The organism is Streptomyces sp. Ru72, from assembly GCF_002920635.1.
Taxonomy (GTDB): Bacteria; Actinomycetota; Actinomycetes; order Streptomycetales; family Streptomycetaceae; genus Streptomyces.
On record NZ_PQSR01000046.1, the window covers coordinates 1 to 54,210 of the forward strand.

A 54,210-nucleotide genomic window follows, 5' to 3' on the forward strand; every position below is an offset into this window, starting at 1 on the left:
AGATGACGCGCGCGCCGAGTCCGGCCTTCAGGGTGTCCGCGACGATGGTGTCGACGTCGGTCATCGCGGTGGTCGGGAACGACAGCGGGATGTCTCCCAGGAAGAGTTCGCCGTCGCGGTCGTTCATGCCGCCGAGCGGGTTCCCGGGCGGCAGGGGGAGCAGGTCGCGGGGCAGCCAGTGGGCGTGCACGTCGATCACTCCGGCGCGGATGTCACCGATCATGTGTGTCCTTGAGAATGTCGGGCGGTCCCGGGACCGCCCCGCGTGGGGGGGCGGTCCGTGCGGGTCCGACGGGTGTCAGGCGGTGGTCTCCCGCTTTTCCCGGGCCGCGCGGGCGATGGCGCGCCGGATGGGTTCGTAGCCGGTGCACCGGCAGATGTTGGAGCCGACGACGCCTTCGATGGCGTCGGGCTTGTCGGCGAGGTCGGGGTCGGCGTCGAGCGCTCCGGCGGCCACCATGAGGAAGCCGGGGGTGCAGAATCCGCACTGGAGCGCGTGCTCGGCGGAGAACGCCCGTTGCAGCGGGTGGGGTTCGCCGTCGGGCCCGGCGAGGCCCTCTACCGTGCGGATGGAGCTGCCGTCGCACTGCACGGCGAGCACCAGACAGGCGCGGACCGCCTCGCCGTCCATGAGCACGCTGCACGCCCCGCAGATCCCGTGCTCGCACCCCAGGTGGGTGCCTGTCAGGCCCAGGTCGTCGCGAAGGACGTCGGCGAGCAGGCGGCGGGGTTCGACGTCGAGGGCGTGTGCGGTGCCGTTCACGGTGAGCGTGATCTTCATCGAGGGTCTCCCTGTCGTGGCGCGAGACGCGAGCGCAGGTCGGTCGCCGCCTCGGTGAGTGTCCTGCCGACCAGGACGGCGATGGCCTGCCGCTTGTACTCCACGTCGGCGTACGGTTCGGCGAGGGGCGCGGCGTCCTCCTGGGCGGCGGCCCGGCCGGCGCGGGCGAACGGATGGCCGTCGGGGAGCCGGGGCCCTTCGGGGAGCGGTGCGATGTCGGCGCCGATCAGCGCCTGTTCGGCGGCGCGGGCCCGCAGGGGGCGGTCGGCGGAGTTGACCAGTCCGATGCGTGCGTCGCTGATCACGCCGTCGGTCACGGTGAGGGCCGCCGCGACCGCGACCTGGGCGAAGCAGAAGTGCGTGCGGCGGTGCTCGATGAAGCCGACGCCGGTGTTCTCCCCGAGCAGCGGCAGGCGTACGGCGGTGATCAGCTCCTGGGGCCGGCGCGCGGTGCGGTACGGCCCGAGGAAGTAGTCCCGCGCCGGGATGGAGCGGGCGCCGTCGGGACCGGTGACCTCGACGGTGGCGTCGAGGGCGACGCCGATGGCGCACCACTCCGAGGCGGGGTGGGCCCAGCCGAAGCTGCCGGCCATGGTGCCCCGGGAACGGATGGGCGGGTGGGCGATGTTGACGACGGCCCGGGACAGCAGGGTGCCGAGCGGGCCGGGGACCGCGTCGGCCGACTCGAAGGCCGCGTGCCGGACGAGGGCGCCGACGCGCAGTTCGTCGCCGTCGACGCGCATGCCGTCGAGTTCCGGGATGCGGTTGATGTCGACGACGAGCTGCGGCCGGACGCGCTGCAGGTGCATCTCCAGGATCAGGCTCTGCCCGCCGGCGAGCACCTGGGCCGCGCGGTCGGTGTCGCCGAGCGCCTGGACGGCCTCGGCGACCGTGCGGGGGACGACGTAGTCGAAGGACGCGGGTTTCACCGGACACCCTCCTCGTGCTTCGGGGCGCGGGCCGCCCGCCAGACGCTGTCCGGCGTGAGCGGCATCTGGAGCAGGTCGGGATCGGCGATCCGCAGGGCGTCGGCCACGGCGTTGACGATGGCGGCCGGGGTGCCGATGCAGCCCGACTCCCCCGCTCCCTTGGCGCCCAGCGGGGTGCTGGGGCTGGGGGTGCAGGTGTCCTTGATCTCGATGGGCGGGATCTCCGTGTACGTGGGCAGCAGGTAGTCCAGGAATCCGTTCGCCAGGTGGGGCACGCCGTCCGCGTCGAACGTCATGCCTTCGTAGAGGGCCTGGCCGATGCCCTGTACGGCGGATCCGTACGCCTGTCCGTGCACCACGGTGGGGTTGAGGACCACTCCGCAGTCGTCCACGGCCACCAGCCGCAGGACGTTCACGGTGCCGAGGTCGGGGTCCACCTCGGTCACGGCGACGTGCGCGCCGAAGGGGAAGGCCATGCCCGCCTCGTAGCGGCTCTCGACACGAAGCGGCCCGGTCGCCTCGACCAGTTCGGCCAGGCTCAGGACGGCCGAACCGCCGGAGGTCGCGTGGACGGTGCCGTCGGTCCACGCCACCTTGTCGGCCGGCAGGTCCCACAGCTCCGCCGCCCGCTCACGGGCCTGCTCGATCAGGAGGTCGGCCGCCTGCTGGAACATCGCGCCGTCGACCTGTGCCGACCGGCTGGCGAAGGAGCCCAGCCCTTCGGGCTGTTCGTCCGTGTCGCCCTCGACGAGACGGACCTGCGCCTCGGGGATGCCGAGGGTCTTGGCGACGAGCGCCGGGAAGACCGTCTCGTGCCCCTGGCCACTGGGGGCGGCGCCGCAGCGGGCGGTGACGGTGCCGTCCTCGTGGACCTCCAGGCTGCCGAACTCGTGCAGTCCGCCGGGTTCGCCGCCCGAGCGTTCCACGTAGCAGGAGACGCCGATGCCGAGCGGCAGCGCGTCCGGGTCGCTGCGGCGGCGGGCCTGTTCCGCGCGCCACTCCTCGTAGCCGACCGTCTCCAGCGCCAGGTCCAGCGCGGCGGCGTAGTTCCCGCTGTCGTAGCGCCGGCCGGTGGGTGTGTCGTACGGGAAGGCGTCGGGCGGGATGAAGTTGCGCCGCCGCAGCTCGATCGGGTCGATGCCGAGCCGCCGGGCGAGCAGGTCCATGGTGCGCTCGATGGCGATGGCGGCCTCGGGGCGTCCGGCGCCGCGGTAGGGGTAGGTCACCATGGTGTTGGTGAGCACCGAGCGCAGGGTCGCGTGGACTTGTGGGGTGGTGTACGCGCCGGGCGCCATCCACGCCGTCTGCATGGGCAGTCCCACGCCGAGGTGCGGATAGGCGCCGACGTCCGCGTTGATCGTCAACTCGTACGCCAGCAGGCGCCCTTCGGCGTCGGCGGCGAGCCGGACGGTCTGGTCCTGGCCCCGGCCGCGGGTGGCGACGAGCATGGACTCCAGGCGGTCCTCGATCCAGCGCACGGGCCGGCCGAGCGTGACGGCCAGGTAGGCGACGACCACGAACTCGGGGAAGGCGGCGCTCTTGGAGCCGAAGGCGCCTCCGGTGTCCGGGACGACGACCCGGACCCGGTCGGCGGACCAGCCGAGCAGCGCGGCGAGTTCACGGCGCAGCCGGTGCGGCATCTGGTGCCCCGACCACACGGTCAGCCGGTCCCCCTCGGGTACGGCGAGGATCGTGCGGCACTCCATGGGGCTGGGCATGAGCAACTGCTGCCGGTAGGTGGCCTCGACCACGTCGGCGGCGTCCTGCCAGACGGCCGGGTCGACGGGCGCGCCGGCCTCGCCCCGCAGGGCGGTGTTGCTGAGGCCGTCGAACAGGCGGACGGAGTCGTCCAGGGCCTCGGACGGTGTCACCACCGCGGGCAGCGGATCGACCACGGCGGTGACCTCGGCGGCCCCGTCCTCGGCCCGGTAGCGGTCCTCGCCGAGGACGACCGCCAGCGCCTCGCCCGGATAGCGCACCCGGTCCTTGACGAGCGCCGGCCACTCCCGGCCCGCGACCGCTTCCTCCGTCGACAGCCGGGCGAGCAGGGTGTGCGGAACCGGCGGCAGGTCCGGCAGGTCCGCGGCCGACCAGGCGCCCACGACACCGGGCACGTCACGCGCCGCGGAACAGTCCACGCTCCGCAGCGAGCCGTGGGCGACCTTGCTTCTCACAAATGCGGCGTCCAGGCATCCCGGCACGTGAATATCGGCGACATACCGGCCTTTCCCGGTGAGCAGCCGTTCGTCCTCGCGCCTTGTCCATCGCTCCACAAAAACACCTCGTTCGTGTGGGGGCTGGAATTGACCGGCGACGGCCGTATCCGGCAGCGAGCGCGTGCGGGAATATTCGGCCCGTCGCAGCGTGGCCGTTCGTGAGGAACGCCACGCCGGTGGAATTCGACTGCTTGGACACTAACCGCGGAAGCGGCCGCGGGCGAGGGGAGCTCGGGTGGTGTGCGCTGTGGGACCAGAGGTGTGCGCGGCCCGGACAGCCGGCCGCCGGCCATGGACGGCCGGCGGCCGGGGCGTGGCGGGTCAGCCCAGTTCGGTCTCCAGCCACCGCAGGACGTCGGGCGTCACGGGGTCGACGAGGTCGGCGAACTCCTCGTGGCGCTTGAGGAACTTCGCCACGTACGGGCAGACGGGCACGATCCGCTTCCCGGATTCCCGTACGTCGGTGAGCGCCTCCTGGACGAGCCGGGAGGCCAGGCCCTGACCGGCGAAGGCGTCGTCGACCTCGGTGTGGTAGAAGACGCGCTGCGCGTCGCGGTCGCGGTAGGCGGTCAGTCCGGCGCGCTTGCCGTCGACGAGTATTTCGTAGCGATTCCTGGCGTCCACACGCTCGACGACCGGGGTGGCGGAAGGCTGGCTCATGGGGTGCCTTTCGGATTGGCGTCAGTGACGCGGCGGATTCCTGCGCGGAGTGATGGTGGCATTCGGCAGGACAGGGGCGGGAAGACGGTCTCCCGGATATCCTTCGACGGCGCCGAAGCGATCGGAGGAGTTCTGCCAGTCCTCGCGGGCCCTGACGATATCCTCGTGGCTCCGGCCGATGAAATTCCACCACATGACGATCTCCTCCTCGAAGGGCGTTCCGCCGAGGAGGACCGTCCGCGCGATGTCGTCCGACTCGTTGGTCAGGGTCAGCGTGCCGGGGCCCGGGTGGACATAGCCCAGCTCGGCCGGCTTCAGCAGCACGTCGGCGAGGCGGACGTCTCCCTGGTCGACGAGGAGGCCGTGTTCGAAGCCGGGGTCCACGGCGAGCGTGACGGTCGCGTGCGGCTCGAGGACGATCTCGGCGCCGAGCAGGGGCGTGAAGGTCGGCACCGGAGAGGTGGTGCCGGCGAGGGAGCCGAGGAAGACCCGGATCTCGGCACCGTCGGTCCGTACCGGCTCGGGGACGTGGTGCTGGAAGTCCCGCGCGGTGGCGCGGTGCTGCTCCGGCAGCGCGACCCAGAGCTGGACACCGTGCAGGATCGTGGTCCGAGGGGTGGAGACCTCGGAGTGGCTGATGCCGTACCCACCCGTCATGAGGTTCAGCTCGCCCGGCCGCACGTAAGCGTGGCTGCCCAGGCTGTCCCGGTGCTCGATCTCGCCGCTGAACAGCCAGCTCACCGTCTGCAGCCCGGTGTGGGGGTGCGGGGCGACGTCCATGCCGCCCGTCTCGGAGACGTCGTCGGGCCCGTAGTGGTCCGCGAAGCACCAGGCCCCGATCAGGGTCCGGGCACGCTGCGGCAGGGTGCGCCGCACGGTCATCGCCCGAGGGCCGCCAAGGGGAACATCGCGTGGGGTCAGTACGTCGACCCGTGGCGTCGTGGCCGGACGCTCGCCGTCCACCGATGCGCCGCACCGCAGCTCCATCGGTTTCGTCTCGACATTGCTCACCGTGGACCGCCTTCCAGCCCGCTAGTTTGTTCTATATTCAACTACCATGCCCGATCATAGGGCGACGGCACCGCGCACACCAACAGACATGGGGAGCCCGCAGCGGCCCCCGGAGGAGTCCCAGGTTGAGCACCCACCCCACCGGGTCCGCGATCCAGCGGATCTTCATCGACAAGCAGAGCCCCGCCGCCTATCAGGCGCTGGTGCGGACCTCCGAAGCCGTGCGGGCGGTCGCCGCCGAGGCCGGGCTCGACCGGACGCTCGTGGAACTGGTCAATCTGCGCGTGTCGCAGATCAACGGCTGCGCGTACTGCCTCAACGTACACACGAACGCCGCCCTGCGCGCGGGTGAGACCCCACAACGCCTCGGCGTGCTGGCGGCCTGGCGGGACACCGAACTGTTCACGCCCGACGAACGCGCGGCGCTCGCGCTCGCCGAGGCCACCACGGCTCTCGCCGACACCGCCCTGCAGGAGGCCGCGTACGGCACCGCCCGGGAGGTCCTCACGGACGATCAGATCTCCGCCGTGATCTGGGTGGCGGTCACGATCAACGCCTTCAACCGTGTCTCGGTCATGAGCGGGCATCCGGTACGGCACCGGTAGGCGTCGCCCCCGGTCCTCAGCGGCGGCCATCTCCGCACGAGATGACCGCCATCGAGAACCATCACGACGGATGGGGAAGCAAACCGGGCCGCCGAGCGCTGACGCCCCCGTGAGAGCACCGAGGAAGCTGCTCTCGACCACCGCCAGGCGTCCTGCCGAGCCGGTCCGGCCGGCTCCCCGTCCCGAAGAAGGTCCCCGTGTCCCAGTCCTCCGGTGTCCGGACTCCGTCCAAGGTCACCAGCGCCGCTCCCGCTCACGGTGTGCCGGGCTGGCTGATCGCCTTGCTGGCCGTCGCCTCCGGCATGACGGTCGCCAACCTCTACTACGCGCAGCCCCTGCTGTCGTCCCTGCGCGACGTCTTCCACATCAGCACGGCCACCGCGGGCACACTGATCACGCTCACCCAGGTCGGTTATGTGATCGGCATGCTCTTCCTGGTGCCGCTCGGCGACCGGCTGGAGAAGCGCGCCCTGATCACCACCCTGCTGACGGTCACCACCCTCGCCCTGGTGGCGGCCGGCCTCGCGACCGGGTTCCCGATGCTGCTGGCCGCCTCCCTGATCAGCGGCGCCACGTCCGTGGTCGCCCAGATCCTGGTCCCGTTCGCCGCGAGCCTCGCCCCGGACCACGCCCGGGGGCGGATCGTGGGCCGGGTGATGAGCGGCCTGCTCACCGGCATCCTGCTCTCCCGCACCCTCAGCAGCCTGGTCTCCGACGTCGCCGGCTGGCGCGTCGTCTACCTCGGCTCCGCGGTCCTGATGGCCCTGCTGGCCGTGGCCCTGCGGGCCGCGCTGCCCAAGCACGCCCCCACCACCACCGTCCCGTACCACCACGTGCTGCGCTCCACCGCCGCACTGGTGCGCAGGCATCCCGTGCTGCTGCGCCGCGGCCTGTACCAGGCGGCGATGTTCGGCGCCTTCAGCGCCTTCTGGACCACCGTCTCCTACGTCCTCACCGGCCCCCGCTTCCACTACTCCCCCGTCGGCGTCGGCATCTTCGCCCTCGTCGGAGCCGCGGGTGCGGCCATCGCCCCGCTGGCCGGGCACTGGGCCGACCACGGGCTGACCCGGCGCATGACCGGCGCCGCCTTCGCCGCCGCCGCACTGGCCTTCGCGCTCGCCGGCTTCGGCGGGCACAGCGTCGTGCTGATCGCCCTCGCCGCCGTCGTCCTCGACATGGCCGTCCAGACCACCCTGATCCTCGGCCAGCACACGGTCTACCAACTCGACCCCGCCGCCCGGGCCCGTCTGAACAGTGCCTTCATCGCCACCTTCTTCCTCGGCGGCGCCCTCGGCTCCCAGCTCGGCTCGATCGCCTACCGCGCCGGAGGCTGGGGCGCGGTCACCGTCCTCGGCGCCGCCCTGCCGGTCCTGGCACTCCTCTACTGGACCACCGAACTCCGACGCGCCGGGCGGACCCCCGACCACGACGCCGAGTGAGACCTCCTGGCGCCGCACGGCCCGAACCGTGGTGGCGCACAGGGTTCTTCTTCGGACCACACCCCGTGCGCTCATCGGCAAGACGCTCCCCCGGGCCCGCCCTACGGTGATCGGCACCATCCACCGTCAGATCCCGCGCTGACGAAGGCAAAGCACCAAAAGTCGCAGACAGGGGGCGGCATGAGACACCCTCTCCCCGGTACCGCGGACGAAAGGTCGGTCGTCCACAGGACCGAGATCATCGTCTCCGTGGCCGACGAACCGCCGATACCGCTCCCTGCCGAGCTCCGCTACGACATGAGCGACCCGTATGCCGTGCGTCTGTCGCTGGGTGCCCCCGGCGCCCCCTCCGTCGACTGGGTGTTCGCCCGGTCGCTCCTCGCGGACGGTCTTCGCCGGTCCGCGGGGATCGGGGAGGTGGTGGTGATCCCGCCGCACCGGTGCCACCCGGACACGCTCCGCATCCTGCTCAGGACGCGGACCGGGGCGGCGGTCCTCGAGGTCGGGATCCATGCGGTCACGGCCTTCCTGCGGCGCACCGACACGATGGTGCCGCCGGGCACCGAGCACCGTCACCTCGACCTGGACGGCGTCGTCGCCAGGCTCACGTCCGGCGGCGCGTGAACCGGCACCCCTTGGTCCACCCAGGACTTGGTGCGCTCATCGGCACCTCACCGTGCGCTCCCGGGCAACCCGTCCCCCGTTCCCGCCCCTAACGTCGACCACGTATTCACGGCACCGCATCGCAGGAGGCATGTCATGACCACCGGTTCCCACCCCACGAGCAGCCAGCCGTGGCTGCATCAGAAGGGCAGGTCATCCAGGAGTTCGGGACCGTCAAGCAGTTCCCCGTCGCGCTGTCCTACGACGCGCGCATGTACTCCTGCCAGCGCCTGAACAAGACCCTGGCCGACACCCAGATCCTCTACAGCCTCTACAAGAAGCACCACTGGCTTCTGCGCGGCGCGACCTTCTACCAGCTGCACCTGCTCCTGGACAAGCACGCGGAGCAGCAGCTGGAGCTCGTCGACACGATCGCCGAGCGGGTCCAGACCCTGGGCGGCGTCGCGGTGGGCGACCCCCGGCACGTCGCGGAGATCACCTCCATTCCGCGTCCGCCGGACGGCGTCGAGGAGGTCCCCGCCATGCTCTCCCGGCTGCTGGAGGCCCACGAGACCATCCTGGCGGACGCGCACGACGCGGCTGCCCGGACCGCCGAGCTGGGCGACGACGGCACCAACGACCTGCTGGTGTCGCAGGTGATCCGCACCGGTGAGCTGCAGGCCTGGTTCCTGGCGGAGCACCTGGTCGACACCCCCCTGGTCCGCTCCTGAACGGAACGCACCACCCATACCGCACGGGGCGCGGCAGCCGGCCGCGTCCCGGGCACCACGCCGGGCGCCGGCCCGACGAGCGACGAGGAGAGGGATGAACAGCCGTGGGAGCCGCTCCTCGAGCCCCGCGCCGAGCCGCGTCTCCGGTCCCCGTGGCGGTCCCCGTTTGCGCCACGGGCCGATGCGGTGGGGGCGGGGGCCGGGCGCCGGCATGACGGGCCGGGACCCGGGTGAGCCGCACCGGACCGCCACATCCCTGGAGCTCCTGTTCGACCTCTGCTTCGTCATCGCGGTGGCCCAGGCGTCCCACAGCCTGAACACCGCTGTGACCGCCGGGGACTACACCGGCGGGTGCCTGCGCTTCGCGCTGGTCTTCTTCACGATCTGGTGGGCGTGGATGAACTTCACCTGGTTCGCCTCCGCCTACGACCCGGACGACGTCCCCTACCGGTTGACGGTGCTCCTCCAGATCACCGGATCCCTCGTTCTCGCCGCCGGCGTGCCGCGGGCGTTCGAGGACGGTGATCTGCGCGTCATCACGCTGGGCTACATGATGCTGCGCGTGACGCTGGCCGCGCTGTGGCTGCGGGCCGCCCGATCGGATCGGCGCCGGCGGCGGACCGCTCTGCGGTTCGCGACCGGGGTGACGGCCTGCCAGGTCGGGTGGGTGGGGCTGCTGTTCGTTCCGGCACCGGTGCGACTGCCCGGCATCATCGTGATGATCGCCGCGGAGGTCGCGGTCCCGGTGTGGGCGCAGTCCGCCGGTATGACGCCGTGGCACCCGCATCACATCGCCGAGCGCTATGAACTGTTCACCCTCATCGTGCTCGGTGAGTCCGTCGCGGCCGCCACCACGGCGGTACGGGACGCGCTCGACCGGCACCACAGCGCATGGGCGCTGTACGCCCTGGCAGCGGGCGGGCTGCTCATGGTCTTCGCCATGTGGTGGCTGTACTTCGCCCGGCCCGCGCACACACTGCTCGCCACCACGCACCGGGCCCACCGCAGGAGATTCACCTGGGCGTACGGCCACTACCTGGTCTTCGCCTCGGCGACCGCCTCGGGAGCGGGGATGGCGGCGTACGCCCAGCTGGTGACGCGGCGCACCGACGTCTCCGCCCTGGCAGCGGGCGCGGCCGTCACCGTCCCGGTGGCGATCTTCCTGATCACGGTGTGGGCCGTCCATGTCCGGCCGCACCGACGCCGTGGGCTCGGACGGTTCCTGTTCCCCGCTTGCGCGGTCGCGGTCCTGGCGGCCGCCTGCTCCCCGGCACCGGCCCTCGTCGCCGGACTGCTGCTGGCCGCTCTGGTCGTCGTGGTCACGGTGACCGACCGGCCGGGGCGAGCGGCGCGGGTGGAGGGGTGACGCGGAGCCCCATGCCCGGCGCGGTGCCGGTCTTCACGGTGCCGGTGCCGATCTTCATGGTGCCGGTGCCGAGCCGCTTCGGGTCTCGGCTGCCCCGGGCTGGCGCGGTGCGCGGACGCGCCCTGCGGAGGTTGCCAGAATCCGGGCCATGTTCGCTGCTTACATCGAGGAGTTCGGCGGCCCCGAGGCGATCCGTTGCGGCCAACTGCCCTCGCCCCGGCCCGGACCGACCGATGTCCTGGTGAACGTCGAGGTGACCGCCGTGAACCAGGTCGACACGTTCGTCCGCTCCGGTGCCTGGCGGACCCCGGTCCCCTGGCCGTTCGTCGTCGGCCGTGATCTGGTGGGTACGGTGGCCGAAACGTCGCCGGGAGCCCCCGGGTTCGCCGTCGGCGACCGGGTGTGGTGCAACAGCATGGGGCACGCGGGGCGCTCCGGCGCCGCGGCCGAACAGGTCGTGGTGCCGACGGACCGGCTCTACCACCTGCCCGCGGGGGTCGATCCCAGTACCGCCGTGGCGGTGGCGCATCCGGCGGCCACCGCCCATCTGGCGCTGTTCACCCACGGGCGCCTGCGCCCCGGGGAGACCGTGGTCGTGCTGGGCGGTGGCGGGAACGTCGGCAGCGCCCTGACGCTGATGGCCGCCCGGGCCGGTGCCCGCGTCGTCGCCACCGCGAGCGCCCGTGACGCCGGGCGCGTGCGCGCGCTGGGCGCGGCGGCGGTCGTCGATCACCACGGAACCGACGTGCTCCCGCGTCTGCGGCGGGCCTGTCCCGGGGGCGCGGGCCTGTTCCTCGACACATCGGCGGCCAACGATCTGGACACCGCCGTGGATCTGCTCGCCCGGCGCGGGCGGATCGTCGTGTTCTCGGGGATGAGGACCCGGCCGCCGTTGCCCACCGGAGCGCTCTACCTCAAGGACGGTTCGGTCACCGGGTTCACGATCTCCCATGCGACGACCGCGGAACTCGCCGAGGCCGCGGCCGGAGTCGGCCGGTTGCTCGCCGACGGCTCACTGCGTCCGCCGGCCGTCGTCACCATGCCTCTGGAGCAGGCGGCCACGGCGCACCGCCTGCTGGAGTCGGGAGACGTGCGCGGGAAGATCGTCCTGCGCGTCCCATCGGAGGACGCAGCCCGGTAGGCCACCGGTCCTCACGCTGATGCGCGCTGGAACCGAAGGGTGGCGTCGACGGTGGTCAGGCCGCGCATCATGCCCATCTGGTTCCACGTCAGACCGAACTGGGCGCGATCCACGGTGAACTCGGTGGTGAGGACGACCGCGTCGGGTCCGGCCTGGGTGAGGGTGGCGGTGACGGTCTGCGGCCGGGTGATGCCGCGCACGGTCAGCCGGCCGTGGACGGTGACGGTGTCGTCGCCACGCCGGGTGGCGTCGAGTGCGTCGAAGACGATGGCGGGGTGCTGCTCCGCGGCGAAGAAGTCGTCGGAACGCAGGTGCGCGTCGCGCTTGGCGTGCTTGGTGTCCAGCGAGGCGGCGTCCAGGCTGACGGTGCCCGTGGCGGTGCCGTCCGGGTGCACCTGTCCCTGGCCGGTGACCGAGGTGAAGGTGCCCTTGACGGTGACCAGGCCCCACATCGTCCTGTGCTTGAGGGCGACGGTGGAGGCGGCGGAGTCGAGCACGAAGAGGCCGGTTTCGACAGCGGCGGTGGTCATGGGGATCTCCTGACAGCGGAGGGTGGCCGGGAGGGACGGCCACCCGCTCATCCAAATTTGAACAGCACCGTAACAGGTGATTCGAATGTGGACCATCGTTCGTGCGGCCAGATCGTTCAGATTTGGAACACTGTTATCCTGAGCGCATGGCCGATCACTCCGCACCCGCCGCCTCGTCCGCCGACGCGTCGACGGACGGCAGTGGTCTGGTGCCGGACGAGCTGCGCACCTATATGCGGGTCGTGGCCGCCACCGGAGCGATCGAGCAGCAGCTGCGCTCACACGTCAAGAAGGCCCTCGGGGTCTCGCACGACGAGTTCCTGGTGCTGTGCCTGCTCGCGGACCAGCCGGGCACCACTTTGCGCATGACACGGATCGCCGAGCTCCTCGGCCGTCCGAAGACACGGCTGACCTACCAGGTCGGCTGTCTGCACCACATGGGTCTCGTCACCCGTGAGTCGGTCTGCGGCGACCGGCGCGGCATCGCGCTCACCCTCACGGACAAGGGCCGACGGCTGCTCGCGGAGAACACCCCCGCCCTCGCCCAGGTCCTGGTCAGCCTGATCGGCCCGGCCCAGTGCGCGGCCCTGAGCGGCCTGCTCGCCCAGGCGTCCCACCCCGCCGACGAAGACGGACACCCGCAGGACCCCGCCTCCTAGCGCTTGGCCGTCCGGACGCCCCCTGGGGCCCGCGAACGGGCGGTGGAGGCCCGGACGAGCTCGACCGGCGGCGTGATCCTCCCCGGCGGCCGCATGACGGCGCCGTCATGATGGCGCGATCATCCGCACCCGGTGGGATCGGACGGGCCCCTCGGGGCCCTGCCACGCCCCGCCGGGGTGAACGCCCATACGGGTGACTTGTCACTCACCCCACCGGGGTACAGAGCAAGAACACTGCCCTGTTCAGCGCCACTGTCGTTTCGTCGCGATCGAATACGAGTGGCAACTTGAGTGTGTCCGACACAAACTGAAGCGCGTGGAGCCGTGATCAGATAACAGTGCGCGACACCGTGGCTTCCGGATTGCTCGATCCGGGCACTGCCGAGCACGGAAGACACCGGACCGGTCACCCCGTGGCCGGTGGTTGTCGGATTTCCTCAAGGAGCTTGAATGGTAGACAGGTCTGCCGAGGCGCTCGTCCTCGGTCAGGACGACCCCGCGATCGCCCGGCGCGGCGGCGCCGGCCCGGCGAGGGACACCGAGAGGAAATTCGCCGAAGTTCTGGCCGAGGTTGTCGACGTCGAAAGCGTATCGCCCGACAGTCATTTTTTCGAGGACCTCGGCGCCAATTCCTTGGTGATGGCGCAGTTCTGCGCACGGGCCAGGAAGCTCCCGGACCTTCCGTCCGTCTCGATGAAGGACATCTACCGCAATCCCACGATCCGCTCTCTGGCGGCGGCCCTCACGGACGCCGCACCGGCTCCCGCGGGCTCCCCCACACCGACGACACCACCGGCACAGGTGGCGGCGGTGACTCCGGGGAGCACGCCGCTTTATGTCCTGTGCGGCACGCTCCAGTTGCTGTTCTTCCTCGGCTACTCCTTCGTCACCGGACTCGTCGCGGCCGCGGGATACGACTGGGTCTCCGACGGTTCGGGCGTCGGAGACGTGTATCTGCGTTCGGTCGCATTCGGCGGCCTCGGTTTCCTGGCCCTGTGCGCGTTCCCGGTCGTCGCGAAATGGGTTCTCATCGGCCGCTGGAAGCCCCGTGAGTTCCCCGTCTGGAGCCTGACCTATCTGCGCTTCTGGATCGTCAAGGCACTGCTCCATGCCAATCCGATGATCCTCTTCGTCGGCAACCCGCTGTACGTCATGTACCTGCGGGCACTCGGCGCACGGATCGGCAAGGGCGTCACGATCCTCTCCCGGTCCGTGCCGGTCTGCACCGACCTGCTCACGATCGGCGCCGGATCCGTGATCCGCAAGGACGCCTTCTTCCTCTGCTACCGGGCGCACGCCGGTCGCATCCAGACCGGCCGCATCACCCTCGGCCGGGACGTGTACATCGGCTCCAAGACCGTGCTCGACATCGACACGTCGATGGGCGACGGAGCCCAGCTCGGCCACGCGTCGGCCCTGTACCGCGGTCAGGCGGTCCCGGCGGGCGAACGCCGTCACGGGTCACCGGCCCAGCCCACGGACATCGACCACGTCAGGGTCGCACCGGCCCGGTGCGGCACTCCGCGCCGGGCCTGGTTCGCCCTCGTCAGCCTGCTCCAGCTGTTCCTGCTGTACATCCCGCTGGCGGTCGGTGGCCTGTACATGCTCTTCACCTGGATCCCCGTGCTCGACGACCGGCTGAACCCGGACGACGTCGGCATCCTGACGACGGAGTTCTTCGTCGACACGCTGCTGCTGTCCCTGCTGATGTTCTTCGGTTTCGTGGTCGTGGGCCTCGTCGCCCTGCTCTCCGTGCCGCGACTGATGCACCTGGCCGTCAGACCCGACAAGGTCTACCCGCTCTACGGCTTCCACTATGCGGCGTTCCGGGCGGTCTCCGGAATGACGAACATCAAGTTCTTCGCCTGGCTGTTCGGTGACAGTTCCTACATCGTCCATTACCTGCTCGGCCTCGGATACAACCTGTCCCGGGTCGAGCAGACCGGCTCCAATTTCGGTACGGAGGTGCAGCACGAGACCCCGTATCTGGCCACGGTCGGCCGCGGCACCATGGTGGCCGACGGGCTCTCCATCCTCAATGCGGATTTCTCCAGCACGTCCTTCCGGGTGTCCCAGGCATCGATCGGTGCGCGCAACTTCCTCGGAAACAACATCGTGTATCCCGCGGGTGCGAGAACGGGCGACAACTGTCTGCTCGCCACGAAGGTCATGGTCCCGCTCGACGGCGAGGTCCGCGAAGGCGTCGGACTGCTCGGCTCCCCCTGTTTCGAGATTCCGCGGACGGTGGAGCGCGACACCCGGTTCGACCACCTGAGAAGCGGCGACGAGCTGCGCCGCCGACTGGCCGCAAAGAACCGCTACAACCTCCGCTCGATGGCCCTGTTCCTGTTCCTTCGCTGGCTGCACACCTTTGTGCTCACGGCAATCGCCATCGCCTCCGTCGACCTGTACGGAGTGCTTGGTTATGTGGTGATCTCCGGATATCTGGCCCTCACCCTCGCGTTCACCGCGGGCTATTACGTCCTGGTGGAGCGCTGCATCACGTTGTTCCGGCCGCTGCGCCCTCGACTGTGCTCCATCTACGACCCGTACTTCTGGTGGCACGAACGCCTGTGGAAGGTGCCCTCCGAATACCTCAACGTCTTCAACGGAACCCCTTTCAAGAACGTGATCTGGCGGCTGTCGGGGGTGCGTATCGGGCGCAGGGTCTTCGACGACGGCTGCTATGTGACGGAGCGGCAGCTCACCGCCATCGGCGATGACTGCACGCTCAACGCCGGCTCCAAGATCCAGTGTCATTCGCAGGAGGACGGCACGTTCAAGTCCGACCACTCCACCCTCGGTGCCGGCTGCACCCTCGGCGTCGGCGCTCATGTGCACTACGGCGTGACGATGGGCGACGGAGCCGTCCTGGCCCCCGACTCCTTCCTCATGAAGGGCGAGGAAGTCCCCCCGAACGCCCTGTGGGGCGGAAACCCCGCCGCCGAGCTGCGCGACGCCCCGGGCGAGGGCAGCGACTCGACGACGACAGTCACGTCCTCGGCGAACGGCGCCGCGCCGACGGCGGGTTGAGGAACCTCAGGAACACCGATCGATGGGAGCGCTCGTGGAAGCGGACCGGGAGTACTGGCGCGGCGTGCTGACCGCCGGTGGTTTCACCGCGGTACCCCGCTGGGTGCGGGAGCCGGTGGCGGGTGCGGCCGAGCAGGAGACGGTACTGCCGGACGACATCGCCGCAGCGGTGCGCGGGCTGGCGGACGTGCTGCGGGTGCCGGTGAGTTCGGTGCTGCTGGCCGCGCACGCCAAGGTGCTGGCCGCGCTGTCGGGTGAGCGTGAGGTGGTGACGGGCTACGCCACCGGGGCTGCGGGCGGGCCGCTGCCGTGCCGTGTGACGGTCGCCCCCGGATCGTGGCGCGAACTGGTGCTCGGCGCTCACCGCGTCGAGGCCGAGGTGCTGGCCCACGGTGACTTCCCGTGGGACGCGCTGCGCCGGGAGCTGGGGCTCTCCGAGCCGTCGTACGAGGTCGTGTTCGACCCCACGGGTGCCGGGCACGGTCCGGCCGACGACGCGGTGCTGGGCGTGGGCTTCAGTGACCGGGGCGGGCGGGCGGTGGTGCGGGTGCGGTACCGCACGGACGTCCTGGACGCCGAGTGCGCGGCCCGGATCGGCGGCTACCACCTGACCGCGCTGCGGCTGATCGCGGCCGACCCGGACGCCGGGCACGCGCGGCAGAGTCTGCTGTCGGCTGAGGAGATGCTGTTCCAGCTGGAAGGACTGGCCGGACCGCACCGGGCCCTGCCCGACATTCGGGCGCACGAGCTGTTCGAGCAGCGGGTACGGGCCCACCCGCAGGCGGTGGCCGCGGTGCACGGCGACCGCCAGTGGACGTACGCGGAGCTGAACGCGCGCGCGAACCGGCTGGCACGGGCCCTCCTGGCCCGTGGGCTCGGCCGGGAGGACGTCGTGGCGGTGGTCACCGAACGCGATCTTGACTGGCTGGCGTCGGTGTTGGCGGTGTTCAAGGCCGGAGGCGTCTACCTGCCCATCGAGCCGCACTTCCCGGCGGGCCGTATCGGCACGACGTTGTCGCGTGCCGGCTGCCGGCTGGTGCTCACCGAGTCCGGCAGCACCCACACCCTCGACCAGGCGCTCGCCACACTGTCGGGAGTGGAGAAGCTGCTGGTCGAGACGGCGTACGCGGAGGAGCACGCCGAGGACGACCTCGGCGTCAAGGTGAGCGCCGGCCAGCTCGCGTACATCTACTTCACCTCCGGCTCCACCGGCGAGCCCAAGGGGGCGATGTGCGAGCACGCGGGCATGCTCAACCACCTCCACGCCAAGATCGAGGATTTGGGGGTCGGCCAGGGGCGGGTGGTGGCGCAGACGGCCCCGCAGTGCTTCGACATCTCGCTGTGGCAGCTGCTGTCCGCGCTGCTGGTCGGCGGGCGGACGCTGCTGGTCGAGCAGGACGTCGTCGTGGACGTGGAGCGGTTCGTCGACACCCTGGTCCGCGGCCGGGTCGCGGTGGTCCAGGTCGTGCCCTCCTATCTGGAGGTGGTGGTCTCGTATCTGGAGCGGCATCCGCGCGAACTGCCCGACCTGACATGTGTGTCGGTGACCGGCGAGGCCCTGAAACGTGAGCTGGTCCAGCGCTGGTTCGCGATCCAGCCGGGAATCAAACTGCTCAACGCCTACGGGCTGACCGAGACCTCGGACGACACCAACCACGAGGTCCTTCACCGGGTGCCCGAACGGGTGCTGCTCGGGCGTCCCGTCAGCAACGTGCGCGTCTACGTCGTCGACGAGCATCTGTCGCTGGTGCCGCTGGGCGCCCCCGGAGTGATCGCGTTCTCCGGGGTGTGCGTGGGGCGGGGGTACGTCAACGATCCCGAGCGGACCGGCCAGGCGTACCTACGGGATCCGTACCGCCCCGGCGAGCGCCTCTACCTCGGAGGTGACTGGGGGCGCTGGCATCCCGACGGCAAGCTGGAGTTCCTGGGCCGCCGGGACAACCAGGTCAAGATCCGCGGTTTCCGCATCGAGATCGGCGAGATCGAGAACACGCTGCTGCGAGTGCCCGGAGTGCGCGACGGAGCCGTGGTCACCGCCGAACTGGCCGGTGGCAGCACGCACCTGATCGCCTTCTACACCGGCCGGCGCCAGAAGCCGGAGGCGCTGCGCGAGGCGCTGGGCGCCGTACTGCCCGCCTACATGGTCCCGACGGCGTTCCACTGGCAGGAGAGCCTGCCGCTGACCGCCAACGGCAAGATCGACCGGAAGGCCCTGACCGCGCTCGCCGAGCGGACCGAGCCGGCCGCGGACGCCGACCGGGCCGGGGAGGAGGACCGTGCCCCGCGCACCCCGACCGAGCGGAAGCTGGCGGCGACCTGGGCAGAACTGCTGGGCGTCCCAGAGCACCGGGTCGGCCGGCAGGACCACTTCTTCGACTCCGGCGGCACCTCCCTGTCTGCGGTCAGGCTCACCATCGCCCTGGACCGCGCGGTGTCCCTGAAGGACATCACCCGGCACCCGGTGCTCGCCGACCTCGCCGCCCTCCTCGACGGCGCCGCCCCCCAGCGCCCGGAGCTGCTGCAGCCGCTGTCGCAGCCGGACGGTGTGCCGCGATGCGCCCTTGTCTGCTTCCCGTACGCGGGCGGCAACGCGGTCAACTTCCGTCCGATGGCCGCTGCCCTGGCGGACGGCGGGCCCGCGGTGTACGCCGTCGAACTGCCCGGTCACGACCTGGCCGCCACCAGTGAGCCGTTCGCGCCGATCGCCCAGGTGGCCGAGCAGGTCGTCGCCGAGCTCGCCGGGCATGGCCTGCACAGGGTCATGGTGTGGGGCCACTCCTCGGGCACCGCACCGGCGCTGGAGACGGCGAGGAGACTGCGGGAGCGCGGAGTGGACGTGCCGCGGGTGTTCCTCGGTGCCCAACTGCTCGGGACCGCGGCCGAGCGGCGCGCCGCCGTCACCGAGCTGACGGGGCGGAGCAACGCGGAGATCGCCGCGCGGCTGAGCGCGGACAGCGGCTACACGGAACTGGGTGAGCTGAGCGCGCAGCACGCCGAGCACGTCGGCGCCGCCTACCGGCACGACTGCGTCTCTGCGCACCACTACTTCGCCGACGCGCTGGAATCCCCGCCCACGGTGCGGCTGTCGGCGCCCGTCACCGTGGTCGTCGCCGCGGACGATGCGAACACGGCGGACTACCGCGACCGGTTCCGCGACTGGCAGCTGCTGGCCGAACACGTGGAGCTGTGCGAACTGCCCGACGGCGGCCACTACTTCCCGCGCACCCGCCCGGACGCAGCGGCAGGCGCCGTCCTGGGCGCGATCGAACTGCTGTCCTCCTCATAGGCCGCTGTCTCTCTGTCAGCTCCCCCCTGCCATCAGCCCCTGCTTCTCCGTCAGCCTCCGTACGGGGGCAACCGAAAGGAAGAACAGCGATGTCGTCATCGTCCCTGGCCTCACTGCCCGAAGTGGCACTGCAGCCGGGCAAACCGCCGATCCTGCGCGTCGAGGCCCCCGGTGACGCGGTGAGCTGGGCGGCCGAGAACCGGGAAGCGCTGCGCGCGCGGGTCGCCGAGCACGGCGCACTCCTCGTCCGCGGTCTGGGGCTGAAGGAGACGGAGCGGGTCGGCGCCGTCTTCACCGCACTCGCCGGGGAGCTGATGACGGAGCGGGAGGCCTTCGCGCCCCGGCAGACCCACGGCGCCCGGCTGTACTCCTCCGCGACCTGGCCGGCCAACCAGCCGATGTGCATGCACCACGAGCTGAGCTACACCCTCCAGTGCCCCGGCCTGATGCTGTTCGCGTGCCTGACCGCGCCCGATCAGGGCGGGGCGACCGCGGTGGCCGACGCGGAAGAGGTGCTGCGGGCGCTGCCCGCCGAGGTCAGCGAGCGGTTCGAGCGCGAGGGCTGGCTGCTCACCCGCAGCTACAACGACGAGATCGGGGCGTCGCTGACGGAGTCGTTCGGCACCGACGACCGGACCGCCATCGAACGTTACTGCCGGGAGAACGCCATCGACACCGACTGGCTGCCCGACGGCTCGCTGCGCACCCGGCAGCGGCGCGCCGCCGTGGTGCGGCACCCCATCACCGGACGGCGCTGCTGGTTCAACCAGATCGCCTTCCTCAACGAATGGACGCTCGCGCCGGAGGTGCGCGAGTACCTGGTGGACGAGTACGGGGAGGACGGCCTGCCGTTCAACACCCGCTTCGGAGACGGCAGTCCCATCGGAGAGGACATCGTCGGCCTGCTGAACACCACCTACGAGCAGCACACGCGTCGCGAGCCCTGGCAGGCGGGCGACGTGATGCTGGTCGACAACATCCGCACCGCACACAGCAGGGAGGCCTACACCGGGGACCGCCAGGTGCTGGTCGCCATGGCCGAGCCGCGCCGCCTGGCCGACTGCTGCCCGAGCCCGGAGGTGACCCGGCGATGACCGTACTGTCGTCCCCCGCCGCCCAGCCCACGCCCGACCACACGGCAGCGCCCAGCTTCGCGGTGATCCCCGGCGCGCAGGTGCGGCAGGCACTCGACGGGCACGAACGGCAGATCGTGGACCTGGTCGAGGCCACCTACCGGCTGCACGGCGCCGGGGACTCGGTCAATCCCCCGTCGTACTTCCTGCGCTTCCCCGACCGCCCGTCCTCCCGGATCATCGCACTGCCGGCCTCCATCGGCGGACCGAACCGTGTGGACGGCATGAAGTGGATCTCCAGCTTCCCGGCCAACGTCTCCTCCGGACTGCCCCGGGCCTCCGCGGTGCTCATCCTCAACGACCACGAGACCGGCTACCCGTTCGCCTGCCTGGAGAGTTCCATCATCAGTGCCACCAGGACCGCGGCGTCCGCGGCGCTGGCGGCCGACCGGCTCAGCCGCGGCCGATCCCGCCCGAGGCGGGTCGGCTTCTTCGGCACCGGCCTGATCGCCCGCTACATCCACACCTTCCTGGCGGGCACCGGCTGGAGCTTCGAGACGATCGGTCTGCACGACCTGTCCGCCGACAGCACGGCCGGCTTCCGCGGTTACCTGGAGCAGGCGGACGCCACCGGCGAGGTCACGGTCCACGACAGCGCCGAGGCCCTGATCCGCTCGAGCGACCTGGTCGTCTTCGCCACCGTCGCCGCCAAGCCGCACGTCACCGACCCGGCCTGGTTCTCACACCACCCCCTGGTCCTGCACGTGTCCCTGCGCGACCTCGCCCCCGAGGTCCTGCTCGCGTCCGCCAACGTCGTCGATGACGTCGAGCACTGTCTGAAAGCCGACACCTCACCCCATCTGACCGAGCAGCTCACGGGCGGCCGCGACTTCCTGGACGGCACCCTCGACGACGTCATGACCGGACGGGTGACCCTGCCGGACGACCGGACGGTGATCTTCTCGCCGTTCGGACTCGGCGTCCTCGACCTCGCCGTCGGCAAGTACGTCTACGACGAAGTGGCGCGCTCCGGACACCTCCACCTCATCGACCACTTCTTCCACGATCTGCGCCGCTACGGCTGAAGGCATCCCTCAGCCCTGGCATCAGGAGGCCACCGTGCCTGTCATCTCCGCTCCCCATGCCTTCAACGAGAGCCAGCTGTACGTCGACCTGCGGTCGATCTTCGGCCGCCCCCTCTATCTGAAGTGCGAGGGCTTCAACTTCGCCGGTTCGATCAAGTTGAAGGCCGCGACCGAGATGGTCGAGGCCGCCGAGAGGGACGGCCTCCTGACGCCGGACTCGGTACTGGTCGAGTCCTCGTCGGGGAACCTGGGAGTGGCGCTCAGCATGATCGCCGCGAGCAAGGGCTACCGGTTTCTGTGTGTGACGGACTCCCGTTGCAACCTGTCGACCAGGCTGCTGATGGAGGCCCTGGGCAGCAAGGTGCACATCATCTCCGACCTGGACGCCAACGGCGGGTTCCTCGGCGCGCGGATCGAGTACGTCCGCGCGCTGTGCGACACCGACGACCGGTACGTGTGGCTCAGCCAGTACACCAACCCGGGCAACTGGCGCGCGCACTACCGCAAGACGGCTCCGGAGATCGCGTCCCAGTTCCCGCGCCTTGACGTGCTGTTCGTCGGGGCGGGCACCACCGGGACGCTGATGGGCTGCGCGCGCTACTTCCGCCAGTGGCACCGGCCGGTGCACATCGTCGCGGTGGACGCCGTGGGATCGGTGGCCTTCGGCGGTGAGCCGGGCCGCCGGATGATCCCCGGCCTCGGCATGAGCATGCGCCCGCCGCTGCTCGACGAGTCGTACGTCGACGAGGTGATCCGCGTCGAGGAGGCGGACACCATCCGTGCCTGCCACCGGCTGGCACGGCGCGGGTTCCTGTTCGGCGGCTCCACCGGGACAGTGGTCAGCGGTGCCATGGACTGGCTGTCCCGGCACGACACCCGGGACCTCACCGCGGTCGCCATCGCGCCGGACCTCGGCGAGCGCTATCTCGACACCATCTACCAGGCCAACTGGCTGCACGACCTGTATGGGGAACACATACTCGGCTCGGAGGAGATGGCGACCGGTTCCGGCAAGAGACCGGAGACGATGACGCGGACGACGGGCCGCCGGCCGAAGCCGTAGCACGACACGTCAGCGGCGCCCGCCGTCCCGGCGGGTCGCCGGCGCCGCTGACGATCCGGGGGTGTCGCGCAGCCCCCTGAGGGTGGACGGAGAGGCCCCGGGGCCGGTGCTCAGCCGGAGGTGCCGACGCCCACCGGTTCCCGCGTCCGCAGGTGGTAGACGCGGAAGGCCCGCCCGATGACCGGCTGGGCGACATTGCGCACCTTGACACCGCCGGTGGTCATGCCGTGCTCCGTCCCGGCGTGCGCGTGTCCGTGCACCGCGAGGTCCGCGCCGGCCGTGTCGATCGCCTCGGCCAGCAGATAGGTCCCGAGGAACGGGTAGATCTCCAGGGGTTCGCCGGCCAGCGTCTCCGGCACGGGCGAATAGTGGGTGAGGGCGATCCGGGCGTCGCAGCCCTGTCCGTCCAGCTCCTCCAGCGCCTTGCGCAGGGCGTCGGCCGAGCGGCGCGAGGTCCGCACGAACTCCTTCATCAACCGCTCGCCGAACTCCCCGGCGCTGCGGCCCACGAATCCGCCGCAGAACCCCTTGGTGCCGGCCACGCCGACGCGCGAGCCCCCGGCCTCCACGACGGTTCCCTCTCCCTCGAGGACCCGCACCCCGGCGTCCCGGAGGATGGCGGTGACCTCGTCCGGACGCTCGTCGTGGTGGTCGTGGTTGCCGAGCACCGCCACGACCGGGACGCCGAGGTCCTGGACCTCCCGGGCCACCACGCGGGCCTCCTCCGGCGTGCCGTGGCGGGTGAGGTCCCCGGCCAGCAGCAGCAGGTCTGCGCACTCGGGCAGGGACTCGAACGCCGGCCGCAGCACTCCCTGGCTGTCGGCTCCCATGTGGATGTCCCCGACGGCTGCCACGCGGATCATGTGAGCTCCTCCGCATGGTCCGGGGACGAGGTGTCCGCGACGACGATGTCGTAGTGGACCGGGATGCCGGCCAGTTCCTCGCGGACCATGCCGAGGATTTCGTCACGGCACTGGGCGGAGGCGACCGTGCCCGTCAGCAGCACCGCCTCGCCGCGCACCTCGACCCGGACCCCCAGCTCACCGGGGTGCCCCCCGGCCAGGTGCTCCAGGAGGTGGGCGACGCGGTACTCCGTGTTCAGAGCGGGTGCGGCACCGGATGGTGCCTGCTCTCCGCCGTGCTGGGTCATGGTGCCTCCTTGCGCGGGGCGATGACGTTCAGGCGTTCGAGGAGGAAGAAGAAGGCTGCGGGCATGGGTTCGTCGCCGCAGTCCTGCCGCACCCGCTCCCAGTCGACCTTCTCGCGCAGCGCGCGGGCGACGGGCAGCACCGCGCCGAAGTCGCAGTGGTGCTCGGAGAAGGCGGCGATCAGACTCCACAGCAGGTCTGTGGGGGACAGCACGGGCATGCGCACCGAGGCGACGGAGAGCTCCTGTGCCCGGGAGAGCATGTCCGTGGTGACGGGCCGGTGCGCCAGCTCGAAGATGACGTCGATGTCCTGGTCGAAGCACTTGGCCTTGAGCAGCCAGTCCTCCGGCGGCCGGTAGACGGTCAGACCCGCTTCGCTCAGCGTGTCCGCCACCGCTTCGGCGTCCTCGGGCCGCACGCAGAAGTCGGCGTCGTGCTGCAGGTTCTGGCTGCCGCCGTGGGCGTAGACGGCCACGCTCCCGGCCAGCGCGAACGTGTGCCCCTTGCTCTTGAGCACGGCGCCGACCCGTTTGGTCGCCTCGAGGATCGCCTGGTGACGGTCGTGCGGCAGTTGCCGCTCCCCCGGCTCCGGGCCGGACCGTTCGGAATTCGTCGTCGCCGGACGCAGTTCACGCACCTCCGATCGCCGGGCAGGGGTCGCTCGATCCCCGTGCTGTGTCATGGCCACTCCATTGCTGTCCCGGGCATGCCCGGGGCCGTCGCTCCCGGGCAGCCCTCCGTGCCCGTCTGAGTACCCGGTCCTCCCTTCTCGACACAGAGGCGTCGGCGCCACCCCCGCGGAGCCCCGGGCCGGAGGGTCACAGCCGGACGACGACCAGGGCGATGTCGTCGCGGGCTCCCCCGGCCACGCCCAACCGGGCCAGCAGGGCGTCGGCAAGGCGCTCCGGGCTGAGGGAGCACTGGCGGCACAGGACGTCCTTCAAGCGGTTCAGGCCCGCTTCGATGCTCTGGTCGCGGCGTTCGATCAGCCCGTCGGTGTAGAGAACGAGCGTGTCACCGGGGAGGTAGGTCTGGCCGGCCTGCGGCCGGGGCACGTGCTGGGGGCGGGCGCCCAGCGGTGGGTCGGTGGCCCGGTCCAGCAACTCGCAGGAGCCGTCCTGATGGACCAGAACCGGCGGCGGGTGACCGGCGCTGCTGTAGATGAGCAGCTGACTGCGGGGCTCCACCATCACCTTGACGGCGGTGGTGTTGAGCGCGCCCTCGACGGAGCGGGAGTACAGGCCCAGCACCTCCAGGGCCTGGGCGGGCCGCTCCAGGGCGCGGGTGGCCGCGCTGAGCGCGCTGCGGAGCATGCCCATGACGGCGGCGGCCTCCAGGCCGTGGCCGACGACGTCGCCGACGGCCACCGCGAAGCGGTCGTCGGGCAGGTCGACCAGGTCGTACCAGTCACCGCACACGTTCAGCGATCCGGTGGCGGGCAGATAGCGCACGGCGACGTTCTCGTGGTGGGCGAGGTCGGGGGACTGGAGCATGGCCTCCTGCAAGGTGAGGGCCACCACACGCTCCCGCCGGTGCGCCTGGCGCAGCTCCTCGTTCAGCCGTTGCAGCTCGCGCGCCCGCGCGTACAGCTCGGCCTCGAGGGCCTCGCGCTCGCTCAGCTTGTTCGACAGTCGCCACTCGCCCGTGCCGTGGGTCTGGACGTACGCGGTCACGTCCTCCACCCGGTGGATGATCGAGCCCACGCTGCCGTCCGGGCGCAGGGTCGGCGTGTTGATCGGGGACCACCACCGCTCCTCGAAGACCCCGGGCCGGCCCATGATGGGGATGTCGTACTTCTGCAGCGCCATGGTGTCGGGCTGCCTGGTGACCAGGACCCGGTGCAGCGAGGCGTTCAGGTTCCGCACCCCGTCGGCGGCGGGGTCGTCCGGGTTGTCGGGGAAGGCGTCGAAGATGTGCCGTCCGATCAGGTCCTCGCGGGTCCGCCTGGTCGCGTCCAGGTACGCCTGGTTGACCTCCACGATGACCAGGTCGGTTCCCAGCACCAGGTAGGGGCTCGGTGTGGCGGCGAACAGGGCCGCGTAGTCGATGTCCGGCATCGTCACCGTCTCCCTTCCCGCCCCTCCCCTGGTGCCCGCCCCTTCACGCTACGGTCATGGCGGGCCGGACGCCCACCGCGCCCGGTCCCGGCCCCGCCCCCTGGAGCCTCTCCGGTCTCCTAGGCCACGGCTTCCGCCGCGGTGTCCGGCCGGGTCTGTGCCGCTGTCTGCGTCCGCGTCCCGGTCCGCGGCTCCAGCGGCGGCACCGTCTTCTCGAACTGGGTCCGGTACAGCTCGGTGTACCGGCCGCCCGCGGCGAGGAGCTCCTCGTGCGTGCCCCGCTCCACGATCCGCCCGGCCTCGACCACGAGGATCAGGTCGGCGGCCCGCACCGTGGACAGGCGGTGGGCGATGACGACGGCGGTGCGGCCCTCGAGCGCCTCCGTCAGGGCCTCCTGGACCGCCGCCTCCGAGGTGTTGTCCAGGTGGGCGGTGGCCTCGTCGAGGATGACGACGCGCTGCCGGGCCAGCAGCAGGCGCGCGATCGTCAGACGCTGGCGCTCGCCGCCGGAGAGGCGGTAGCCGCGCTCGCCGACGACGGTGTCGAGACCGTCGGGCAGGGAGCGTACGAGATCCTCTAGGCGGGCCCGGCGCAGCACGTCCCACAGCTCCTCCTCGGTGGCGTCCGGGAGGGCCAGCAGCAGGTTGGCGCGGACCGTGTCGTGGAACAGGTGGCCGTCCTGCGTGACCATGCCGAGGGTCGCGCGCAGCGAAGCGGCGCTGAGGTCGCGGACGTCCACACCGCCGACGCGGACGGCGCCCTCGTCCACGTCGTAGAGCCGGGGCAGCAGGGCGGCGATGGTGGACTTGCCGGCGCCGGAGGAGCCGACGAGGGCGACGGTCTGCCCGGGTTCGGCGCGGAAGGAGACGCCGTGCAGGACGTCGGCGCCGCCGCGCGTGTCGAGGGTCGCCACCTCCTCCAGGGAGGCGAGGGAGACCTTGTCGGCAGCCGGGTAGGCGAACCGGACGCCCTCGAACTCCACCGCCACCGGTCCGTCGGGGACCTCGCGGGCGTCCGGCTTGTCCTCGATGAGCGGCTTGAGGTCCAGCACCTCGAAGACGCGCTCGAAGCTGACGAGGGCGCTCATGACCTCGACGCGCGCCCCGGCGAGAGAGGTGAGCGGCGCGTAGAGCCTGGTGAGGAGCAGGGCGAGGGAGACGACCGCCCCCGCCTGAAGGGAACCGCGCAGGGCGAACCAGCCGCCGAGGCCGTAGACGAGGGCCAGTGCCAGGGCCGAGACGAGGGTGAGCGCGGTGATGAACGCGGACTGCGCCATCGCCGTACGCACCCCGATGTCCCGCACGCGCCGGGCCCGCGCCGCGAACTCGGCGGACTCCTCCGCGGGCCGCCCGAAGAGCTTCACCAGCGTGGCACCCGGCGCGGAGAACCGCTCGGTCATCCGGGTGCCCATGGCCGCGTTCAGGCCCGCGGCCTCCCGCTGCAACCGGGCCATGCGGCGGCCCGTCCGCCGGGCCGGGACCACGAAGACCGGCAGCAGCACCAGCGCCAGCAGGGTTATCTGCCAGGACAGCGTCAGCATCACGGCGAGCGTGAGCAGCAGCGTGACCACGTTGCCGACGACCCCGGACAGCGTGTTGCTGAAGGCCCGCTGGGCGCCGATGACGTCGTTGTTGAGACGACTGACGAGCGCTCCCGTACGCGTACGTGTGAAGAACGCGACCGGCATGCGCTGCACATGATCGAACACAGCCGTCCGCAGATCGAGGATGAGCCCCTCGCCGAGCGTGGCCGAAAGCCAGCGGCCGAGGATCCCGAGCGCCGCCTCGGCGAGCGCTATGAGGGCGATGAGTGTCGACAGCCGTACGACCGTGCCGCGATCGCCGTGCGACACGATCGCGTCGACGACGCGGCCGGCGAGCACGGGCGTGGCGACGGCGAGCAGTGCGGTCAGCACACTCACCACCACGAACTGCGCGATGCGGCGCCGGTGCGGGCGGGCGAAGGCGCCGATGCGGCGCAGCGTGGCGCGGGCGAAGGGGCGGCGGTCCGCTTGCGCGGTCATGACGCTGTGCAGCTGCTGCCAGGCGGTGGTCTCCATGCTCATGGGAATGACGTTAGAACCTCGAGCTTCGTTGAGGTCAATGAACGGGGCACGGGCTCTTCCGCACCTTGCCCGGCGTGTCAGCCGCCGTCCTCGCGCACGCAACCTCCTGTTGGTGCGGTGCGGAGAACCTCTGCCGGTGTGACTGTCCTGCGTCTCCCTCAGGGACTTCCCGGACGTGTTCCGGTCCGCCAGGTGCTCTGCCTGCTTCCGCTCGTCCTTGTGACCGTGGTCGCGGTGCGGCACCGCTCGGTGCTCGCGGAGGGCCTCGGCCATCTTCGGGCTGCCGAGTGGCCGTGGCTGGTGGCCGCCGCCGGCGCCACCTGTCTGACGTGGGTCGCGGCGGCCCTCACCCGGCAGGGCGCGGTGGTGCAGCGCCTGCCCCTGCGACGGCTGCTCGCCACCCAGTTCGCGGCGGGCGCCGCCAACCACCTGCTGCCCACGGGGCTGGGCGCCGGAGCGGTCAACCTGCGGTTCATGACGGTGTGCGGGGTGCCGCTCGCCCGCTCCTCCGCGGCGCTCGCGCTGTACCTGCTCGCCGAGTCGGTCACCCGGGTCGGCCTGCTGCTGGTGCTGCTGGCCGCCTTCCCGGACGCCCTCCACCTCGGCGGTCTCGTGCCCGCCTCGGCGACCGGGCCGCTCCTGCTCGCGGCGGCCGGGGTGGTGGGCGTGACGGTGGCGGTGCTGCTGCTGGTGCGAAGGGTGCGGACGGCGGCGTGGTCCTTCCTTCGTACCGCGCTGTGCGAGGCCCGCTCCGTGCACACCCGTCCTGCCCGGGCCCTCGCCCTGTGGGGCGGCTCGCTGGCCTTTCCCGCACTGCAGGCGGCCGGGCTCGCCGCGGTGGGGCGGGCACTGTCGCTCCCGGTGGCGCCCGTGCACATGGCGGTGGCGTATCTGGCGGCGACGGTCGCGGTCGCCGTGGTGCCCACCCCGGGCGGCATCGGCTCCGTGGAGGCGGCCCTGGTCGTGGCCCTGGTCGCGGCGGGCGGTCCGGTGGCCGTGGCGACGGCGGTGGTTCTGGCGTACCGGATCATCACGGTGTGGCTGCCGCTGCTGCCGGGGGCGCTGACGCTGGGGGCGCTGGTGCGGCTGAGGGTGATCTGACCGGGGGACGGGGCCGGACTCGGGTGATTCGACCGGGGACGGGGCCGACCCCGGGTGATCCCACCAAGGGACGCCGGCAGTACCTGGGAGTAACCTCGGGAGCCCCTCTCCCACCCTCCCAAGAGCCGTCCGAAAGGGGCAGCCGATGCCGGTCCGCGTCGAACGTCAGGGGCACGTCTTCACGGTCGTGTTGTCCCGCCCCGAGGTCCGCAACGCGGTGGACGGGCCGACGGCCACCGAACTGGCCGTCGCCTTCCGGGAGTTCGAGACGGACGAGATGGCGCGGGTGGCGGTGCTGTGGGGAGAGGGCGGGACGTTCTGCTCGGGCGCCGATCTGAAGGCGGTCGGCACCGGGCGCGGCAACCGGGTGGCCGAGGACGGCGACGGTCCGATGGGCCCGACCCGGCTGCGACTCTCCAAGCCGGTGATCGCGGCGGTCGCGGGGCACGCCGTGGCCGGAGGTCTCGAACTGGCGCTCTGGTGCGACCTGCGGGTGGCCGAGGAGGACGCGGTGTTCGGGGTGTTCTGCCGCCGCTGGGGCGTGCCGCTCATCGACGGCGGGACGGTCCGGCTGCCGCGGCTGATCGGCACCGGCCGGGCTATGGACATGATCCTCACCGGCCGTCCGGTGCCGGCCCGGGAGGCACGGGAGATGGGGCTCGCCAACCGGGTCGTTCCGACCGGGCGGGCTCGCATCGAGGCGGAGGAACTCGCTGCCGCGATCGCCCGTTTCCCCCAGGCCTGCCTGCGCGGCGACCGGGCCTCGGTGCTCGATCAGGAGGGGCTGGACGAGCGGGCGGCCCTGCGTACCGAACTCCGGCACGGCATGGACGTACTGGCCCAGGGACTTGAGGGCACGGCGCGGTTCGCGGCGGGCGCGGGGCGGCACGGTTCGTTCTCGGACATGTGACCACCGCGCGCACCCCGCGACGCCAATGGCCGCTTCCCGACGTCCCGGTGAGGGGACGTCACCGGGATGCGGCAGGATGAATCCTCACTCCGGACAGCGAACACCTGTCCGGACACGATCGTGCAATCCGTGATTCGAGCAGGTGGCAAGGTGACGATTCATCACTTCCGGCCCCGGGGCCTTTCCTCTCCTGCGGGAGGTGACCGGTGAACCGCGCCGTGACCCTGGACGACCTCGTCATCGGCGGGATCGCCCTGGCCGCGGGCTTCCTGGCGGCGTTCCTGTCGCGCACGCTGCTGCGCTGGCTGGCCAAGCACGCCAAGCGCACCCGCTGGAGCGGCGACGACGTGATCGTGGACGCGCTGCGCACGGTGGTTCCGTGGGCGGCGATCGCGGGCGGCGCGGCGGCCGCGGCCGCGGTGCTGCCGCTGACGCGGACGGTCCAGCATCACGTGAACCAGATTCTGACCGTGCTGCTGATCTTCGTGGTCACCCTCTCCGCGGCAAGGGTGGTCGCGGGCCTGGTGCGGACGGTCACGCAGTCCCGTTCCGGAGTCGCCGGATCCGCCACGATCTTCGTCAACATCACGCGCATCCTGGTCCTGGCCATCGGCTTCCTGGTGGTGCTGCAGACCCTGGGCATCTCCATCGCGCCACTGCTCACGGCCCTGGGTGTCGGCGGTCTGGCCGTCGCGCTCGCCCTGCAGGACACCCTGGCGAACCTCTTCGCCGGTGTCCACATCCTCGCCTCGAAGACCGTCCAGCCCGGCGACTACATCCGGCTGAGCAGCGGCGAGGAGGGTTATGTGGTGGACATCAACTGGCGGCAGACGACCGTACGCCAGCTCTCGAACAACCTGGTCGTGATCCCCAACGGTCAGCTCGCCAAGACCAACATGACCAACTACACCCGCCCCGAGCAGCAGCTGACCGTGCTCGTCCAGGTCGGCGTCGCCTACGACAGTGATCTGGAGCACGTCGAGAAGGTCACCACCGAGGTCGTCGCCGAGGTGATGACGGAGATCACCGGAGCGGTCCCGGAGCATGAGCCGGCCGTCCGCTTCCACACCTTCGGCGACTCCCGGATCGGCTTCACGGTGATCCTGGGCGTCGGCGAGTTCAGCGACCAGTACCGGATCAAGCACGAGTTCATCAAGCGCCTGCACAAGCGGTACCGGGCCGAGGGCATCCGCATTCCGGCGCCGACGCGGACGGTGGCGCTCCAGCATGGCTCGGCGGTCATCCCCTCGCAGCGCAGCGGCGAGGACAGGGTGTCGGAGGCCGGTTAGCCCCGGCTCGGCCGGAGTCGGGGAGCCGGCGGATCTATGCTCGAGGGAGCATGATGTCCTCGCCAGACCCCGACCCCCCGACTCCGGCTCCGGCGGCCCCCTCGCTCGACCAGAAGCTGGACGCCGTCGCGCGCCATCCGTTCCGCGCGAAGTTCCACCTGCGCGGGCGCGATCTGGCCACCGCCCGGCTCAAGGGCCCCTCCACGATCCGGTGGCACGCCTACGACCTCGTCGCCAGGCGTCTGGCGCCGGCCGAACCGTACAAGGACGGCAAGCAGACGCCCTACCGGGGCCACCCGGTCTTCGTCGCCCAGCACGCGACCGCGACCTGCTGCCGTACCTGCCTGAAGCGCTGGCACGGGATCCCCAAGGGGCGGGAACTGAACCGCGCGGAGCACGCCTATGTGGTGGACGTGATCTGCCGGTGGATCGAGCGCGAGGTCGCAGCAGCGTCCTGATCGGACATCGGGGGCGTCCGTGGCGCAGGCCACTGTCGAGCAGTGTCCGCGTACGAGATATCTTGATGTCGAGCAATGTTGCAGACGTGGAGCGGAGCACCCGGTGACTGACTCGACCATCATCTACACGCACACTGACGAGGCCCCGGCCCTGGCGACGTATTCCTTCCTGCCGGTGGTCAAGGCCTACGCCGGGAAGGCGGGCGTCGCCGTCGAGACCCGCGACATCTCGCTGGCCGGGCGCATCCTCGCGGTCTTCCCGGAGTACCTGAACGAGGACCAGCGGATCAACGACGACCTCACGGAGCTCGGCGAGCTGGCCAAGACCCCCGCGGCCAACATCATCAAGCTGCCGAACATCTCGGCGTCCGTGCCGCAGCTGAAGGCGGCCATCGCCGAGCTGCGGGGCAAGGGCTACGCGCTGCCGGAGTACCCGGACGAGCCGAAGACCGACGAGGAGCGGGAGATCCGCGCCCGTTACGACAAGGTCAAGGGCTCCGCCGTGAACCCGGTCCTGCGCGAGGGCAACTCCGACCGCCGGGCCCCCGCCTCGGTCAAGAACTACGCCAAGTCCCACCCGCACCGCATGGGCGCTTGGACCTCCGAGTCCAAGACGAACGTGGCGACCATGGGCGTGGACGACTTCCGCTCCACGGAGAAGTCCGTGGTGATCTCCGAGGCCGGTTCGCTGCGCATCGAGCTGAAGGGCGACGACGGCTCGACCACCGTGCTGCGCGAGTCGGTGCCGGTCCTCGAGGGCGAGGTCGTCGACGCCTCCGTGATGCGCGTCGCCGCGCTGCGCGAGTTCCTCACGGCGCAGGTCGCCAAGGCCAAGGAGGAGGGCGTCCTGTTCTCCGTGCACCTGAAGGCCACGATGATGAAGGTCTCCGACCCGATCGTCTTCGGTCACGTGGTGCGCGCCTTCTTCCCGAAGACGTTCGCGAAGTACGGCGAGACGTTCGCCGCGGCCGGTCTGACCCCGAACGACGGTCTGGGCGGCATCTTCAAGGGCCTCGAGGCGCTGCCGAACGGCGACGAGATCAAGGCCTCCTTCGACGCCGAGCTCGCCGAGGGCCCGGAGCTGGCCATGGTCGACTCCGACAAGGGCATCACCAACCTGCACGTCCCCTCCGACGTGATCGTCGACGCCTCCATGCCGGCCATGATCCGCACCTCCGGCCACATGTGGGGCCCGGACGGCCAGGAGCACGACACCCTCGCGGTGCTGCCGGACTCCAGCTACGCGGGGGTCTACCAGGCCGTCATCGAGGACTGCCGCGCCAACGGCGCCTACGACCCGGCCACCATGGGCTCGGTTCCGAACGTCGGCCTCATGGCGCAGAAGGCCGAGGAGTACGGCAGCCACGACAAGACCTTCGAGATCCCGACCACGGGCACGGTCCGCCTGGTCGACGGCAACGGCAACGTGGTCATCGAGCAGACCGTCTCCGCCGGTGACATCTTCCGCGCCTGCCAGACCAAGGACGCCCCGGTCAAGGACTGGGTCAAGCTGGCCGTCACCCGCGCCCGCGCCACCGGCGACCCGGCCGTCTTCTGGCTGGACGAGACCCGCGCCCACGACGCGAACCTGATCGCCAAGGTCGAGCAGTACCTGTCCGAGCACGACACCGAGGGCCTGGACATCAAGATCCTCTCTCCGGTCGAGGCGACGAAGCTGTCCGTGGAGCGGATCCGCCGCGGCGAGAACACCATCTCCGTCACCGGCAACGTGCTGCGCGACTACCTGACCGACCTGTTCCCCATCCTGGAGCTGGGCACCAGCGCCAAGATGCTGTCTGTCGTCCCCCTCATGGCGGGCGGCGGCCTGTTCGAGACGGGCGCCGGCGGCTCCGCCCCGAAGCACGTCCAGCAGCTGGTCAAGGAGAACTACCTGCGCTGGGACTCCCTGGGTGAGTTCTTCGCCCTGGTGCCGTCCCTCGAGCAGTACGCGAAGGTCACGGGCAACGCCCGTGCCCAGGTGCTGGCCGACGCCCTCGACCGCGCCACGGCGACCTTCCTCAACGAGGACAAGTCCCCGACCCGCCGCGTCGGCGGCATCGACAACCGCGGCAGCCACTTCTACCTGTCCCTGTACTGGGCGCAGGAGCTGGCCCGGCAGACCGACGACGCGGACCTCGCCAAGGCGTTCGCCCCGCTCGCCGAGACGCTCGCCGCGAACGAGCAGAAGATCGTCGATGAGCTGATCGCCGTCCAGGGCAAGCCGGCCGACATCGGCGGCTACTACCAGCCCGACCCGGCGAAGGCCGCCGAGGTCATGCGCCCGTCGGCGACCTGGAACGAGGCGCTGGCCTCGCTCGCGTAGGACGCCGGCCCCCTCCGCGTGACAGCCGCCCCGGCCGGATCCGATCCGGCCGGGGCGGTCCCGCATGGTTCGGCCGACCAGCCGTTGTCAGTACCGGGGCCCGACGTGGTCGATGCAGGCATGGTCCGGAGAGGGCGAGGCGAGCTGTGATCAACGGGTATGTCATCGGCGAAAGTCTGCGCACCGGTGCGGTGTTCGAGCCGGAGGGCCTGCGCATCCGCAGGATCAGCCGCATAGACGTCTCGCAGAGCGCGCGGGGCGGGCAGCCGTCCACCTGGACCTTCGTCGAGTTCGAGACGGACGACTCCCGTGCGACCGCCCTCGCTCAGGCCCTGGCTCAGGCGCTGGAGCCGGACATGGGCTGGTACTCGGACTTCGTGGTCGGGGACGACCGGGTGGTCGTCTTCGCCGGGAAGGTGTTCCGCTGTCGGCGCGGCGATGCCCAGGGCCGCGCCGAAGCGGTGGCGTACGGACGGAGCGTGGGCACTCCCGAGGACCAGCTCGACTGGAAGGAGTGACCCGCCGGCGGCACGCTTACGATGCCGCTCGCTCCCTGGGCGCCCCGGTGTCCGGGTGGGTGAGGCCCAGGTGGTCGCGCAGGGTCGTGCCCTCGTAGTCGGTGCGGAAGACGCCCTGCTCCTGCAGGAGCGGGACGACCTTGTCGGCGAACGGGTCCAGACCGCCAGGGGTGATGTGCGGGACCAGGATGAAGCCGTCGGAGGCATCGGCCTGCACGAACTCGTTGACGGTCTTCGCGACCGTGGACGGTGAGCCGACGAAGGTCTGCCGGTTTCCGGTGTGGATGACGAGGTCACGGATGGACCAGTTGTTGGCGTCGGCGAGCTCCCGCCACTCGCGGGCGGTGGCCAGCGGATCGCGGTACATGCGCACCTGGGCACGGCCGCGGGAGATGTGCTCCTCGCTCACGTTCGGCTCGATGTCGGGCAGCGGGCCGTCCGGGTCGTACGCCGACAGGTCCCGGTTCCAGACGAACTCCAGGTGCTTGATGGCCGTGGCACCGCTGACCTGTTGCCGGCGCACCTCGCGGGCCAGGTCCTCGGCCTCCGCGTCCGTGTCGCCGAGGACGAAGGTCGCAGCGGGCAGGATGAGCAAGTCGCCGTGTCCGCGCCCGTACTTGGCCAGACGGCCCTTGACGTCCGCGTAGAAGGCCTGGCCCGCGTCCAGGGTGGCGTGCCGGCTGAAGATGGCGTCGGCACTGGACGCGGCGAACTCACGGCCCTCCTCGGAGTCGCCCGCCTGGAAGACGACGGGGCGGCCCTGCGGGCTGCGCGGGACGTTGAACCGGCCGTGGATGTCGAAGTGCTTGCCCCGGTGGACGAAGGCGCCGGCCTTGGCGTCCCGCAGGAAGGTGCCGGTGGCCCGGTCGGCGAGGATCTCGTCTCCGTGCCAGGAGTCGAAGAGTTCGTTCGCGGTGGCCAGGAACTCCTGCGCCCGGGAGTAGCGCTCCTCCTGCGGCAGGAAGCCGCCGCGGCGGAAGTTCTCGCCGGTGAAGGCGTCCCAGGAGGTGACGACGTTCCACGCCGAGCGTCCGCCGGAGAGGTGGTCGAGGCTGGCGAACTGGCGGGCCACCTCATAGGGCTCGTTGAACGTGGAGTTGATGGTGCCGGTCAGGCCGAGCCGGTCGGTGACGGCGGCCAGGGCGGCGAGCACGGTGAAGGTGTCGGGGCGGCCCACGACGTCCAGGTCGTAGATCTTCCCGCCCTGTTCGCGCAGGCGCAGGCCCTCGGCCAGGAACAGGAAGTCGAACTTGGCCCGCTCGGCGGTACGCGCGAAGTGGGCGAAGGAGCTGAACTCGATGTGGCTGCCGGCCTCCGGGTCGCTCCACACGGTGGTGTTGTTGACGCCCGGGAAGTGGGCGGCCAGATGGATCTGCTTCAGCGGCTTGCTCATGGTCTGCGGTCCCTCCGGCTCAGGCGGTGACGGCTGCGGAGTAGCGGTTGGCGGGGCGGACGAGCCCGAGCAGTCCGCGCAGGGTGCCGGACTCGTAGGCGCGGCGGAAGGCGTCTCGGCGCTGGAGCTCGGGGACCAGGCCCCGGGTGACGGCCGGGAGGTCATGACCGGCGACCGCGGGGCGCAGCCGGAAGCCCGTGAGCCCTGCTGACCGCAACTCCTCGAGGAGGTCGGCGAGTTGAACGGGGGTTCCGGTGAAGACGCGGGCGTCGCTGGTGTACTCGTGTCCGGCGAGATCGTCCAGGCGCTGCTTGCGGTCCGCGGCCCTGGCCGGGTCGTCGTCCAGGAAGACCACGAGGTCGCCGAAGACGTGCAGCGGCTCCTCGGCACGGCCCGCCGTCTCCTGCTCGGCGCGGATCTCGGCGACGATCGCCCGGGCCTGATCGGCGTCGTACGGGGTGACGTAGCCGATGTCGGCCTGTCGGGCCACCAGCCGGTAGGGGACGGTCTGGTGGGCGAGGGCGGTGACGATCGGCTGGCCCTGCGGCGGTCGGGGCGTGATGGAGGGGCCCTTGACGCTGAAGAACCTGCCCTCGAAGTCGATGTAGTGCAGCTTGTCCCGGTCGATGAAACGGCCGGTGGCGACGTCCCGGATCTCGGCGTCGTCCTCCCAGCTGTCCCACAGGCGACGGACGACCTCGACGTAGTCGGCGGCCTCGTCGAACAGGTCGGTCACGACGCCCCGGGCACCCGGGCTGTCGTAGGCGTCGATCCTCGGGATCGTGCGGCGGCCGAAGTGCGCGGCCTCGTTCGGACGCGCGGTGATCTGTACGCGCAGGCCCGCACGGCCCGTGCTGACGTAGTCCAGAGTGGCGATCGCCTTGGAGATGTGGAACGGCTCCGTGTGGGTGGCCACCACGGTAGGCACCAGCCCTATGTGCCGGGTCAGTGGTGCGACACGGGAGGCGATGAGCACGGCGTCCAGGCGTCCGCGCACCTGGTCGGTGCGCTCGTCCGGTTCGAGGAAGTGGGAGGACTGGGGTCCGAGCCCGTCCTCGATGGTCACGAAGTCGAGCAGACCGCCTTCGGCCTCGGTGATCAGGTCGGCCCAGTATCCGGCCGTGAACAGGTCCCGGGGCCGGGCCACGGGCTCGCGCCAGGAGGCGGGATGCCAGCCGGTGCCGTCCAGGGCGACGGCAAGGTGCAGGGGGGAGGGGGAAGTCGAGGACACGAGTGGGTGCCTTCCTGAAGTCCGTAAGAGAACGCCGGCCGGCGCGAGCGGGCGCGGCGGAGGGCGAGCGCAGCGAGATGGGGACCCCGGCCGAAGGCTGGGGACGGTCAGGAGCAACAGAGCGCGCCGGCTACCCGCAGCAGATCGATATGGGCCCGGGAGTGCAGAAGCGGACGGCGGGACGGGTTCAGGGCGCGGGCGTGCACGGTACGGGTCACGTCCTGCACCTCCGTCCGTTCGGCCTCGTGGCGCGCGACTCGTCGTCGACGACAACAGCCCGGCTCCGCCGTCTGTTCCGCACTCCGGGCACCCCTTCGGTCAGGAGTTGTCGAGCGGCAGCCCGGGCGGGTTGACCTCGGACTTGGCGACGGCCTCGTTGGACAGGTTCCAGGCGGCCAGCCACTTGGCGTACTGGCCGCTCTCGATCAGGTGGTTGACGGCGTCGGCGATCGGCTTCGCGAGCCCGCTGTCCTTCTTCGCGGTCGCCGCGATCAGGCCCTGCAGGGACTCGCCGGCGCCGGAGAACGCGCCCGCGTTGCGGGTCGCCTGGGGCGTGTTCGCGACCTGCCTGATGTGGTAGGCGATACCGGGGTTGGGGCCGAAGTAGGCGTCGATCCTGCCGCTGGACAGCGCCAGATAGGTGCCGTTGCGGTCCGGGTAGTACTTGACGGTGAGTTTCTTGCCTTCCTTGGCCAGCTTCGTCTTCCATTCCAGGAGGATCTTCTCCTGGTTGGTTCCCGAGCCGACCGAGACGGTCCTGCCCGCGAGGTTCCGGTAGTCGCCGTCGAAGTTCCACGTGCTCTTCTTCGGCACCTCGAAGGCCAGGTTGTCCTGCCGGTAGGAGGCGAACTCGTACTTCTTCTTGCGCTCCTCGGTGTCGGTGACGTTGGAGAAGGCCACGTCGACCTTGCCGCTGTCGATGCCGACGAACAGGTTCTCCCAGGTGAAGTTCTTCAGCTCCGGCTTGAGACCGAGGACGGCGGCCACCAGGCGGCCGAAGTCGGGCTCGGCGCCGGTGAGGGTCTTCTGGTCGCTGCCCACGTACGCCAGCGGTGCGAAGCCGGAGGGCAGGGCGCCGATGCCGATCTCCAGCTTGCCGCTCTTGCGGACGGCGTCGGGCAGTTCGGCGTTGAGGGACTTCACCTCGGACACCTTGAGGGTGGCCTGCGTGGCGGCGCCGTTGGACAGCTGCCCCACGGTGACCGTGCCGGAGGATGCGCTGTCCGGGTTGGTGGCGGCGTCGCTGTTCCCCCCGCACGCGGCGAGTCCGGCGGCGAGGGAGGCGACGGCGGTGCCTGCGGTGAGGCCGCGCAGGAGTCGGGTGCGGAGACCGGTGGTAGGCATGGTGGTCCTTGTTCGGTGAGCGGTGGCGGTGGTGGCGTGGGGGTGGGAGGAAACGCGGAACCGGCGGGTTCAGAGCACCTTGCTCAGGAAGTCCCGGGTCCGCTCGTGCCGCGGGTTGTCGAGGACCTCGGCGGGCGGACCCTGTTCGACGATCCGGCCGTCGTCCATGAAGATCACCCGGTCGGCGCATTCGCGGGCGAAGCCGATCTCGTGGGTGACGATGACCAGCGTGGTACCGCCGCCGGCCAGGTCCTTGATGACGGCCAGCACCTCGCCGACGAGCTCGGGGTCGAGGGCGGAGGTGGGTTCGTCGAACAGGATGACGCCGGGCCGCAGGGCGAGTGCGCGGGCGATGGCGACGCGCTGCTGCTGGCCGCCGGACAACTGCCGTGGATAGGCGCCCGTCTTGTCGGCGAGTCCGACCCGGCCGAGCAGGTCGAGGGCGAGGTCCCGGGCCTCCTGCTTGGTCAGCTTGCCGGTCGCCACCGGAGCCGCTGTCACATTCTCGAGGACCGTGAGGTGCGGGAAGAGGTTGAAGTTCTGGAAGACGAACCCGATGCGGCTGCGCTGGCCCAGGATGACGCGCTCGCTCAGCTCCTTGAGGTGGGCTCCTTGCCGGCGCACCCCGATGGGTTCGCCGCCCACGCTGACATAGCCGCGGTCGGGCTTCTCCAGGTGGTTGATCACCCGCAGCAGGGTGGACTTGCCGGAGCCGGACGGGCCGAGGATCACGGTCACCTCGCCCGGCCGTACGGTCAACTCCACGCCGTGCAGCACCTGGTGGGAGCCGAACGCCTTGTGCACGTCGTGCACCTGGATGGCGGCGGGGCGGGTCTGATGCGTGTCGGCGGTCATACGGCGGCCTCCCTGCGCGCACGGGCCCGCGGCTCGGCGAGACCGGTCAGGAGCTTCTGCAACGGGGTCGGCGGCAGCGCGCGGGTGGCACCGCGGGCGTAGTACCGCTCGACGTAGAACTGGACGACGGACACGAGGCTCGTCAGGATCAGGTACCAGACGGTGACGACCAGCAGCAGCGGCACGATGTCGCCGGGGTAGGTGCTGCCCATGGTCTGCGCGGAGCCGAACAGGTCGAGCAGCGACACGTAGAACACCAGTGAGGTGCTCTTGACCAGGCCGATCAGCTGGTTGACGTAGTTCGGCGTGATGGATCTGAGGGCCTGCGGAAAGACGATCCGCCTGAACTGGTGGCCCTTCGGCAGGCCGAGCGCGGCGGCCGCCTCGTGCTGGCCCTGGTCGACCGAGAGAATGCCGCCACGGACCACCTCCGCCGCGTACGCCGCCTCGTTCAGGCTCAGTCCGACGACGGCGACGACCATGTCGGTGGCGAGCCGGGACTCGTCGAAGCTGAAGAAGGCCGGGCCGAAGGGCACGCCGACGCTCAGCGTCTTGTAGAGGGCACTGAAGTTGTAGAGGAAGATCAGTACCACGATCAGCGGTATGGAGCGCAGCGCCCACACGTACGTCCAGCTGACCGCGCGCAGGACGGGGCTCTTCGAGAGCCGGGCCAGCGCGAGCACGATTCCGCCGAGCAGGCCCGACACGGCGCTGAGTGCGGTGACTTCGAGCGTGATGAGCAGCCCGTCGAGGATGGTGGGGCGCAGGAACCAGTAGGCGAAGCGGTTCCACTGGTAGAACGGGTTGGACACCAGGCCGTGGACGAACTGGGCCACGAGTACCAGCACGATGGCCGTGGCGATCCAGCGGCCCGGCCGGCGCAGGGGCAGTACCCGCTGGGCCGCGGGGGCCTCGGCCGCGGTCGGGGCTTCGTCGGGCGGCGCCGGGGCGAGGAAGACGGCGGTGCCGGGGGGTTCACTCATGACAGGCTCCAGCGGAGTCGGATGCCCCGGGCGGCGCGCCACGGCACCGCTCGGCGGCGCGGGCCGCGGCGTGTCGAGGCAGGTTCAGCGGAGTGCACCGGGGATGGGACGGAACGAGGGCACCACCGCGGCGGCGGTGCGCGTCAGGGATTCAGAAGGCCGTCAGCCGTGGCAGCGGGCGGAGCCCGGGGTGGTACACAGTGCGCTGTTGACGCGGAGAAGGTCGACGGAACGGTTGGCGCACAGCAGGACGCAGCCGCGGAGCCGCACTGCGGCCGTCCTCGAGGCTGCGTACATCACTGTCTCCGTCGTTCTTCCGGCCCGGCGGGGCCACGCGCTTACCGAAACGTCATCCGGTCGGGTCGTCACCTGGGGCACCCCACCGCGGTGCGAGGGTTGCCGGTCAGCAAGCCAGGGCTTGTCGCTGACGCTCATGACCTTTCTGGGCGTAAGTCAATACAGGCGCCGTAAGCGATGTCAACGTGCGTCCGGCAGGTGATACATGCTCAGCGGCGTCGTTCTTCCTCTCAACCGGTGTGGCTGGCCGCGTGGTTGGGGACGTGCGAGGCCCAGTCCAGGATCTGCACGGCGGCGCCCGCGGCCTCCAGTCCCCGGCAGTGCGCGTGGTGCCGCCGGGCGATGCCGTCGCGGTCGAGGTGGGGACCGAAGGCGGGGTGGGCGGCCAGTCGGCGGGCGAACGCCCACAGGTACGGGTGGTCGGCGACGCGGTGCACCGCGGCGGCGTCCAGGTGCCAGCGGTGCACGGTGTCGAGTTGCACCAGGCTGACCCACAACTCCACGTCCGCTGCGGTGAGCTGTTCCCCGAGCAGGTACTCCTGGCGGGCGAGCCGGCCCTCCAGTGACCGCAGGGTGCACAGCAGCGAGGTGAGCGCGGCGTCCCGTTCCTCCGTGTCGGCGTCTACGCGTCCGGCGCGTTGGGCGGCCGCGTCGATGCCCTGCTCGCACAGCCGCTGGACGCCCTCCATCTCGGCGTCCGCACCCGGCGGATACAGCGCGGGGTGGTCCGTGCCGAAGTGCCGCGCCAGGTCTCGCATGATGTCCGGAGCGTGGGTGCTGACGATCCGGCCCGACCAGTCGTCGCTGAGCACCGGTGCCAGGGCGGCTCCGGCGTAGCGGTGGGCACTGGCTTCGTACAGCGGACGCAGCGCGGAGTACTCGCCGCCGGGTCCGTCGGGCACCGCGGGCAGCAGCGTGACGGGACAGACGTCCTCGAGGCCGAGCAGGCTGTGCGTGATGGCGATGCGCAGACAGCGCGGACATGCCAGGGACAGATGGAGACGGTAGCGGCGCGGCACGGCGTAGTGGCCGCTGCGGGCGTCGCAGCCGATCCGGCCGCGGAAGGCGGGGACCTGCTGCGCGGACGGGAGTGCGGTCAGGGCATGGGCGGACATGTCTCTCCCGGAGTTCTGGGACGCGGGGGTGTGGGAGCGGCGGCCCACGGTCAGCCGGCCCTCCCCTTCGCCGACGGCGCGGGGTGGCGGCGACGCGGCGTGGCTCCGCCGGTTTCAGCGCCGGCGGCTGCTCGCGCTGCAGACGCGCAGCAGATCGATGTGACGGCGGGAGGTCAGCAGGAGGGACTGCCGGCGCGTGCGATGAACACGGCTGACGACCGGCCTCAGGCGCCCCATTGTTTCCCTACCTGTCCACTAGGAAATCTCCCTTGGAGTGTCGATCCGGCTCCGGCCCGCGTCAAGAGGGTGGTCCGCAGTGTGAGAGGGACGCGTCTCACGGGTGGTGGCTCCCTCGACCGGAGGCACTCCCGGTGGTCCGACTTGCTGATATACGGGCCTTCCTGGCAGGGCGTGCCGAGGGCCGCCGCGTGGGCGGGTCAGGCTTCAGGGGACCACCCGGAACCGTTCAGGCAAGGAGCCCATAGATGAGCCCTGAAAGCAGGACGCCCTTCTCTCTCGGACCGCTGGCGCGCGAGAGGTACAGGAAGGCCGGCAAGCTCGCCTCGCTCGCGCTCGTGATGGCGGTCGGACTGGCCACTCCCGCCGCAGCCGTCGGACGCGGCGAGACCGTACGCCCGGCCGACAACTGCGATCACCGCACGACCGACCTCGGCGGCGACCACGACAAGGACAAGTGTCCCAAGCCGCAGCCGCCGACGCCGCCCGCGGGGTGCTTCGACATCGACTCGGTCGTCCACGGGGAGACCAAGTACATCTCGGCGGTCTGTAACGGGCGAGTGTTCGTCCTGACGGTCGCCGAGACGGGTCCGGACGCCGGGCACGCTGTCAGCGAATGGCTGCCGGTGGGCGGTCCGAGCAACGTCATCGACGCCACGCTGGCGGAGAGGGACGCCGTCGTGTACGTCAGCGTGCTGACTGCGGATGGACAGGTGCAGGAGGGCACTTGCGCCACAGGGCCCGTGAACCCGGGCCCGGGCCGCCCGATCACAGTACCGTGCGACTTCACGGCGTCGTCGTCGTTCCCCAGGCCTCCGGCATCGTGAGCAGCCGCCGCCCCTCCCTCAGGGAGGGGCGGCCCAGCGGTTGCCTGGCCTGTGCGGCAACGCCTGCACCAGAAGATCCAAAACTATGGCAAAGGCCCCTGGGGAAGGAACAGTTCGCCATGTCATCGTGCGGGGCATGAGCACAGAGCACGTCCTGGACGACCGGCCCCACACCCGTCCCCGCATACGCCGGACGGCGAACAAGGTGCCGGAAGTCACCGTCTACTTCTGGATCATCAAGGTTCTGACCACGGGAATGGGCGAGACCGCCTCCGACTACCTGGCGCGTCTGCTCGGCCCGGTCCCCGCGGTCGGCCTCGGCGCCCTCGCCCTGCTCGGGTCCCTGGTCCTGCAGTTCGCGGTGCGCCGGTACGTGGCCTGGGTCTACTGGACCGCCATCGTCATGGTCAGTGTGTTCGGCACGATGGCCGCCGACGCGCTGCACGTGGTTCTCGGCGTCCCCTACGCGCTTTCGACACCGCTGTTCCTGATGGCGCTGGCCGCCGTCTTCGCCCTGTGGTATGCAAGCGAGCGGACCCTGTCCATCCACAGCATCTCCACCCGGCGCCGCGAGACGTTCTACTGGGCCGCCGTCCTCGCCACGTTCGCGCTGGGTACGGCCGCGGGCGACCTGACCGCCACCATCGGACTCGGCTACGTGGGCTCGGTCGTCCTGTACGCCGTCGCGATCTGCGTGCCGGCCGTCGCCCACCGTGGGGGGCTGCTCGGTGCGGTGACCGCGTTCTGGGGCGCGTACGTCATCACCCGCCCTCTCGGCGCCTCGATCGCCGACTGGATGGCCGACCCCCACAGCCGCGGCGGGCTGAACTGGGGCCTGGGGCCGGTCACCCTCTCCTGGACGCTCGCGATCCTCGGCTTCGTGTCCTATCTGGCGGTCTCGCGGCGCGATGTGGGAAGCGACTCGGTCGCCGTGTGACGTGGCACCGCCCCGCCTGCCGCTGTTGCGGACAGGCGGGGCGGTGTCGTGTCGGTGCCAAGGGCTCAGCCGTTCGGCCCGGCGGGGGTCGTGGTGGTCTTGAAGCCCTCGGTCTTGTTGGCCTGGACGGCGAAGTCGTTGGTGAACGTCTTGCTGAGGTCCACCGAACCCTTCACGTTGCCGACCAGCTGCTCCGTCGCCAGGGAGGTCTTCGGACCGCCGGCCGGCATGATGCCGTCCGGGAGGAACTGCCCCTTGTCCTCGGTCAGGGCCTGGATGTAGTCGGCCTTGGTGACCAGCTGGTTCTGCACGAACGACTGCGGCAGCTTGTCGGCGATGTCGGCCGCGCTGTGCGTGTTGATCCAGTGCATGGTGGCGACGAGCGCGTCGACGACCTTCTGCACGGTGTCCTTGTGCGAGTTCACCCAGTCGGTGCGGGCGAGCACACTGGCCGCCGGATAGGCACCGCCCAGCGCCGCCGTGGCGCCGTTCGTGGTGGCAAGGTCGATCGCGGAGGTGCCGATGCCCTTCTTCTCGATCGCGGCGACCGTCGGCTGCGTCGTCATGACGCAGTCGATCTTGCCGTTCTGCAGGGAGGCGACGGCGGTGGAGCCCGCGCCGACCCCGATCCGGTGGAACTGGCTGACCTTGACGCCCTTCTTGGCGGCCATGAACTGGGTGAGGGTGTCGGTGCCCGAACCCAGGTCGGTCACGCCGAGGGTCTTGCCCTTGAAGTCGGCGGCCGAGTGGACACCCGACTTCTTGGTGCACATCTCGCGCTCGCCCGGCGCGCCGGACAACTGGACGACGTCCTCGACCGCCTTGCCCTTCGCCTGGAACTCGATCGTGTGGTTGTACCAGGCGCCCGCCATGTCCACCTGCCCCGAGATCATGGCATCCTCGGCGCCGATACCGCCGTTCTGCTCGGTGCTGAGCTGGACGTTGACGCCGTACTTCTTGTAGAAGCCGAGGTCCTGGGCGAGTTGGTAGGGCAGGTAGATCTGCTTGTCGATGCCGCCGACCATGAGCTTCACCGTGGGCACGTCGCCGGAGCTGCCGACGTTCTTGGAGCCGCTGTGGGAGCCGCTGGAACAGGCGGTGGCCGTGCCGAGCGCGAGGACGGTGAGAAGGGACGCGGTGACGGTGGCGGATCGTCGTGACATGGCTGGCCACTTTCCTTTTCTGGGGTGGGACGGGGAAGAGCGGAAGGAGGGGCGGGGACGGATTCAGAGGGTGTTCGTCGCCTCGGAGGGGGACGGCGGGCGCCACGACAGCAGCCGGTGTTCGAGCTTGCTGATCAGCCACTCCGCGCCGAGCACGATGACAGCGATGACGAGCATCGTCGCGAACACGCCGTTGGGGTCGAACTGGTCCTGCGCCGTCTTGATGACCAGGCCGAGGCCCTTTTGGGCGCCGAGCACCTCGCCGACGAGCGCGCCGACGATGGCGAAACCGAACGCGCTGTGCAGGCTGGCGATGATCCAGGTCAGCGCGGACGGCACGATGACGTGCTGGGTGATCTGCAGCCTGGAGGCGCCGAGCACCTTGGCGTTGGCGAGAACGTTCCGGTCGACCTCTCGGACGCCCTGGAAGGCGTTGAAGAAGACGATGAAGAACACCAGCACGGCGGCGAGCAGGATCTTCGGCGTCAGGCCGATACCGAAGGCGACGATGAAGATGGAGCCGAGGACGATGCGCGGGATGGCGTTGACGATCTTGATGTAGGGGCCGAGGACATCGGAGAGGTAACGGCTCTGCCCGAGGGCCACGCCGAGGATGATGCCCGCGACGGTGCCGACGGCGAAGCCGACAAGCGCCTCCTGGATGGTGGTCCAGATGTTCGCGTAGAAGGAGCCGGTCTCGGTGCCGTTCTGGAAGAGTTCGATCAGCCGCTTCCAGATGCCCGACGGCTGTCCGAAGAAGAACTTGTCGACGATGCCCCAGGTGGTGAACGCCTGCCAGCCGCCTATGACGAGGACCGCGAGACCGACGCGGCCCGCCCACACCGACGCGACGCGCCGCCGGACGGCCCGTCTTGCGGCGGTCGCGGCCGGCACCTGGCCGCCGTCGGTGACCGGAGCGGCGGATGCGGTGGACGTCGTGGTCATCCCTTACCTCCTGCGGTGCGTGCGTAGGCGCGCTCCACCTCCTCGCGCAGCGTGTCCCAGATCTGGTGCTGCAGTTCGATGAAGCGGGGCTCGAAGCGGATCTCCTGTACGGAGCCGCGCGGGCGCGGCAGGTCGATGTCGAAGACCGCCTTGACCGACCCGGGGCTCGACGTCATGACGACGACGCGGTCGGCGAGTGCCACGGCCTCGTCGAGGTCGTGGGTGATGAAGATGACGGACGGCCGGATCTGCTCCCACAGGCCGAGCAGTTCGGTCGACATGATCGCCTTGGTCTGGACGTCGAGGGCGCCGAACGGCTCGTCCATGATCAGGATCTTGGGTTCGTTGATCAGGGCCGCGGCCATCGCCACGCGCTTGCGCATACCGCCGGAGAGCTGGTGCGGGTAGCGGTCCTCGAAGCCGGCGAGACCCACCCGGCGCAGCCAGTCACGCGCCTGCTCCTGCGCCCGGCGCTTGGGCACGCCACGGAAGACCGGGCCCATCAGCACATTGCCGAGGACGGTCTTCCAGGGCAGCAGGGCGTCGGCCTGGAACATGAAGCTGACGCCGTCGGTGATGCCGTCCACCTCGCGGCCGCCGACCCTGACCGAGCCCTCGCTGGGCCGGTCGAGCCCGGACACCATGCTCAAAGTGGTCGACTTGCCGCAGCCGGTAGGGCCGACCACCGCGCAGAACTGGCCGGGCTCCACGGTGAACGACACGTCGTGCAGCGCCGTGAACACCTCACCGGCAGGGGTCAGGAATCGCTTGGTGAGCCCGGAGATCTCGACGCGCGCATCCTCACGCGCTGCTGCGCCTGCGGTCGCCGTACCAGTGATCGGGCTCTTCGCGACATCGTTTCGCGAAGCCATGGGGGGCCGTCTCCTTCCACGCCTCGAGGGGCGAGTTCCGCACCTCGTCGGGTCGAGTTCCGCACCTCGTCCGGAGCGGGTGAAGGCAGACGCTAGAGGCCACCCGGTGTTACGTCGCTGTTTCACAGCTATCCCGCGATAGCCGCGTAACCCGGGGTTCTGCTCGTTCTGCTCAGTGAAACGGGGCTGGGCATAGTTCCGGCCATCCGGCAAAATCGCGCCACACGGGTATGGCGCAGGGGCCGGACCCGGCACGACGTACGACAGGGGCAAGAGGCGCCCGTGATGCCCATCCGTACCTGGATCACCCGCGGCGGCAGAGGGAAGCTCTCCGCCCGGATCCTCGCCAACCAGCTGTTCATCCTCGGTCTCACCGGCGTGATCGGCTTCGTGCTGTTCGCGTTCGCACAGCGGGGCGAGCTCGACCGTTCGTACGAGCAGCGGGCACTGGCCATCGCGCGGACCGCGGCCGCCGAGCCGCAGATCCGTCAGGCCATGGCGGACGGCACCGACCACGGCGTGGTGCAGACCGCCGCCGAACGCATCCGCAAGGCCTCCGGGGCGTCGTACATCGTCGTGCTCGACATGCACGGCATCCGTCACTCGCATCCCATGCCGCAACTCATCGGCGAGCCGGTGAACGAGCCCATAGAGGTGCTGGACGGTCGTCCGCGCGTCGGCAGCGACCAGGGCGCCACCGGTCGGTCCGCCAACGCCAAGACTCCGCTGTACGGGCCGTCGGGCAAGCTGGTCGGCGAGGTGTCGGCCGGACTCCCGGAGCGGTATGTACTGGGCGAGCTGTGGCGTGAGCTGCCGACCTTCGGCCTGTACGCGGCGATCGCCACCGCGCTCGGTTCGGCGGCCGCCTATGTGCTGGCGCGGCGGCTGAAACGGACCACCTTCGGTCTCGAACTGGAGGAGATCGCAGGACTGTTCCAGGACCGGGAGGCGATGCTGCACGGCATCCGGGAGGGTGTGGTCGCCTTCGACCCCGACGGCAGGGTCACCGTGGTGAACGACGAGGCCCGGCGGCTGCTCGGGCTCGGCACCGCGCTCGGCAGCACCCTCGAGGAGGTGCTGCCCGACGGCCGGCTGCGCCGGGCGCTGGACGGCACCCTGAGCGGCACCGACGTCAGCGTCCTGACCGACGAGCACTGCCTCGTCGTCAACCGCATGCCGGTCACGCTGCGCGGCCGTGAGCTCGGCGCGGTGGTCACCGTACGCGACCGCACCGAGCTGATAGGACTGCTGCGCGAGCTGGACTCCGTACGCGGGCTCACCGACGCACTGCGGGCCCAGCAGCACGAATTCACCAACCGGATGCACACGCTGGCCGGACTGCTGGACATCGGCGACCACGACGCGGCCTACGAGTTCGCCGTCGGTTCGGCGGGCGCCGGGCAGGCACTGAGCGAGTCGGTGCGCGGACGGATCGGGAACCCGCTGATGGTCGGGCTGATCGTGGCGAAGACGACGGTCGCCGCCGAGCGCGGGGTGCGGATCGTGCTCGACGACGACTCCGCGCTCGGCCAGGACCCGCCGCATCTGCACCGGCTGCTGACGATCGTCGGCAACCTGCTGGACAACGCGGTCGACGCCGCGGCGGACGGACCGCCTCCGACGGGCGGCCGACAGGTGCGGCTCACCCTCGCAGAGGGCCCCGGCCAGGTGACCGTGCGGGTGGCGGACACCGGGCCGGGCGTCCCGCCTGGTGCCGCCGAGGCGATCTTCGAGGACGGCTGGTCGACCCGGCCCGAGCGGGGCACCGCCCGGCGCGGGCTGGGGCTCGCCCTGGTGCACCGGCTGGTGCAGCGGCACGGTGGCACGGTCACGGTCAGCGAGGGCCGGTGCGCGGTCTTCACCGTCGTCCTGCCGCTGCCGGACCCGGCCCCCGCGCCGCAGGGCGCACTGTTCACAACGGCGTTGCCGGTGGGAGGCGACCGCTGATGATCCGAACCCTGGTCGTGGACGACGACTTCCGGGTGAGCCACATCCACAGCGAGTACGTGAGCCGGGTCCAGGGCTTCAAGGTGGTCGGCGAGGCGGCGACCGTGGCCGACGCCCTGGAGGCGGTGCGCACCCTGCACCCGGACCTGCTGCTGCTCGACATCTTCCTGCCGGACGGCAGCGGTCTGGATGTGCTGCGCCGGCTCACCGGCGACGAGGGCGGCTCCCGGCCGGACGCGTTCATGATCACAGCGGACCGGGACATCGAGTCGGTCCGCACCGCCATGAAACTGGGCGCCGTGGGGTACCTCGTCAAGCCGTTCGGCTCGCCCGACCTCTGCGGGCGGCTGACCGCCTACCGCGAACTCCAGCACCGCGTGCACGCGCTGGGACCGGCCGCCGAGACCGAACAGGCCGATGTGGACGCCCTGTTCAGCGCCACCCGGCCGCCGGCCGTCCCCCGGGTGCCGGCCAAGGGGCACTCCGCGCCCACCCTGACCCTCGTCCACCAGGCGCTGCTCTCCGCCCGCGGTCCCGTCTCGGCGGCCGAGGCGGCCGAACTCACCGGGGTCTCCCGGGCGACGGCCCAGCGGTACCTGTCCTACCTCGTCAAGGAGGGCATGGTCCGGCTGGAGCTCCGGTACGGGACGACGGGGCGTCCGGAGCACCGGTACCGCATCGTCACCTGACCGTCGCGTTGCCCGGCCGTCGCTCTCCGGTCCGTTCCCCCCGGCATCGTCCGTCCCGTCCCGTCCCCCGACCGTCGCCTTCTTGTCACCGACCTGATTTCGCCGGTGCGGAAAAGCGGACCGAGCGGGCGGCCGACCGCATGCCGTGGGTGTGACTTGCGTCTGACCTGGTGAGACACGCGGCCGATGCCGGGGTGTTGACCGTACGATCGGGCAATGCCTGACACGACCGAAACCACGCCCGGCTGGCTGAGTCCCGACGAGCTCGAGCTGGCGCGAGCCCGCATGCCGATCCTGTACGTGGAAGCCGTGCCCGTGCGCGTCGACGACAGCGGTGAAGTCACCAGCATCGGACTGTTGCTGCGGATAGGGCCCGACGGGACCGTCAGCCGCACCCTCGTCTCGGGGCGGGTGCTGCACCACGAACGGGTCCGTGACGCCCTCCTGCGCCATCTGGAGAAGGACCTCGGACCGGTGGCGCTGCCGCGCGTTCCGCCCTCCCTGCAGCCCTTCACCGTCGCCGAGTACTTCCCGACACTGGGGATCACCCCGTTCCACGACCCCCGCCAGCACGCGGTGGCCCTCGCCTACATCGTCCCGGTGGCCGGCGACTGCCGTCCCCGCCAGGACGCGCTGGACCTGGAGTGGTTCAGCCCCCAGGAGGCCGCGTCCGCCGTGGTCCAGAACGAGATGCCGGGCGGGCAGGGCGTCCTGCTCAAGCAGGCCCTGGCCCACATCGGCTGCCTGCCCTGAGCGACGGGCGGACCCGAGCGACGCGGCCGCCGGCCAGGTGCCCGACGGTGCCGGGCCGGTGGCCGCGTCAACGGCGGTGTCGCATCCGAGAGCCCCGAGTCCCGGGGCTCTCAGTGCACCGCGTCCAGCCGCGCCCTCTGCTCCGCCGTCAGTTCCAGTTCCACCGCCGCCAGGTTCTCCTCCAGTTGCGCCACCGACGAGGCCCCGGCCAGCGGGATCACCGGCAGGTCTCCGCCGATCTGCCAGGCCAGCACCACCTGGTTGGCACTCGCGCCGGTCTCCCGCGCCACCTCCCGCAGCACGGCCAGCCGCGCCGGGGTGCCCGGGTGGTCGAAGTCACGGGGCAACGGGACGTCCTGACGTGCGTAGGCGCCCTTGAGCAGCGGTGAGTACGCGACCAGGGTCAGGCCCGGCTCGGCGCGCAGATAGCTCAGCAGTTCCGCGGTGGTGCCACCGAGGCTGCCGTCGGGGAAGATCTCCTCGGGGATGTCGGTGCGCGGGCGCAGATAGCTGTGCTGGTACTGCAGCACCTCGTAGCCGGGCAGCCCGGCCGCCGCCGCGAGGGCGCGGGCGCGCTCCACCCGCCAGACGGCGTGGTTGCTCACGCCGAGCAGGCCGACCGTGCCCTCCGCCACCAGTTCGGCGAACCCTTCGACGGTCTCGCGCAGCGGCACCGTGCGGTCCTCGATGTGCGCGTACAGCAGGTCGAGCCGGTCCACGCCGAGGCGTTCCCGGCTGCGCTCGGCCGCCTCCCGGATCGCCTTCGCCGACAGGCCCTCGGGGTTGTCGACATAGCTCGTCCCGGGGGCCAGCGGGCGTGCGCCGAGCTTGGTGGCGATCACGATCTCGTCGCCGATGCCGCGGCTGCGGCGCCAGCGGCCGAGCAGTTCCTCGCTCTGACCGCCCTGGCCGCCGTCGGTCCAGAAGGCGTAGTTGTCGGACGTGTCGATGAAGTTGCCGCCCGCCTCGACATAGCGGTCGAGGACGGCGAAGGAGGTCTTCTCGTCCGTCCGGGAGCCGAACAGCATCGCGCCCAGCGCGAGCACGCTCACCCGACGGCGGGTGTTCGGATCGGTGCCGATCGTCCGGTACTTCATGGTGCTCCCTCCCGTCGCGACCCGCAGATGCGGGCTCGAGCGGGAGTCTTCAGCTTGAAGTGCGCTTGAAGTCAAGGGCCGTGGAACGCCGGAAGCGACGCAAACGCGTGACGTCCGTACGGCAGCGTCCGCCTGCGGGGGTCCTCCGTCACGGATCTGGCCCGGTGCAGGACCATGTGACATAGTACTGACCGTGAGTCAGCGACTGACCTGCGATGTCGTGGTCGTCGGCGCCGGGATGGTGGGCGCCGCCTGTGCGCTGTACGCCGCCCGCGGCGGTATGGACGTCGTCCTCGTGGATCGTGGCCCTGTCGGCGGCGGTACGACCGGTTCGGGCGAGGGCAATCTGCTCGTCTCCGACAAGGAACCGGGGCCCGAACTCGAACTCGCCCTGTACTCCCTGCGCTTGTGGAGGCGACTGGCCGAGGAGCTGGGACCGGCGATCGAGTTCGAGCCCAAGGGCGGTGTCGTCGTCGCCTCGTCCTGCGAAGGGCTCACCGCCCTGGCGGACTTCGCGGCCGGGCAGCGGGCCGCCGGGGTCGAGGCGGAGGCCGTCGCGGCCGACCGGCTCCACGACCTGGAGCCGCACCTGGCCCCGGGCCTCGCGGGCGGCATGCTGTACTCGCAGGACTGCCAGGTGATGCCGGCGCTGGCCGCCGCGCATCTCGTCCGCGCGTCCGGTGCGCGCCTGCTGACCGGGCGGACCGTGACCGAGGTGCTGCGTACGCCGCAGGGGGCCGTGCGCGGGGTGCGCACGGCCGGCGGTGACATCCTCGCCCCGGCCGTGGTGAACGCCGCCGGCACGTGGGGCGGGGAGCTCGCCGCGCTGGCGGGGGTGCACCTGCCGGTCCTCCCCCGGCGCGGGTTCGTCCTCGTCACCGAGCCGTTGCCGCGCCGGGTGCGGCACAAGGTGTACGCCGCCGACTATGTCGCGGACGTGGCCAGCGACTCGGCGGCGCTGCAGACCTCGCCCGTCGTCGAGGGCACGGCCGCGGGTCCCGTCCTGATCGGGGCGAGCCGTGAACGGATCGGCTTCGACCGGTCGTTCTCCCTGCCGGTCCTGCGGGCGCTGGCGGCGGGCGCGATCCGGCTGTTCCCCTTCCTGGAGCGGGTACGGGCGATGCGGACCTATCTCGGCTTCCGGCCGTACCTGCCCGATCATCTGCCCGCCATCGGCCCGGACCCCAGAGTGCCGGGGCTGCTGCACGCCTGCGGTCACGAGGGGGCCGGGATCGGACTCGCCACCGGGACCGGGCAGTTGATCGCGCGGGTGCTGAGCGGCAAGGCGCCGGAGCTGGATCTCGCTCCGTTCCGGCCGGAGCGTTTCGAGCGGGAGGCCGTGTGAATCCCCTGGAGTCGGCCCGGGCCCGGCCGGGCCCCGCCTTCACGGTGACCCTCGACGGCCGTGAGATCGAGGCGCTGCCCGGTCGGACGGTGGCGGCGGCGCTCTGGGCGGCGGGCATCACCTCGTGGCGCACCACCCGGCGCGAGGGCCGTCCGCGCGGGGTCTTCTGCGGGATCGGCGTGTGCTTCGACTGCCTGGTGACCGTCAACGACCGGCCGAACCAACGCGCTTGTCTGGTGCCGGTGCGGCCGGGCGATGTGATCCGTACACAGGAGGGGACGGGGTATGCGGACTGACCTCGCGGTGATCGGCGCGGGCCCGGCGGGGCTCGCCGCGGCGCTCGCGGCCGGGGCGCGCGGCGTGCGCGTCACGCTCGTCGACGCGGCCACCGAGGCGGGCGGTCAGTTCTACCGGCAGCCCGCCGCCGGACTCGGCGCGCGGCGCGCGCGGGCCCTGCACCACCAGTGGCGGACCTGGTTGCGGCTGCGTGAGGGACTCGACCGGCACGTGGCGGCCGGACGCGTCAGCCACCTGGCGGATCACCATGTGTGGTGCGTGGAGAAGGAGCCGGAGGGGTTCGCCGTGCACGCCCTGCTCGGGCCCGAGCAGGAGCGGCCGGTCGCCGTGCGGGCCCGCGCCGTGCTCCTTGCGACCGGCGGCCATGAGCGGGTCCTGCCCTTCCCCGGCTGGACGCTGCCGGGTGTCGTCACCGCGGGCGGCGCCCAGGCCATGCTCAAGGGCGGGCTCGTGGTGCCGGGTCGCAGGGCGGTCGTGGCCGGGACCGGGCCCCTGCTGCTGCCGGTCGCGACCGGGCTCGCGGCGGCGGGAGTGACGGTCGCCGCGCTCGTGGAGTCGGCCGACCCGAGGGCCTTCGTACGGTGCGTCGGGGCCCTGGCCGGCCGGCCCGGCAAAGCGGTGGAGGCGGCGGCGTACGCGGCCCGGCTGCTGCGGCACGGGGTGCGGATCCTCGCCCGGCACACCGTGGTCGAGGCCCAGGGCACCGACCGGCTGGAGGCGGTGACGGTCGCCGCGCTCGACGCGGGCGGGCGGGTCCGGGCCGGCACGGCGCGCCGCGTCCCCTGCGACACCCTCGCCGTGGGCCACGGCATGCTCCCGCACACCGACCTCGCCGAAAACCTCGGCTGCCGCATCGACGGGACGAACGTCGCCGTCGACGACGAACAGCGCACCGACGTCCCCCGGGTCTGGGCGGCCGGCGAGGCCACCGGGATCGGCGGCGCGGCGCTCGCCCTCGCCGAGGGGCACATCGCCGGGCGGTCCGTCGCCGCGCGGCTCGCCGGCGCCGTGCCCGATCCACGGGGGTGGGAACGCGCCGCGCGGAGCCGGGCGGCACTGCGCGACTTCTTCGCGGCGCTCGACGACGCGTACGCGCCGCCTCTCCACTGGGCCGAGCAGGTCACCGACGACACCGTGGTGTGCCGTTGCGAGGAGGTGCGCGCCGGGAGCGTACGGCAGGCCGTCGCCGAGTTGGGCGCCGGTGATCTGCGGACGGTGAAGCTGCTGACCCGGGCCGGAATGGGCTGGTGCCAGGGCCGGGTGTGCGGGCCCGGGGTTGCCGGTATCGCCGGGTGCGGGGAGGCGGTGGTCCGCAGACCGTTCGCACGGCCGGTGCCGCTGGGGGTGCTGGCCGGGAGGCCCGGAGAGGACCACCGGCAAGAGGACCACCGGCAAAAGGACCACCGGCAAAAGGACCACCGGCAAGAGGGCCATCAGTAAAATGTCACACGTCATCAAGATGGGGTATCGCGTATGACCGTCCCGCAGCACCGCCCCTGGCGCGGCGTTCTCGTCGCCACCGCCCTTCCGCTCACCGACACGCTCGCCGTCGACCACGCCAGGTTCGCCGACCACTGCGCCTGGCTGGTGGAGAACGGCTGCGACGGTGTCGTGCCGAACGGATCGCTCGGCGAGTACCAGGTGCTCACCTCCGAGGAGCGCGCCCGGGTGGTGGAGACCGCCGTGTCCGCGATCGGCGGGGCCCGGGTGATGCCCGGCGTCTCCGCGTACGGTTCGGCGGAGGCCCGCCGCTGGGCCGAGCAGGCACGCGACGCCGGCTGCGCGTCGGTGATGCTGCTGCC

At 71.1% G+C, this 54,210-nt stretch carries 48 protein-coding genes, 2 pseudogenes and 1 riboswitch; of the genes and pseudogenes, 27 read left to right on the forward strand and 23 right to left on the reverse strand.

Features of this window, described 5'->3' with window-relative positions; genetic code table 11:
- From C3488_RS21300 to C3488_RS21320, 6 genes and pseudogenes are all read right to left on the reverse strand, one after another.
- Window positions 1-223, reverse strand: a pseudogene (locus C3488_RS21300) (amidohydrolase); the annotation flags it as partial.
- A gap of 75 nt (window positions 224-298) precedes the next feature.
- Window positions 299-781, reverse strand: a complete 483-nt coding sequence (locus C3488_RS21305; RefSeq protein ID WP_103841738.1) for a (2Fe-2S)-binding protein — start codon at window positions 779-781, stop codon at window positions 299-301.
- Window positions 778-1,710: a xanthine dehydrogenase family protein subunit M gene (locus C3488_RS21310; protein ID WP_103841740.1), complete on the reverse strand. Its 933-nt coding sequence runs from the start codon at window positions 1,708-1,710 to the stop codon at window positions 778-780. Before C3488_RS21310 ends, C3488_RS21305 begins: the two co-directional genes overlap by 4 nt.
- Window positions 1,707-3,884 carry a xanthine dehydrogenase family protein molybdopterin-binding subunit gene (locus C3488_RS21315; protein WP_258053557.1) on the reverse strand — a complete coding sequence of 726 codons (2,178 nt, stop codon included), beginning with the start codon at window positions 3,882-3,884 and terminating at the stop codon, window positions 1,707-1,709. Before C3488_RS21315 ends, C3488_RS21310 begins: the two co-directional genes overlap by 4 nt.
- A 363-nt stretch (window positions 3,885-4,247) precedes the next feature.
- Window positions 4,248-4,586, reverse strand: a complete 339-nt coding sequence (locus C3488_RS41695; protein WP_258053558.1) for a GNAT family N-acetyltransferase — start codon at window positions 4,584-4,586, stop codon at window positions 4,248-4,250.
- 21 nt (window positions 4,587-4,607) lie between these two features.
- Window positions 4,608-5,597, reverse strand: a complete 990-nt coding sequence (locus C3488_RS21320) for a pirin family protein (protein WP_258053559.1) — start codon at window positions 5,595-5,597, stop codon at window positions 4,608-4,610.
- A 125-nt stretch (window positions 5,598-5,722) separates the two neighbouring features.
- Here C3488_RS21320 and C3488_RS21325 point away from each other — a divergent pair, with 125 nt between their 5' ends.
- From C3488_RS21325 to C3488_RS21350, 6 genes and pseudogenes are all read left to right on the forward strand, one after another.
- Window positions 5,723-6,202, forward strand: coding sequence for a carboxymuconolactone decarboxylase family protein (locus tag C3488_RS21325; protein ID WP_103841744.1), 480 nt, complete (start codon window positions 5,723-5,725; stop codon window positions 6,200-6,202).
- Window positions 6,203-6,462: 260 nt separating this feature from the next.
- Window positions 6,463-7,641, forward strand: coding sequence for an MFS transporter (locus C3488_RS21330; protein WP_103841819.1), 1,179 nt, complete (start codon window positions 6,463-6,465; stop codon window positions 7,639-7,641).
- Between the two features lie 180 nt (window positions 7,642-7,821).
- The gene (locus C3488_RS21335; protein ID WP_103841746.1) at window positions 7,822-8,265 is read left to right on the forward strand and encodes an SsgA family sporulation/cell division regulator; all 444 of its coding nucleotides are present in this window, start codon (window positions 7,822-7,824) and stop codon (window positions 8,263-8,265) included.
- 135 nt (window positions 8,266-8,400) lie between these two features.
- Window positions 8,401-8,975, forward strand: a pseudogene (locus tag C3488_RS21340) (Dps family protein).
- A 211-nt stretch (window positions 8,976-9,186) separates the two neighbouring features.
- Window positions 9,187-10,341, forward strand: coding sequence for a low temperature requirement protein A (locus C3488_RS21345; protein ID WP_219822326.1), 1,155 nt, complete (start codon window positions 9,187-9,189; stop codon window positions 10,339-10,341).
- 148 nt (window positions 10,342-10,489) lie between these two features.
- Window positions 10,490-11,482 carry an NADPH:quinone reductase gene (locus C3488_RS21350; RefSeq protein WP_103841750.1) on the forward strand — a complete coding sequence of 331 codons (993 nt, stop codon included), beginning with the start codon at window positions 10,490-10,492 and terminating at the stop codon, window positions 11,480-11,482.
- An 11-nt stretch (window positions 11,483-11,493) separates the two neighbouring features.
- On the opposite strand, the gene C3488_RS21355 is transcribed toward C3488_RS21350, so the two are convergent.
- Window positions 11,494-12,012 (reverse strand): YceI family protein, encoded by a 519-nt coding sequence (locus tag C3488_RS21355; protein ID WP_103841752.1) that lies wholly within the window; start codon window positions 12,010-12,012, stop codon window positions 11,494-11,496.
- Between the two features lie 146 nt (window positions 12,013-12,158).
- Between C3488_RS21355 and C3488_RS21360 the strand changes: the two genes are divergently transcribed.
- The 6 genes from C3488_RS21360 to sbnA all read left to right on the forward strand — a co-directional run bounded on the left by C3488_RS21360 (window position 12,159) and on the right by sbnA (window position 22,211).
- Window positions 12,159-12,671, forward strand: coding sequence for a MarR family winged helix-turn-helix transcriptional regulator (locus C3488_RS21360; protein WP_103841754.1), 513 nt, complete (start codon window positions 12,159-12,161; stop codon window positions 12,669-12,671).
- A gap of 450 nt (window positions 12,672-13,121) precedes the next feature.
- Entirely contained in the window at window positions 13,122-15,704 is a 2,583-nt protein-coding gene (locus C3488_RS21365) for a Pls/PosA family non-ribosomal peptide synthetase (RefSeq protein ID WP_103841756.1), read from the forward strand.
- Between the two features lie 22 nt (window positions 15,705-15,726).
- Window positions 15,727-18,990: an amino acid adenylation domain-containing protein gene (locus C3488_RS21370; protein WP_103841758.1), complete on the forward strand. Its 3,264-nt coding sequence runs from the start codon at window positions 15,727-15,729 to the stop codon at window positions 18,988-18,990.
- Between the two features lie 89 nt (window positions 18,991-19,079).
- Complete coding sequence (locus C3488_RS21375; protein WP_103841760.1) at window positions 19,080-20,084, forward strand: TauD/TfdA family dioxygenase; 1,005 nt, start codon at window positions 19,080-19,082, stop codon at window positions 20,082-20,084.
- Complete coding sequence (gene sbnB / locus C3488_RS21380) at window positions 20,081-21,148, forward strand: 2,3-diaminopropionate biosynthesis protein SbnB (protein WP_103841762.1); 1,068 nt, start codon at window positions 20,081-20,083, stop codon at window positions 21,146-21,148. Before C3488_RS21375 ends, sbnB begins: the two co-directional genes overlap by 4 nt.
- A gap of 34 nt (window positions 21,149-21,182) precedes the next feature.
- Window positions 21,183-22,211 carry a 2,3-diaminopropionate biosynthesis protein SbnA gene (gene sbnA, locus C3488_RS21385; RefSeq protein ID WP_103841764.1) on the forward strand — a complete coding sequence of 343 codons (1,029 nt, stop codon included), beginning with the start codon at window positions 21,183-21,185 and terminating at the stop codon, window positions 22,209-22,211.
- Window positions 22,212-22,321: 110 nt separating this feature from the next.
- Here the strand turns inward: sbnA and C3488_RS21390 are convergent, their stop codons facing one another.
- From C3488_RS21390 to C3488_RS21410, 5 genes are all read right to left on the reverse strand, one after another.
- Window positions 22,322-23,074 carry a metallophosphoesterase gene (locus C3488_RS21390; protein WP_103841766.1) on the reverse strand — a complete coding sequence of 251 codons (753 nt, stop codon included), beginning with the start codon at window positions 23,072-23,074 and terminating at the stop codon, window positions 22,322-22,324.
- Window positions 23,071-23,361: a BON domain-containing protein gene (locus tag C3488_RS21395; protein ID WP_103841768.1), complete on the reverse strand. Its 291-nt coding sequence runs from the start codon at window positions 23,359-23,361 to the stop codon at window positions 23,071-23,073. Before C3488_RS21395 ends, C3488_RS21390 begins: the two co-directional genes overlap by 4 nt.
- A complete protein-coding gene (locus C3488_RS21400; RefSeq protein WP_103841770.1) occupies window positions 23,358-24,041 on the reverse strand; it encodes a nucleotidyltransferase family protein in 684 nt (227 codons plus the stop codon). Before C3488_RS21400 ends, C3488_RS21395 begins: the two co-directional genes overlap by 4 nt.
- Before the next feature lie 136 nt (window positions 24,042-24,177).
- Window positions 24,178-25,416, reverse strand: coding sequence for a PP2C family protein-serine/threonine phosphatase (locus C3488_RS21405; protein ID WP_103841772.1), 1,239 nt, complete (start codon window positions 25,414-25,416; stop codon window positions 24,178-24,180).
- A gap of 119 nt (window positions 25,417-25,535) precedes the next feature.
- Complete coding sequence (locus C3488_RS21410) at window positions 25,536-27,476, reverse strand: ABC transporter ATP-binding protein (protein WP_258053563.1); 1,941 nt, start codon at window positions 27,474-27,476, stop codon at window positions 25,536-25,538.
- A gap of 144 nt (window positions 27,477-27,620) precedes the next feature.
- Between C3488_RS21410 and C3488_RS21415 the strand changes: the two genes are divergently transcribed.
- The 6 genes from C3488_RS21415 (at window position 27,621) to C3488_RS21440 (ending at window position 34,081) form a co-directional block, all read left to right on the forward strand.
- The gene (locus C3488_RS21415) at window positions 27,621-28,583 is read left to right on the forward strand and encodes a lysylphosphatidylglycerol synthase domain-containing protein (RefSeq protein ID WP_103841774.1); all 963 of its coding nucleotides are present in this window, start codon (window positions 27,621-27,623) and stop codon (window positions 28,581-28,583) included.
- A 145-nt stretch (window positions 28,584-28,728) separates the two neighbouring features.
- Window positions 28,729-29,493: a crotonase/enoyl-CoA hydratase family protein gene (locus C3488_RS21420; protein WP_103841776.1), complete on the forward strand. Its 765-nt coding sequence runs from the start codon at window positions 28,729-28,731 to the stop codon at window positions 29,491-29,493.
- A 206-nt stretch (window positions 29,494-29,699) separates the two neighbouring features.
- Complete coding sequence (locus C3488_RS21425; protein WP_103841778.1) at window positions 29,700-30,782, forward strand: mechanosensitive ion channel family protein; 1,083 nt, start codon at window positions 29,700-29,702, stop codon at window positions 30,780-30,782.
- 50 nt (window positions 30,783-30,832) lie between these two features.
- Window positions 30,833-31,240: a DUF4186 domain-containing protein gene (locus C3488_RS21430; protein WP_258053562.1), complete on the forward strand. Its 408-nt coding sequence runs from the start codon at window positions 30,833-30,835 to the stop codon at window positions 31,238-31,240.
- Between the two features lie 103 nt (window positions 31,241-31,343).
- Window positions 31,344-33,563 (forward strand): NADP-dependent isocitrate dehydrogenase, encoded by a 2,220-nt coding sequence (locus C3488_RS21435; protein WP_103841782.1) that lies wholly within the window; start codon window positions 31,344-31,346, stop codon window positions 33,561-33,563.
- 146 nt (window positions 33,564-33,709) lie between these two features.
- Window positions 33,710-34,081 (forward strand): hypothetical protein, encoded by a 372-nt coding sequence (locus tag C3488_RS21440; RefSeq protein WP_103841784.1) that lies wholly within the window; start codon window positions 33,710-33,712, stop codon window positions 34,079-34,081.
- A 16-nt stretch (window positions 34,082-34,097) separates the two neighbouring features.
- Here C3488_RS21440 and C3488_RS21445 read toward each other — a convergent pair whose 3' ends face one another.
- The 7 genes from C3488_RS21445 to C3488_RS21470 all read right to left on the reverse strand — a co-directional run bounded on the left by C3488_RS21445 (window position 34,098) and on the right by C3488_RS21470 (window position 41,299).
- A complete protein-coding gene (locus C3488_RS21445; RefSeq protein WP_103841786.1) occupies window positions 34,098-35,474 on the reverse strand; it encodes an NtaA/DmoA family FMN-dependent monooxygenase in 1,377 nt (458 codons plus the stop codon).
- Between the two features lie 19 nt (window positions 35,475-35,493).
- Window positions 35,494-36,705 (reverse strand): LLM class flavin-dependent oxidoreductase, encoded by a 1,212-nt coding sequence (locus C3488_RS21450; protein ID WP_103841788.1) that lies wholly within the window; start codon window positions 36,703-36,705, stop codon window positions 35,494-35,496.
- Between the two features lie 107 nt (window positions 36,706-36,812).
- Entirely contained in the window at window positions 36,813-36,932 is a 120-nt protein-coding gene (locus C3488_RS42645) for a putative leader peptide (RefSeq protein WP_374955445.1), read from the reverse strand.
- A 91-nt stretch (window positions 36,933-37,023) separates the two neighbouring features.
- A complete protein-coding gene (locus C3488_RS21455; RefSeq protein WP_103841790.1) occupies window positions 37,024-38,049 on the reverse strand; it encodes an ABC transporter substrate-binding protein in 1,026 nt (341 codons plus the stop codon).
- Between the two features lie 69 nt (window positions 38,050-38,118).
- Window positions 38,119-38,904, reverse strand: a complete 786-nt coding sequence (locus C3488_RS21460; RefSeq protein ID WP_103841792.1) for an amino acid ABC transporter ATP-binding protein — start codon at window positions 38,902-38,904, stop codon at window positions 38,119-38,121.
- Window positions 38,901-39,887, reverse strand: a complete 987-nt coding sequence (locus C3488_RS21465) for an amino acid ABC transporter permease (protein WP_103841793.1) — start codon at window positions 39,885-39,887, stop codon at window positions 38,901-38,903. The genes C3488_RS21460 and C3488_RS21465 overlap by 4 nt, the downstream gene beginning before the upstream one ends.
- Before the next feature lie 329 nt (window positions 39,888-40,216).
- Window positions 40,217-40,326: riboswitch (SAM riboswitch) on the reverse strand.
- Window positions 40,327-40,414: 88 nt separating this feature from the next.
- The gene (locus C3488_RS21470) at window positions 40,415-41,299 is read right to left on the reverse strand and encodes a glutathione S-transferase C-terminal domain-containing protein (protein ID WP_103841795.1); all 885 of its coding nucleotides are present in this window, start codon (window positions 41,297-41,299) and stop codon (window positions 40,415-40,417) included.
- 485 nt (window positions 41,300-41,784) lie between these two features.
- On the opposite strand from C3488_RS21470, the gene C3488_RS21475 reads away from it, so the two are divergent.
- Together C3488_RS21475 and C3488_RS21480 are read left to right on the forward strand one after the other, a co-directional pair.
- Window positions 41,785-42,363: a hypothetical protein gene (locus C3488_RS21475; protein WP_103841798.1), complete on the forward strand. Its 579-nt coding sequence runs from the start codon at window positions 41,785-41,787 to the stop codon at window positions 42,361-42,363.
- A gap of 136 nt (window positions 42,364-42,499) precedes the next feature.
- On the forward strand, window positions 42,500-43,300 hold the full coding sequence (locus tag C3488_RS21480) for a hypothetical protein (protein ID WP_103841800.1): 801 nt from the start codon (window positions 42,500-42,502) through the stop codon (window positions 43,298-43,300).
- A 65-nt stretch (window positions 43,301-43,365) separates the two neighbouring features.
- On the opposite strand, the gene C3488_RS21485 is transcribed toward C3488_RS21480, so the two are convergent.
- The 3 genes from C3488_RS21485 to C3488_RS21495 all read right to left on the reverse strand — a co-directional run bounded on the left by C3488_RS21485 (window position 43,366) and on the right by C3488_RS21495 (window position 46,280).
- Window positions 43,366-44,463 carry an ABC transporter substrate-binding protein gene (locus C3488_RS21485; RefSeq protein WP_103841802.1) on the reverse strand — a complete coding sequence of 366 codons (1,098 nt, stop codon included), beginning with the start codon at window positions 44,461-44,463 and terminating at the stop codon, window positions 43,366-43,368.
- A gap of 63 nt (window positions 44,464-44,526) precedes the next feature.
- Window positions 44,527-45,408, reverse strand: coding sequence for an ABC transporter permease (locus C3488_RS21490; RefSeq protein WP_103841804.1), 882 nt, complete (start codon window positions 45,406-45,408; stop codon window positions 44,527-44,529).
- Window positions 45,405-46,280: an ABC transporter ATP-binding protein gene (locus tag C3488_RS21495; RefSeq protein WP_103841806.1), complete on the reverse strand. Its 876-nt coding sequence runs from the start codon at window positions 46,278-46,280 to the stop codon at window positions 45,405-45,407. The genes C3488_RS21490 and C3488_RS21495 overlap by 4 nt, the downstream gene beginning before the upstream one ends.
- A gap of 285 nt (window positions 46,281-46,565) precedes the next feature.
- On the opposite strand from C3488_RS21495, the gene C3488_RS21500 reads away from it, so the two are divergent.
- From C3488_RS21500 to C3488_RS21510, 3 genes are all read left to right on the forward strand, one after another.
- Entirely contained in the window at window positions 46,566-48,227 is a 1,662-nt protein-coding gene (locus tag C3488_RS21500) for a sensor histidine kinase (protein ID WP_103841808.1), read from the forward strand.
- On the forward strand, window positions 48,227-48,916 hold the full coding sequence (locus tag C3488_RS21505) for a response regulator (RefSeq protein WP_103841810.1): 690 nt from the start codon (window positions 48,227-48,229) through the stop codon (window positions 48,914-48,916). The genes C3488_RS21500 and C3488_RS21505 overlap by 1 nt, the downstream gene beginning before the upstream one ends.
- A 216-nt stretch (window positions 48,917-49,132) precedes the next feature.
- Entirely contained in the window at window positions 49,133-49,669 is a 537-nt protein-coding gene (locus C3488_RS21510) for an NUDIX hydrolase family protein (protein WP_103841812.1), read from the forward strand.
- A 110-nt stretch (window positions 49,670-49,779) separates the two neighbouring features.
- Here the strand turns inward: C3488_RS21510 and C3488_RS21515 are convergent, their stop codons facing one another.
- Window positions 49,780-50,766 (reverse strand): aldo/keto reductase, encoded by a 987-nt coding sequence (locus C3488_RS21515; RefSeq protein WP_103841813.1) that lies wholly within the window; start codon window positions 50,764-50,766, stop codon window positions 49,780-49,782.
- Window positions 50,767-50,959: 193 nt separating this feature from the next.
- On the opposite strand from C3488_RS21515, the gene C3488_RS21520 reads away from it, so the two are divergent.
- From C3488_RS21520 to C3488_RS21535, 4 genes are all read left to right on the forward strand, one after another.
- Window positions 50,960-52,111, forward strand: coding sequence for an FAD-binding oxidoreductase (locus C3488_RS21520; protein ID WP_103841815.1), 1,152 nt, complete (start codon window positions 50,960-50,962; stop codon window positions 52,109-52,111).
- Window positions 52,108-52,407 carry a (2Fe-2S)-binding protein gene (locus tag C3488_RS21525; protein ID WP_103841816.1) on the forward strand — a complete coding sequence of 100 codons (300 nt, stop codon included), beginning with the start codon at window positions 52,108-52,110 and terminating at the stop codon, window positions 52,405-52,407. Before C3488_RS21520 ends, C3488_RS21525 begins: the two co-directional genes overlap by 4 nt.
- The gene (locus C3488_RS21530; RefSeq protein ID WP_103841817.1) at window positions 52,397-53,848 is read left to right on the forward strand and encodes an NAD(P)/FAD-dependent oxidoreductase; all 1,452 of its coding nucleotides are present in this window, start codon (window positions 52,397-52,399) and stop codon (window positions 53,846-53,848) included. Before C3488_RS21525 ends, C3488_RS21530 begins: the two co-directional genes overlap by 11 nt.
- Before the next feature lie 33 nt (window positions 53,849-53,881).
- Window positions 53,882-54,210: dihydrodipicolinate synthase family protein (locus C3488_RS21535; protein ID WP_146067901.1), on the forward strand; the 329-nt coding region annotated here is incomplete at its 3' end.

Bases quoted from the DNA above. Each gene is read 5' to 3' on its own strand.
- C3488_RS21305 (WP_103841738.1), bottom strand. From the start codon at position 781: ATGAAGATCACGCTCACCGTGAACGGCACCGCACACGCCCTCGACGTC.
- C3488_RS41695 (WP_258053558.1), bottom strand. From the start codon at position 4,586: ATGAGCCAGCCTTCCGCCACCCCGGTCGTCGAGCGTGTGGACGCCAGG.
- C3488_RS21335 (WP_103841746.1), top strand. From the start codon at position 7,822: ATGAGACACCCTCTCCCCGGTACCGCGGACGAAAGGTCGGTCGTCCAC.
- C3488_RS21345 (WP_219822326.1), top strand. From the start codon at position 9,187: ATGACGGGCCGGGACCCGGGTGAGCCGCACCGGACCGCCACATCCCTG.
- C3488_RS21350 (WP_103841750.1), top strand. From the start codon at position 10,490: ATGTTCGCTGCTTACATCGAGGAGTTCGGCGGCCCCGAGGCGATCCGT.
- C3488_RS21355 (WP_103841752.1), bottom strand. From the start codon at position 12,012: ATGACCACCGCCGCTGTCGAAACCGGCCTCTTCGTGCTCGACTCCGCC.
- C3488_RS21360 (WP_103841754.1), top strand. From the start codon at position 12,159: ATGGCCGATCACTCCGCACCCGCCGCCTCGTCCGCCGACGCGTCGACG.
- C3488_RS21365 (WP_103841756.1), top strand. From the start codon at position 13,122: ATGGTAGACAGGTCTGCCGAGGCGCTCGTCCTCGGTCAGGACGACCCC.
- C3488_RS21370 (WP_103841758.1), top strand. From the start codon at position 15,727: ATGGGAGCGCTCGTGGAAGCGGACCGGGAGTACTGGCGCGGCGTGCTG.
- C3488_RS21375 (WP_103841760.1), top strand. From the start codon at position 19,080: ATGTCGTCATCGTCCCTGGCCTCACTGCCCGAAGTGGCACTGCAGCCG.
- sbnB (WP_103841762.1), top strand. From the start codon at position 20,081: ATGACCGTACTGTCGTCCCCCGCCGCCCAGCCCACGCCCGACCACACG.
- C3488_RS21390 (WP_103841766.1), bottom strand. From the start codon at position 23,074: ATGATCCGCGTGGCAGCCGTCGGGGACATCCACATGGGAGCCGACAGC.
- C3488_RS21395 (WP_103841768.1), bottom strand. From the start codon at position 23,361: ATGACCCAGCACGGCGGAGAGCAGGCACCATCCGGTGCCGCACCCGCT.
- C3488_RS21400 (WP_103841770.1), bottom strand. From the start codon at position 24,041: ATGACACAGCACGGGGATCGAGCGACCCCTGCCCGGCGATCGGAGGTG.
- C3488_RS21405 (WP_103841772.1), bottom strand. From the start codon at position 25,416: ATGCCGGACATCGACTACGCGGCCCTGTTCGCCGCCACACCGAGCCCC.
- C3488_RS21410 (WP_258053563.1), bottom strand. From the start codon at position 27,476: ATGGAGACCACCGCCTGGCAGCAGCTGCACAGCGTCATGACCGCGCAA.
- C3488_RS21420 (WP_103841776.1), top strand. From the start codon at position 28,729: ATGCCGGTCCGCGTCGAACGTCAGGGGCACGTCTTCACGGTCGTGTTG.
- C3488_RS21430 (WP_258053562.1), top strand. From the start codon at position 30,833: ATGATGTCCTCGCCAGACCCCGACCCCCCGACTCCGGCTCCGGCGGCC.
- C3488_RS21445 (WP_103841786.1), bottom strand. From the start codon at position 35,474: ATGAGCAAGCCGCTGAAGCAGATCCATCTGGCCGCCCACTTCCCGGGC.
- C3488_RS21455 (WP_103841790.1), bottom strand. From the start codon at position 38,049: ATGCCTACCACCGGTCTCCGCACCCGACTCCTGCGCGGCCTCACCGCA.
- C3488_RS21460 (WP_103841792.1), bottom strand. From the start codon at position 38,904: ATGACCGCCGACACGCATCAGACCCGCCCCGCCGCCATCCAGGTGCAC.
- C3488_RS21465 (WP_103841793.1), bottom strand. From the start codon at position 39,887: ATGAGTGAACCCCCCGGCACCGCCGTCTTCCTCGCCCCGGCGCCGCCC.
- C3488_RS21470 (WP_103841795.1), bottom strand. From the start codon at position 41,299: ATGTCCGCCCATGCCCTGACCGCACTCCCGTCCGCGCAGCAGGTCCCC.
- C3488_RS21475 (WP_103841798.1), top strand. From the start codon at position 41,785: ATGAGCCCTGAAAGCAGGACGCCCTTCTCTCTCGGACCGCTGGCGCGC.
- C3488_RS21480 (WP_103841800.1), top strand. From the start codon at position 42,500: ATGAGCACAGAGCACGTCCTGGACGACCGGCCCCACACCCGTCCCCGC.
- C3488_RS21485 (WP_103841802.1), bottom strand. From the start codon at position 44,463: ATGTCACGACGATCCGCCACCGTCACCGCGTCCCTTCTCACCGTCCTC.
- C3488_RS21490 (WP_103841804.1), bottom strand. From the start codon at position 45,408: ATGACCACGACGTCCACCGCATCCGCCGCTCCGGTCACCGACGGCGGC.
- C3488_RS21495 (WP_103841806.1), bottom strand. From the start codon at position 46,280: ATGGCTTCGCGAAACGATGTCGCGAAGAGCCCGATCACTGGTACGGCG.
- C3488_RS21500 (WP_103841808.1), top strand. From the start codon at position 46,566: ATGCCCATCCGTACCTGGATCACCCGCGGCGGCAGAGGGAAGCTCTCC.
- C3488_RS21505 (WP_103841810.1), top strand. From the start codon at position 48,227: ATGATCCGAACCCTGGTCGTGGACGACGACTTCCGGGTGAGCCACATC.
- C3488_RS21510 (WP_103841812.1), top strand. From the start codon at position 49,133: ATGCCTGACACGACCGAAACCACGCCCGGCTGGCTGAGTCCCGACGAG.
- C3488_RS21515 (WP_103841813.1), bottom strand. From the start codon at position 50,766: ATGAAGTACCGGACGATCGGCACCGATCCGAACACCCGCCGTCGGGTG.
- C3488_RS21530 (WP_103841817.1), top strand. From the start codon at position 52,397: ATGCGGACTGACCTCGCGGTGATCGGCGCGGGCCCGGCGGGGCTCGCC.